Source organism: Marinomonas foliarum, from assembly GCF_003337275.1.
GTDB lineage: Bacteria > Pseudomonadota > Gammaproteobacteria > Pseudomonadales > Marinomonadaceae > Marinomonas > Marinomonas foliarum.
On record NZ_QPJQ01000019.1, the window covers coordinates 1 to 57,671 of the forward strand.

Here is a 57,671-nt window from a genome sequence, read left to right on the forward strand (position 1 = left end):
CAAGGCTGTTGAGAGGCTTGAGCCGTATGAGGGGTGACTCTCAAGTACGGTTCTTAGGGGAGGATGGTGTGGTAACACACTGTCCTTACCCGACTGATGGTGGCGTGTATCGGCCTTCATAGCGCAACTGCTTAAATTGAATTCGGCACATTAACTGATCCAAAGGTGTTCCACCCCACATATCCGCTTCTGTCAACTTAGCTGGCTTAAAAGACAAAGCCGAAGTAGGTTGAGTTTCTGCCGCATAATCACCAGGAATAGTGCCCTGTGGTGCTGGCTCTTCAGTAATAGGGAAAATAGGTTCGCCTGTTTTTCTGTTCAACACATACACATCACCTTGCTTGGTTGGTACAACCAAAGCTGGCTGTCTACCTGTTGGTGTATCTAAATCCAGCAAAGCAGGTTGAGCTGGTGTATCCATATCCCATAAATCATGGTGAACAAACTGTTGAACCCAAGCAACCTGACCGGTTTCAAGGCTCAAAGCCACAACAGAAGTCGCGTATTTTTCCTCTGCTGGTGAACGATACATACCTAGTTGATCAGGTGTGCGGTTCCCCATAGGGAAGTACACCAAACCAAGCTCTTCATCTGCACTGGCAACAGACCAGCTATTTGGAGAGCTTGTCGCGTAAGTCTCATCAGGACCAATTGGCGCAGTATCATCTGGGTAGCCAGAATCCCAGTTCCACTTTAATTCTCCCGTTTTAACATCGTAAGCACGAATCACACCTGAAGGAGAGTTCACCGCGTAGTTATCATTCACAGAACCTGCAACTATAACCACATCACCAGCAACAAGCGGTGGAGATGTCGAATAATAATAGCCAGATTGAGTAAATGGCATGTTGTGCATTAGGTCTAATTCGCCGTTATCCGCAAAATTAGCGCAACGCGCACCCGTAGTAGGGTCTACCGCCAACAAACGTGCATCAGAGGTCGGCAAAAACAACTGCGCATCACATTGCATGCTAGTTAGACTTTGCGCTGGCACAGTCAGTTTTTGAACAGGCGGGAGTTTTGCGTTATCAGATGGCGGCAAATATGACACGCCGCGACAGGTTTGATGTTGTCGCTGACTCTCAGCTGGCACTTTCGCATCATAAACCCACTGCTCTTCACCACTATCTGCATCCAATGCCACAATCCAATTGTGTGGAGTACAAATATAAAGTGCATTACCCAGTTTTAAAGGAGTTGCCTCATAGGTTGTTTCACCTACATCTTTTGGTCCTTTCTTATCGCCTGTTTGATATTGCCAAGCCACTTGAAGTTGATCAGCATTATCAGGGGTTATCTGTGCCAAAGGCGAAAAGCGCTGACCTAGATTACTACGTCCATATGCGTCCCAGTCACCTTGAGCAACATCGCCAATGTCGGCATCAGGAATACTCACCGAACGAGTCATTTGACCTTCGATCGTGGTAGGCGATGTCATAAATAAAGGCGAGATAGTCACCAAGGCTGTTGCTAACCAAACTGGAAATAACAAACGTCCGCCTGCAGGTCGTTTGAAGAATGCAAATAACAGAAGAGGAATAGCTAGAACTAAGAAAAGCCCCATTCGAGTCGCCAACGGCCACCAGCTTAAGCCAGATTCCATAATCGACCAAATCAAGGTCCCCACTAACAACATCGCATAAATAAGATTCGCTATTTTATTACGTTTTCTTAGCAATAGAGCAACGGCAATAAATGCAACGCCAGCAGCAACGTAATAAAAGCTACCATCAAGAGCAACTAACCAGCCGCCACCTAATAGCAACGCCAGCCCTATTGCTAAGAAAAGTACCGAGAGAATTATCATATAACCTAATCCCTTTGTGTTTAATTCATTTAGTTTATAAGTTAGGAGAAAATTGGCCGTAGCACAGCCACTACTCCTATATATACCTTAGATAATGACAACCCAAAGAAAAAGTGTAGAGTACAAAATGACAAAATAGACTCTTTTCTTACATATTTACAATGCAAACTTGGGCACAATTCACTCTTTTGCCCACCTAGTGATCACATCATGACCATAGACACCATCCAACTTAGACTGAATCACCTGTGGTGCAAAGCACCCTGCTGCTTGAAGCGCCCTTAATTTCGCCTTACCAAACACACCACCATGCATATGATATAAACCAGCATTGGCTTTCGACATTTGCTGTACTTTAGTTGCTCTTGGCTTTCGGATTTGCTCATACTTAGTCAATGCGACACTCCATTCATAGCGCAACAAATATTCAGCCAAAACATACCCATCTTCAATCGCCATAGCCGCTCCTTGTGCCATAAAGGGCAGCATTGGATGACAGGCATCGCCTATCAAAACCACTCGCCCATGGCGCCAAGTAGGCAACTCATCACGGCCATTCAATGCCCATAAAAAAGTACTGCTGGCGGCAGCAACCAACTGACTAACTTCTGGATGCCAATCAGCAAAAGCTTGCCTTAACTCTTCAACATCCCCTTCTTCACGCCATGATTCAGATTGCCAATCACTGCGTTCTTCTACCGCGACAAAGTTAACGTAATCACCACCACGCAGGTAATAACTAACGAAATGTCGACCAGGCCCCGCCCAAACACAAGCATCAGGTTTCACATCGACAGTCAGGTCGCTCGCAGAAATAACACCACGCCATGCCACCTGGCCCATAAAAGTGGGACGTTCTTCGCCAAGCATTTGCTCACGCACTTTTGAACGAAGACCATCCGCCCCGATCAGTATGTCACCATAAAACTCTCGTCCATCTTCGAGTAGCACATAGACTTGATTTAGCTCCGCATCCTCGCGATAAGCTGTCACCATTGAATTTAGTACCAACTCAACACCAGCTTGGGAGCACGCTTGTGCCAATACTTGATGTAAATCAGCTCGATGCAAATGCCAATAAGGCGCGCCATATCGTGCTTCTGCCTGCTCGCCTAATGGAGATTTAAGATAATACTCTCCCGTTTTATAATGCCGAATAGCCGCATGCTGTGGCACAAAAGCGAACGCACTAAGTTCAGGCTCTAAACCGAGCTCACGCAGCACCTTCATGGCATTCGGACTCATTTGTAAACCGGCGCCAACTTCACCAAGCGCTTGAGCTTGCTCAAGTACGACGACATGCACACCCTGTTTAGCCAATGCCAACGCAGCACACAATCCACCAATGCCTGCACCAGCCACCAAAACACGACTAACCAAAGCCACTTTTCTATCCTTTTCTGAGGGAATTTTAACAACAACACATACCACCAATAGTATCGAATTTTAAAGGTAATAAAACCGACCCATGTCACATACCAAGAAATTAAATAACGCTACTATTTTTAAAATACAGTGGCTCGATCCTTGCTATGTTTAATAAGCGTTACAAAAAAAATCTGCATTAAGCATGTAATTAAGGTAATGATATAACTAGATTTAGTTTTAGAAAGTATAGGCCCAGCCCAATATAGGGCGAGGACACAAAAATAATACGTGAATGTGTGCTAGTTTGAAGCACTCACCTCCGGCTTTATTAAGAGAACGAGGTATACATGGAAAAACTAACAAGCCAGTACCAAACATCTGTTTTTTTTGATGAGTTAATCGATAACAAAGGCACACCAAGATCCCCTGCAAAACAACTTTTGGGATATTTAGACAGCCTGTCAGAAGATGAATTAGAAAAAAGACGCCTTGCCGCAGAAGCAACAATCCAAGAAATGGGCATCAGCTTCACCGTTTATACAGAAGAAGGCAATATAGACAGAGCATGGCCTTTCGATATTGTCCCTCGAACCATAGAAGCATCAGATTGGAAAGTCGCTGAAGCGGGTCTCAAACAACGCCTAAAAGCCCTCAACCTTTTCATCAACGACCTCTACCACGACCAAAACGTCATCAAAGATGGCATCATCCCAGAACATATCATCAAAGACTCAAAAAACTTTAGACCAGAATGCGTCGGTGTATCGCCAGCATACGGCGTATGGGCACATATTTGTGGTACCGATTTAGTGCGAGATGAAAACGGCGATTTCTTTGTCTTAGAAGATAACCTACGTGTGCCCTCTGGCGTATCATACATGCTAGAAAACCGTGCTATAACCAAACGAGTCTTGCCCGAGATGTTTGAAAACGAATCTATCTTACCTGTCGACTCTTACACATCTCAGCTCTTCGACACCTTAGCCGCGCTTTCACCTCGCGACATAGAAAACCCTGAAATTGTGGTATTAACACCCGGTATCTATAATTCTGCCTATTTTGAACACGCATTTTTAGCACAGCAAATGGGTGCAGAGCTGGTCGAAGGTAGCGATTTGTTTGTCGACAGCGACGACTGTGTTTATATGAAAACCATCGATGGCCCAGAACGTGTCGATGTTATTTATCGTCGTATTGACGACTTATTCATCGATCCAGAAGCCTTTGATCCAGAATCCGTGCTGGGTGTTGCAGGATTAATGCGAGCATGGCGTGCGGGCAATGTGGCCTTGGCAAATGCACCAGGTGCAGGCGTTGCCGACGACAAAGTCGTTTACGCTTATGTTCCAGACATCATTCGCTACTTCCTAAAAGAAGAACCTATTCTTAAAAACGTTGAGACTTTCTTGTGTGATGACCCAGAACAACGCGCCTACGTACTCGAAAACCTCGACAAATTAGTAGTCAAACCCGCTAATGAGTCAGGCGGTTATGGCATGCTGGTTGGACCACATTCGACCAAAAAAGATCAAGCACTGTTTGCAGAGTTAATCACCAAAAACCCTCGCAACTACATTGCTCAACCAACGCTAAAATTATCCACCGCACCAACACTTATTTCCAAAGGTATCTTAGAGCCACGGCACTTAGATCTTCGCCCGTTCATTTTGCAAGCCAAAGACACCTATGTCACCACCGGTGGATTAACGCGCGTTGCAATGAAAAAAGGCTCCTTGGTCGTTAATTCGTCACAAGGTGGTGGTAGTAAAGACACTTGGATTGTTGAAACAAAGGGGCAGTAATCATGTTATCTAGAGTCGCAGAACGCTTATATTGGAGCGCACGGTATTTGGAGCGCGTTGAGAACACAGCCCGTTTAGTCAGCGTTTATGACGAGCTGCTATTTGACCTACCTAAAAGTATTGAAGTGTCTTGGTACAATTTAATCGAAATTTTAAGTGGCGAAGAAACCTTTGAGCAAAGATACAAGGTCAAAGACGAACGCAATGTTGTTAAATTTCTCCTAGCCGATGACACCAACTCCAGCTCCATGTTGTCGTCATTAAAGATGGTTCGAGAAAACATTCGTACAACACGTGATGCGGTTCCTAAAGAAACATGGGAGCTAATCAATGAGCTGGACTTATATGCTCAACAGAATATTAAACAAGGCATTAATCGCTCAGAGCGTCATCTGTTCTTAAACACCATTATTGAAGGCTGTCAGAAAATCATCGGTTTGTTTGCTGGCGCCATGAGTCGAGATTCAGGTTGGCACTTCTTGATTATGGGGCGTTATTTAGAGCGTGCAGATATGGGCACTCGTATTCTTGATGCTGCCGTATCCTTGATGTTGAAGTCAGAGCTCGAAGCCAGAATCCAACTTGGCCAAGTGACTTGGTCAAAAGTATTAAAATCACAAAGTGCGTATTTGGATTATCGTCGCACCGTTCGAACCTCTATCAACGGAGCCAAAGCAACGACATTCTTGATGAACGACCCATGCTTTCCTCGCAGCTTAAAGTATTGCTTGGGACAAATAGGCGAAGCGGCGACAAAATTACCCCGCGCAGGTTTGATTACCGCTCAAGTAGATAAACTTTTAGAGTTTGATTACCCAATCCATAGTTCAGAAGATTTGGATGAAGATTTCCATAACCATCTCAATGATATACAGATTGCCATTATCGAAATAAACCACCAGATCACCGAAAACTGGTTTCATTTTCGGCAAGGAGACGCTGCATGACCATTAGAGTCGCAATACAGCACAAGACTACCTACGAGTTTGATCGTTTTATCAATGTGGCTCCCCACGTTTTAAGACTGCAACCGGCGGCGCACTCACGTACAAAAATCCATGCTTACTCGCTCAAAGTATTGCCTGAAACGCATTTTCTTAATGTGCAACAAGACCCATTTGGTAACTTCCAAACTCGCTTAGTATTTCCTGAAAAGACCAATAAGCTAGAGTTTTACGTAGAAGTTATTGCTGATATGACGGTGATCAATCCATTTGATTTCTTCGTGGAAAGCTACGCGGAAGAGTATCCTTTTGCCTACGACAAAGCCCTGAAAAAGGAGCTAGAACCTTATTTACAAGTCACCGAATCTTGTTCTTTATTAGATAAATGGCTATCAACTGTTGATCGTAAAAACACACCAATCAACGATTTTCTCGTGGCAATAAATAGTCGTTTAGCGGGCGATATTGGATACGGAATCCGCCTAGAGCCAGGTGTTCAGACCTGCGAAGAAACCCTGACCCTGAAAAAAGGCTCTTGCCGAGACACCTCTTGGCTATTGGTACAAATTCTTCGTAGCCTTGGTTTAGCAGCACGCTTCGCATCTGGCTATCTTGTCCAGCTAACCTCTGATGTGAAAGCTCTCGACGGCCCATCAGGTCCTGAAGAAGATTTCACCGACTTACACGCATGGTGTGAAGTCTTTTTACCAGGCGCAGGCTGGGTTGGATTAGACCCAACTTCAGGGCTATTCGCTGGCGAAGGCCACATCCCATTAGCTTGTACCCCAGAACCTGCCTCCGCAGCGCCGATCACAGGCTTAATTGACGAATGTGAATGCGAATTTAGTTACAGCAACATTGTGACTCGTATTCATGAAGATCCTCGTGTAACCAAACCCTATGCCGAAGGCGAATGGGACACCATCAAAGCCCTAGGTTTTGCGGTCGACAAACAGCTTGAAGACGGTGACGTCCGTCTGACAATGGGTGGTGAGCCAACGTTCGTATCCATCGACGACATGGATTCAGAACAGTGGAACACCGGAGCATTGGGTGCAGAAAAACTCAAATTAGCCAAAGACTTGCTAATCAAAATGAAGCAAGAATTCGGTGCTAACGGCCTACTTCATTATGGCCAAGGCAAATGGTATCCGGGTGAAGAAGTACCGCGTTGGGCACTGGGTTGTTTCTGGCGTACCGACGGCGAAGCCCTGTGGAATGATCCGAAATATTTAGCACGCGTAGACAAAGACTACAAACACACCATCAAAGACGCACAAGCCTTTGGTGAACTCTTGTGTGATAAGCTCGCGCTGGATAAGCAATACCTTCAAAGCACTTACGAAGACACCCTGTATTATTTGTGGATGGAACAATCCCTTCCTGCGGATGCCGACCCAACCAAAGCGGACTTAAAAGACGACTTAGAACGCCGCCGTCTAGCGAAACTGCTTAGCCGTGGTTTAAGCACTACAACAGGCTACGTTTTACCGTTAGAGTTCGATACGGTAAATAATCGTTGGAGCAGCTCCCTTTGGCCTATGCGCAGTGACGTTATCACCTTGATTCCGGGCGACAGCCCGATGGGTTATCGTTTGCCACTGAATTCTTTGCCAGCGCAAGCCGAAGAAGATCGTATTCCTGAGCGTGACCCGTTCGATCCTCGCCAACCTTTGGCAAACAAAAAAGACAACGCCGTGTTAGACAGCGTCGCCAAACAGCACTTCGCTAAAAAAGCAGCACCATCAAAACCAGCGTTAGCACCTGAGAATACACTTAAAAACGTAATTCGTACCACATTGTGTATCGAACCACGTGATGGGCGCTTGCATGTGTTCATGCCACCCATGACGCATCTTGAACATTTTGTCGAGGTTCTTGAGCATCTTGAAGCGGTGGCAAAAGCCCTTGATAAACCTATTGTTGTCGAAGGTTACGAACCACCAAAAGACCCACGTTTGCAAAAGTTTTTGATCACGCCAGATCCAGGGGTTATTGAGGTTAACATTCACCCTGCGGCGAGCTGGAAAGAACTGGTTCACAATACTGAAACCTTGTATCACCAAGCTTATCTTTCTCGTCTTGGCGCCGAGAAATTCATGCTGGATGGTCGCCACACAGGAACAGGTGGCGGTAACCACGTGACCCTAGGTGGCCGCACACCAGCAGACAGCCCGCTGTTGCGTCGCCCTGAATTACTACAAAGCTTAGTGACTTTCTGGCAGCATCACCCTGGTTTGTCTTACCTTTTCTCTGGCATGTTCATTGGCCCAACCAGCCAAGCGCCACGTCCAGACGAAGGACGAGATGAAGCTTTGTATGAAATGGAAATCGCTTTCCAAAACATGCCGGAAGGCTTAGTCGATGAACCTTGGTTAGCCGATCGTTTGATGCGTAACTTGCTGGTCGACATCACTGGCAACACCCATCGCTCTGAATTCTGTATCGATAAGCTTTACGCAGCTGGCAGCGCCAGTGGTCGACAAGGTTTATTAGAATTCCGTGGTTTTGAAATGCCACCGCATCCGCACATGTCTCTGGTACAAATGCTGCTGTTGCGCTGCTTAGTGGCACGCTTTTGGAAAGCCCCCTACAAAAAACCTTTGGTACGTTGGGGCACAAGCCTTCATGACAAATTCATGCTGCCGCATTTTGTTTGGCAAGATGTCAAAGAAGTGGTCGAAGACCTTCAGCGCCATGGCTTCCCATTCAAACTTGAATGGCTAGCTCCGTTTGAAGAATTCCGCTTCCCTCATTACGGTCGTCAGCAAATTGATGACATGGAAATTGAACTTCGTTGGGCAATTGAGCCCTGGCATGTATTAGGTGAAGAAATTACCGGATCGGGCACCGCTCGTTATGTGGACTCTTCCGTCGAACGCTTGCAGGTAAAACTATCTGGTTTAACCGATGGACGTTACGTGCTGAGCTGTAATGGTCGCCGCGTGCCGATTCGTTCCACTGGCCGTAAAGGCGAATACGTGGGTGCGGTTCGCTATAAAGCTTGGGCGCCACCATCTGCGTTGCACCCCACTTTGGGCATTGATGCGCCGTTAGTATTTGATTTGATTGATACTTGGAACGGCTTATCTGTTGGCGGTTGTACCTATCATGTGTCTCATCCTGGTGGACGAACCTACGATAATGTACCGGTCAACAGCAACGAAGCAGAAGCACGCCGAGTTAACCGTTTTTGGGATCATGGCTTCACTCAAGGCACATTATCCCCACCGCCAGCCTTTAGTGCACTGCGCTCTTTTTACCCGAATGGAGACAAGCCTCGCGCTATGTCGCCACCAGCAGAAGAGCCAATAAATGAATATCCTCATACATTAGATCTAAGGAAGCAGTATAATGTTCTCTAATAATTAATCTTTTAGGCTCAAGCTCATTATGCAACTTCAAACAGGTAACTTTGTAACGTCGGTAATAGATGAAAAACCGACGTTATCTTTCGCCTATGATAAACCGATAAATGCTTATGATGAGGCCTTCACGGAAGATCGCCAACCACGCGCACATTGGCACGATTTGCTGCGTAGTATAAGCAATCTATCGGACGAAGAAATGCTCGACAGACAGCGCCGTGCACAGCGTATTTTACGCGAAGACGGCGCTACCTATAATTTAACCAGTGACCCACTCACACCCAGTGTTTGGTCGCTGGATCTTATTCCTAATATTATCCCAACCGATGAATGGCTTGCCATCGAACAAGGTTTATCGCAACGCTCAAACTTATTCGACCTCATTTTAAAAGACCTTTATGGTCCACAAGAGTTACTAAAAAACGGCATTATTCCTTCAGAGATTATTTTTAGTCATCCAGGTTTTTTACGCCAATGCCACGGTGTTATGGTTCCTGGTGCCCATCAATTATTACATCATGCCGTCGATCTCGTGCGTGACCATACAGGCCAATTTCAAGTCATTGGCGATCGGACCCAAGCACCAAATGGCGCAGGCTATGCGTTGGAAAATCGTACAGTTGTATCTCGCGTTATTCCAAACAGTTTCCGTGATAGCCAAGTACGTCGTCTGGCAGGATTCTTTCAAGCCTTCAAAAACATGCTGTCTTCACTTGCCAGCCAATGGACGGACACGCCTCGTATCGTCATGCTATCACCCGGCGCCTACAGCAGTACCTATTTTGAGCAAGCTTACTTATCAAACTACCTTGGCTTTCCATTGGTGCAAGGCAGTGATTTAACAGTACGTAATGGCGCTGTTTGGATGAAATCCTTAAACGGTTTAGCTCGTGTTGATGTGATTTTACGTCGTGTCGATGATACCTATTGCGATCAAGCTGAACTAAGAGCGGACTCTTTCCTTGGTGTTCCAGGCTTATTAGAAGTAGTTCGAGCAGGCAATGTTGTACTTGCTAACCCATTGGGCAGCGGTATTTTAGAAGCGCCCGCTTTGATTAAATTCTTACCTGCTATTAGCGAATTTTTAACAGGTGAACAACTCACTTTGCCATCAGTTACAACATGGTGGTGTGGTGATAAAGATGATCTCGATTATGTGATCGCCAATATTGGAAATCTTATTATCAAACCTGCGATTCGCAGCCATAGCAGTAAGAGCATTTATGGTCATACACTGACTGAGAAAAAAAAGCTCAACATCGTAGAAAAAATTAAAAAAGCACCGCACCTTTTCACCGCACAAAACTATATTCCGGGCTCCATATCTCCCACTTGGTTAGACGGAAACTTACAATCGAGACCAAGCTTGTTACGAGCCTTCACCATTGCTAATCCGACCGGTTACACAGTCATGCCTGGTGGTTTATCGCGTGTTGGCGAATCAACAGAAGAAGCTATTGTTTCCAGCATTTCTAACTCAAAAAGCAAAGACACCTGGGTTATTGCGGCAGAGCCAGAAGCACCAAAAACGTTACTTAACGATCAAGTATTACTGCAAGACGAAGCCTTACAAGCAAACTTACCAAGCCGAGTGGTAGAGAACCTATTTTGGATGGGGCGCTATGCAGAACGAGCTGAAATTAGCATGCGTTTATTACGGACTATTTTTAAACAGATGAATGGTATCGATCCACTGCCAGAAGAAAGCCGACGCATGCTCCTTGAAATGGCATCGACACAAACTGGTTGCTTGCCCGGCTTCTTAGAAGCCGACGAAAATTTGCTAGAGAACCCAGAAGCTGAACTAATCTCTATGATTACCGATGGCAGCCGTGCTGGGTCAATCAAAGCCAATTTACAAGCCATGTTAAGTTGCAGCGAACAAGTCAAAGAGATGCTGTCTGCAGATACTCGCATCATCATTAATGAACTGCGCGACCATATCCATGAGCTAGACCGCGCTTACACGAACGGCCTGCCTTCTGCGCCAGAAGAGTCATTAGACAGCCTAGTTACTTCCTTGTTGGCGCTCTCCGGATTAAACCATGAAAGCATGTTACGCGGTTTAGATTGGACATTTCAGGAAATTGGCAGACGTACCGAACGGGCTCTGCAAACGGCAACTTTGCTACGTTCCGCGTTAACTACACCGCTTTCATCAGGACCACAGCAACAAATTTTAGAATCCGTTTTGTTAAGCGTAGAAGCGTTGATTTCTTTCCGTCGCCGTTATCGTAATCGCGCTCGTGTTGCTTACGGACTGGATCTATTAATGATTGATGGCAGTAATCCTCGCTCTTTACTCTACCAAGTAGAGCAGCTGCGTAAATGCATTAAAGAACTACCAAGAAATGAAACAAAAACCGCAGGCTTAAGCCCAGAAAACAAGATCATCTTAAAGTCGCTCAATGATATTCAGCTTGCCGATTTGGAAGAGCTTGCCGAAGTCGACATAGACAGCCAAAGCCGTCTGAAGTTAGAACAACTCATGACCGAGCTTTTAGATCAGCTTGAGCAATTCACTGTCCTCATTAGTGATAAGTATTTTGACCATACCGCTGGACCGCAGTCATTGACTGAAGTCGCCATAGGGATAAGTCTATGAGATACCGCGTTCGCCATATAACAGAATATACTTATGGAGCACCGGTGAGCTTATGTTACAACATGGCTCACCTGTTACCACGAGACACGCGTAATCAGCGCTGCTTACATCAAAAAGTACAAATCAATCCGCCACCAGTTTATCAAAATGATGGCGAAGATTATTTCGGTAATCAGACGTTTTATTTTTCGATTCAAGAAGCGCACAAAAAACTCGTGATTGATGTCACTACCGATTTCGAAATCTCGCCATTAGATGTGCTGCAATGGCAAACGCAGAGCTCGCTTACCTGTGGTCAGTTACGTGAGCAATTAGCTAATCCAAACACACCTGAATTACGTATGGCAAAAGAATACTTACTAGATTCGCCGCAAATACGCTGTTCAGAAGATCTAAAAGCTTATGCGCAAAGTACTTTTGCTGACGACAAACCAGTCTTGCAGGCGGCGCTGGCTTTCACCCATAAGATCTTCTCCGAGTTCAAATTCGACCCAACAACGACAACCGTTGCGACACCACTTGAACAAGTACTTAAACAACGCAGTGGCGTGTGTCAGGATTTCGCTCACTTAGCGATTGGCTGCTTGCGCTCGGTTGGCATTCCAGCACGCTATATGAGCGGCTACCTAGAAACCTTGCCACCACCGGGGCAAGAAAAGCTTGTTGGTGCTGATGCGTCTCACGCTTGGTTCGCCGTACTTATTCCAGAATTAGGCTGGGTAGAATTTGATCCAACTAATGATTTGATGCCAAGCGACCAACACATAGTCACCGCATGGGGTCGAGATTATGCCGATGTCACTCCATTGCAAGGCGTCATATTTGAAGGTGGTGGCTCTCAGCAATTAGCAGTTTCGGTAGATGTAAAGCGGGTCTAACGAGAAACCGCCCTTTGCTCGTTATAATCAGGTACATATTTCACAGTTTCTGTGCTGTTTAAATATGTACAATTATCGAGCAAAAGCCATACTACATAGCATGTAGAGACGATATAAGGTAAGCTTCGCGAAATTCTTGCATAACCTGACTTTTCAGCTTTGCACCTGCCTTTATAAAACATGAGAACATCTATGAGTTTCGACAAACTTGGGCTTTCTGCCCCCATCCTAAAAGCCATTGAAGATCAAGGCTATACTGAGCCGTCTGCAATTCAAGCTCAGGCAATACCAGCCATTCTTGAAGGCCAAGATGTGATGGCCGCGGCTCAAACAGGGACAGGCAAAACAGCCGGTTTTACCCTACCCTTGCTTGAAATTCTAAGTAAAGGCGAACACGCGCAAAGCAATCAAGTCCGTGCATTGGTATTAACGCCAACACGTGAACTAGCGGCTCAAGTTGCTGAAAACGTAAAAAACTATGGTCAGCATTTAGGTCTTAAATCGACTGTTGTATTTGGTGGCGTAAAAATCAATCCTCAAATGATGGCCCTTCGCCGCGGCGCTGATATTCTTATCGCCACGCCTGGCCGCATGATGGATTTGTACAATCAAAAAGCCGTACGTTTCGATAAGCTAGAAGTCCTTGTTCTAGACGAAGCCGACCGCATGTTGGACATGGGTTTTATCCATGACATCAAAAAAATCTTAGCGATACTTCCAAAGAAACGTCAGAACTTATTGTTCTCTGCAACCTTCTCTCCAGAAATACGCCAGCTAGCAAAAGGTTTAGTAAACAACCCTGTTGAAATTTCAGTTACGCCGCGCAACGCGACAGCCGTTTCTGTTGAGCAATGGTTACATCCTGTCGACAAAAAACGTAAAACGGAATTGTTAATTCAACTGATTGCCCAAGGTCGCTGGGATCAAGCCTTAGTATTTTCTCGCACCAAGCACGGCGCTAATAAAATCACCAAACAGCTAGAAGACGCCGGTATTCGTGCCAGCGCGATTCACGGCAATAAAAGCCAAGGCGCACGTACTCGTGCCTTAGCAGACTTTAAAGAAGGCCGCATTCGAATCCTTGTGGCAACCGACATCGCCGCTCGTGGACTAGATATCGAACAGCTACCTCACGTGGTCAACTTTGACTTACCAGACGTGGCTGAAGATTACGTTCACCGTATTGGTCGTACTGGCCGTGCGGGTGCAACAGGCAAAGCAATTTCATTGGTTGCTGCAGATGAATTAGACCAGCTACGCGCTATTGAACGTTTAACTCAGAAGCTCATTGAGCGTCGCTACGAAGATGACTTCATGCCAACACACATGTTGCCTGATACCACTCTGGATACGCGTCCAATCAAACCAAACAAACCTAAAAAGCCAAAAGCACCACGTGATCAACAGGGTGCAGCAAGACAAGGCAATGGCGCGAAACAGGGTGGCAATCCAGCGAAAGGTAATGCACCTAAATCTGGTAACCGTCGCCCAGCAGCACCAAAAGCAGAAATGACACCAGGCCAAGGTCTGCGTAGCAAGCCTCTAGCGCCAGCGCGTCGTAATCGTAAGCCTGATTAATTTTTGACACATCTGCTACAATAATTAAAGCCACAGTGAGCACTCGCCACTGTGGCTTTTCTTTGGACAATGCATAAAATTAGATAACAACTAACTTATTTCAAGGATGTGTCATGGGAATCATTCTTCTTCCTCTGTTTTTATTTTGGGCAATCTGCTTCCTTTTCTCTCTTCGAATAGGCTATGTTTTATTGAAAGAAGAAAAGCTATTTGTCTATAAAATCCTGCCAGCCATTACATCCATATTCCTCGCCTTCGCCTATACAACACTGTCTCTAAACCAGTATAAAAACAGCGAATCTCTTTGGGCATTCGAAATTATGTCTTACTTCTTATTTAACCTAAATGCTGCCGTTCTATACTTAGCTGCGCTGCTGTCTTACTTCACCCTAAGAAATCGAATAAAAAATCCATCGATCAAATCTCTTATTTTCATCATCGCATTATCTATTTCTTTAGGCACTTTACTTGGCGCTTTTGGTAGCGAAGCTTTTATGGAAAAAAACAATATTGAGCAGACTTATTAGAAGAGGATGGCATCAGGTTCTCAATTACAAAACCTGATGCCATCCTTAGCAATCACTAACTCAATTTATAAGAGCTAATTTCTTTCAATACACTTTCAAAACGCTCTCCAGCCTGAACAGAACCTTCATCAGTTTTGTTCACCATATCCAGAATTCGCTCCGAACGTTCGCTGACATTCTGAATATTCTTATTAATTTCTTCCGATACCTGAGATTGTTCTTCTGACGCGGTAGCAACACGCTCAATTGTTTGAGCTAATTGCTCAATCGCATCAAACAAGCCCTGCATCATGGTGACGTTTTCGCTGACAACATCAGAAGTTTGCGTAGCCATGCTGGCACACTGATCCATGGATTGTAGCGCACTCTTACCAGAACCGACCAAGGCTTCAATCATAGAACGAATTTCTTCTGTAGAGTTCTGCGTGCGCTGAGCAAGCGTTCTTACTTCATCCGCCACTACCGCAAAACCTCGCCCTTGTTCACCAGCACGGGCGGCTTCAATAGCAGCATTTAATGCCAATAAATTGGTTTGCTCAGCGATGGATTCAATGGTTTGCAAAATACTGCTAATTTGCTCTGTATGACTCGTAACAGACTGCACCGCTTTATATCCACCATTCACTTCTGAAGACAAATTAGCAATGGATTGTAGAATCGTCTGCATACGCGCTGACCCTTGGGTACTTTGCTCTCGAATACTCTCAGTAGCGTCTGCTGAAGACAGCATATCTTGGGAAATCGTATTACTGGTCAGCGACATTTCTTCTACTGCGGATGCCATCAGATCCGTTTGATTAAACTGGTCTTTGGTTTCTTGTAGTGCGGTTTTAGAATAGCCACTTAGCACATTCATACTTTCCTTTGATTCTGACGCCATATCCACCATCAAATGAAAAGATTCACTCAAATGGTCCAGATGCATGTTTAAATATTGAATAATCTCGCCCAACTCATCTTTTGACGTATTTTCAATTCGTCCCACCAAATTACGCTTTGAAGAGACATTTGATAACGCTTGGCTAATACGCTCCACCCGTTTGGACAGAGAACGTGTCAACGAGAACGCCAAGAAAATCACCGGTGTAATCAGTACAATAAAACCAATAATCAAACCATTACGATAAAGTTCACTGCGAGACGTTAACGCAGCACTGAGATTATTAATTTCGGAGCTAATTTTATCTGCAACTCCTTTTATCAAACCTATTTTCGCCGTAGCAAGTCCAAACCAATCTGCTGGGCCATTCACAGTAGAAACATCCTTCATCGCCAAAAAAGCATTTGTAGCCTGTGTGACAGCCTTCCAATTATCATTTTTCATCTCTGCACTCAGTAATGCTTCTTCTTTATCTGACGCCGTCACCATAAAGTGTTCTAACTGATGATTCTCATCTTCAATGAAAGCCGCGATCTGAGACTGACGCTTTAATGTTGTCGACTTAGCTGCATACACACCATTTAAAGCACCACGATATTGACCTGCACGCTCCTTCATCCACAATAGACTTAAGCGAGCCTCTAGTGCTTTGGCAATATCTCGGTTACTAATATCCAAAATCACGCGTTGAATGGAATTTAATGCTTGGCGGTTCACCTCCGAATAAAAATCAAACGCGCCATTATCGGCCGCTAAAGCATCAACTTTTTGTCGAACTTGATTCTTATCTTTCAACATCGCTAAAATAGGCGCTCTTAAGCGTTCTAGGCGCTCTACTGTAAGAACTTCAAAAGAACGACTCTCTAGATTTTTCAATGCGGCTTCCGCATTGTCCGCAATTTTACGCTGGGCCAATAAAGCATCTCTTCCGTTATTACCTTTACTGCCTAAAAAGCCCGCACTCAAACCCCGTTCAACCGCAAAATTATGAGCCACACCATCTAAAATAGATGACAACTTCACCATGTCCTCTGCGATACGCCCTTCATGAACACGTTCGTTTAAATCGTTAACTAAAAAGCCAACAATAATAATTGCAAACAGCGATGGTAAAATACCAACAATGGCTACCGATTGAGACACTTTTAGGTTTGAGAATAAGGACACTAGCCTCTCCTTGTCGTTGTTTTAAGAAAGCTTAGATTAAATTATGCACTTTGCATGCCCAGTACTTATTTTTTTACATTATCTAGATTTCAAATATTTTTCTTACTTCCTAAATGTCTATTTAATTCGATATGTTGGAAACAAAAAAACCACCCGAAGGTGGTTTTATATAAACAAAATTTCACTACCCAATAGAGTTAACTGTTTCTCAGCTCTGCTTCTGGCACTTCATCTTGTTCAAACACTTTCGAGTCAGTATGACCAAGCCATTTCGAGGTGATACTGCCTGCGGTCATGGCACCATTAACGTTCACAGCGGTACGCCCCATATCTATCAAAGGCTCAATAGAGATCAGTAAGCCAGCTAATGCAACAGGCATATCCAACGCCGACAACACAATCAAAGCCGCGAACGTCGCGCCACCACCAATGCCTGCAATACCAAATGAACTAATGGTAACGATGGCAATCAGTGAAATAATAAAGCTAGGGTCCAATGGATTAATGCCCACGGTTGGTGCAATCATCACGGCCAACATGGCTGGGTACAAACCAGCACAACCATTTTGCCCCATCGTCGCACCAAAAGATGCCGAAAAGTTTGACTCACCTTCACCGTTACCAAGGCGTTTGACCTGAGTATCGATATTCAATGGAATCGTTCCTGCGCTGGAGCGAGACGTAAAAGCAAACAACAACACAGGCAATACTTTCTTGAAGTAACGTAGTGGTGAAATACCGTTAAATGCCAACAAACATAAATGCATGACAAGAATCAGTGCTAGACCCACATAAGAAGCCACAACGAAGTTCAGCAACGTCAGTATGTCATCGACATTAGAACCAGCAACCACCTTAGTCATCAACGCCAAAATACCATATGGCGTAAGGCTTAACACCATACGAACCAAGGTTCTAACAATAGATTGAGCTACATCAACAAAACGCTCAAAACTAGCGCCTAATTCTGGCTCTTTACGAGCAACTGTTACACCAGCCACACCAACAAACGCAGCAAAGATAACCACAGCAATGGTTGAAGTTGGACGGCTACCCGCTAAGTCAGCGAAAGGGTTGCCAGGGAAGAACGATGTGATCATGTCAGCAAAAGAAACACTAGCCAGACCATCAAGACGTGTTTCCAATGCCGCACCACGTGCCATTTCGCGCGCACCTTGCACGATACCGTCAGCTGACAAGCCAAATAGGTTACTAACAAAAACGCCGATCAAAGCAGAAACCGCAGTGGTCGCCAACAAGATACCGATAATACCGCCAGACATCTTGCCCAAAGAGCCCGTGTCTTTCACCTTGATTATCGCGCCAATAATAGACACTAAAATCAACGGCATAATGATCATCTTCAGCAAGCTAACATAGCCATAACCAACGATATTCACATACTCTAACGTTTCATTGGTTTCAGCACTGCCAACACCATAGATAAACTGCAACGCAGCACCAAACGCCACACCAAGACCCAAACCTGTAAATACTTGAGTCGATAACGTCTTTTTCGCTTTTTGCAGTTTGAACAACAACGCGATTAACAAAGCGAACACCGCTAAGTTAATAATGGGATACAACATGGAGAAAAAACCTTAACAAATTAGTCATTGAACACCGGCTCCTTGCTTATCTAAACATCAATAAACACCGAAAACCGATAAGTTGCAGCAATGTTAACAAAATGCTGACTAAATGGATAAGAAGGAAAAATCATTACCTTATATAAGAAAAACGAATAAGGAAGAAACTTGAACGTCTTATAAATACATTCAGAAATCACAAATCACTACACTTATCCATTTGCCAAAATGCATAAATTCGACTTTTATTAGAGGCACTAAAAATAGCTAACCAACAAAACATATTACAAGGAAGTAAACAGTGACTAGACAAGAATCGTGGCGATTCCCTATAAGAATCCTTGTCACTAACATGTTTCTTCTCGCCATAATAATTACCGCTAGCATTGCGATTACGCTGCAATACAACGCTAGCAAAAAAGCCGCTGTTGATCACATGCTATCAAGTATTAACTTACTTTCTGATCATATTAGCGAAAGTGTTTCTCATCTCGACAACGATGCCAAACAAACCGTTAATCTACTTGCCGAGCTAATCAGCTCAGATTTATCCAGCACCAGCATAGAACAAAAAAGCAGTCTATTTGCTCAGTTTCTACAAAAGCGTCCCGAGCTATACAGCCTTTATATTGGTGACATACAAGAAAACTTCTTTCAGCTTATCAACCTAGATTCCGCCAAAGACACAAGACAATTAATGAAAGCACAAGCAGATGACCGCTGGGCTGCTATCGATATTTCCGGTCGAGGAGAAAACCGCTTACGCAAGACTTATTATTATTCCAGCACCTTTCACCTGAACCACCAAAAAACAGAACGCAGCGATTTTACTCCGACTAAACGGCCATGGTTTGCAGCATCCGTGCAGAATAATATTTATAAAACACCACCTTACCTTTTTGAGCACTTACAAGTATCCGGACAAACCTACGCCAAGAGAATTCGCAATACAGAACAAGTAATTGGCTTGGACATTCTGCTGTCTTCTTTATCAGACCAACTGTCCATGTCTTCTTCAAAGATTATAAATGGCCAAGAGCAAGCCTTTTTATTCAATCAAAGTGGCAACATCATTGCATCAAACACCAAACATAATGACTTAGACAAACTGACACAGTCCCAATATATACAAGATCACCTCAGCATAACCCCTAAAAAGTTAATCGATATTGCACACAATCCAAAGGCAAAACAGCCAACCCTTATCGAAAAAGAGGACTCGTCCCGATACTATGCCTTTGTCACCGCCATCGGCAATGACATACTCAACCAGCAATATATCGCTGTCGCCCTACCAAAAGAGACACTGTTTCAGCAAGCAACCAAGGAAGCGCTTCGTTCTACATTATTAAATGCCTTGGCAATGATAATCCTATTACCCATTGTCTGGCTTTTCAGTGCCCCTATCGTGCGCCCAATTCGACATTTACAGCTCGAAACAGAGAAAATCAAGCAACGTCAATTTGATGATGTGAGCTTTACTGACTCACACATTAAAGAAATTTGGCAACTGTCTAACTCCTTTGTTTCTATGACGGAAGACATTAAACAGCACGAAGCCAGCCAAAAAGAGTTTATGGAGGCATTAATACGTCTTATCGCTACCGCCATCGATGACAAATCCGCTCATACTGGCGGTCACTGCTATCGTGTTCCAGAACTTGGTCTGATGATCTCTGACGCTTTAGAAAAAGCCAAAGAAGGGCCGTATAAAGACTTTCACTTTGCCAATGATAATGAACGCTTAGAATTCCGCGTTGCTGCTTGGTTGCACGACTGCGGCAAAATCACCATGCCAGAACACATCATAGACAAAGGTTCCAAGCTGGAATGTATTTATAATCGCATTCATGAAGTTCGCATGCGCTTTGAAGTCTTATGGCGTGATGCCGAAATAGAGTATTTACGCGCCGTGCACATTGAAAAACAAGATCCAGCGGCCGCTTTAACAACATGGCAAGAAAACCAAACAAGGCTTCAAGAAGAATTTGCTTTCGTAGCCAAAGCCAACGTTGGCAGTGAATTTATGAGCGAAAAAGACCGGGAAAGAATCAAAACCATTGGCGCGCAAGAGTGGGCTCGAAATTTTAATAATCGCCTAGGATTATCTCCTGCAGAAGAAATGATGTTTGCCAAACAAGAGCAAAATAACAAGCTAGACAGCGACCAACCTAGCGCCATAGAACCCCTATTGTCAGACAAACCAGAGCACATCATTCCACGGCATAAAGAGATCAAGTTTGACGCATCGTTAGGTATCAAAATGACAATCCCCGAACACCAGTATAACCAAGGTGAAATCTACAACCTCACCATACAAAGAGGCACACTGACCACAGAAGACAGATTCAAGATCAACGAACACATGATCAGCACCATTACCATGCTAGACAGCTTGCCGTTCCCGCCAGAATTAAGTCGAGTACCGCTTTACGCCTCCACTCACCACGAAAGAATGGATGGCAAAGGTTACCCACGAAAACTCAATGCCGAACAGCTCAGCATTCCCGACAGAATCCTAATGATCGCCGATGTATTTGAAGCGCTCACCGCTGCAGATCGGCCTTATAAAAAGGCCAAGCTAATCAGCGTTGCCATCAACATCATGTTTAACATGTGCCAAGAAGGTCACCTAGATCTACAACTATTCCGCTTTTTTCTCACCAGCGGCACTTACTTAGCATACGCCGAAAAATTCTTACCCGAGAGTCAAATAGATAAAGTGGATATCACACCTTACTTAGAAGAATGACAGAGAAAACAGAAAGCTGACTGAGAACGTCAACAGAGCACAATCCTTCTTGCGCCACCTCGCTATATAACGCAATATATAACGCATCGATATTCATCCTATTTCCAAACAGGTAGATCAGGGTAAAACCATGCGATTATTTAACTCTCTCAGCATCATACTACTCAGTTTTTTGATGTTTAGCCCTTCGAGCTATGCCGAAGAAGTCCACGTTGCCGTTGCATCTAACTTCACTGCTGCCATGAAAGACATCGCCAAACAATACGAGGAAGAATCTGGAAATAAAGTTATTTTATCCTTCGGATCTTCCGGTAAGTTCTTTGCTCAAATCCAACATGGCGCACCTTTTGATGTCTTTCTATCCGCGGATCAAAACAAACCCGATGCCTTAGAAAAAGCCGGCGCCATAATCCCAAACAGTCGCTTCACCTATGCCATTGGCGCCTTGGCTTTGTGGTCGTCTAAAGCCGATTTCATCGACAACAATGCCGCTCGTTTAAAAAACGGAGATTTTAATAAACTGGCCTTAGCCAACCCAAAACTTGCGCCTTATGGTGTGGCAGCAATGGAAGTATTAAAAGGGTTAAGAGTTACAGAAAAGACACGATCAAAATGGGTAATGGGCGAAAACATCTCGCAAACCTATCAATTTGTCAGCACGGGGAATACCGACTTAGGATTCGTCGCGCTGTCACAAATAATGAGCAAAGGACACATTAAATCAGGATCAAGCTGGATCATTCCCTCGGATCGATACAGCCCAATACGCCAAGATGCCGTGCTATTGAAAAAGGCAGACAATAACGCCGCAGCAAAAGGCCTGATTGACTATCTACGCAGCGACAAAGCCCGTAACATCATTCATTCATACGGTTATAAAACGGAATAACAGCCAATATGCTTTCTGCGTCAGACCTAGAAGCCATTTGGCTAACCTTTAAAGTAGCAACCACAGTTACGGTGATTCTACTACTCATCGGAACCCCAATCGCATGGTGGCTTGCTCGTACCCGCTCACGCCTAAAAGGGCCAATCAGCGCCATCGTTGCCTTACCACTGGTGTTACCGCCAACCGTGCTAGGGTTTTATCTTCTCATCGCCATGGGTCCCAATGGCTTTATTGGTCAATTGACCCAAGAATTAGGTATAGGAACACTGCCCTTTACCTTTTGGGGATTAATCGTGGCGTCAGTATTTTATTCTCTACCCTTTGTTGTTCAGCCCATACAAAATGCCATTGAAGCCATTGGAGAACGACCATTAGAAGTGGCCGCCACCTTGCGAGCAGGAAGCTGGGATCGATTTTTCACTGTTGTTTTACCATTAGCAAAACCCGGCTTTATTACCGCCGCTATTTTGGGCTTTACGCACACGGTCGGCGAATTTGGCGTTGTCTTAATGATAGGTGGCAACATTCCCGGACAAACTCGCGTAGTATCCGTACAAATTTATGACCATGTTGAAGCCTTGGAATACGACCAAGCTCACAAGCTCGCTGCCATCATGATCATATTTTCTTTTGTGGTGTTACTCAGCCTTTATAGCTTCCAACGAAAAAACACCCTGTGGGGAGCGAAATAGCCATGCCAACCAACAAGATTGTAGGGGAAAATACAGAACAAGGCCTACACGCCAAATTTCACCTACAGCATCCAACATCTCGCTTTGCTTTAAATGTTGATCTCACGTTACCAGACAACGGCGTCACCGCTATTTTTGGGCAATCAGGTTCAGGAAAAACCACGCTATTGCGCTGTATTGCCGGATTAGAAAAAGCGCAACAAGGGCATTTTGTGATGAAGGGGGAAACATGGCAAAGCGATAGTTTTTTCCTAGCGACACACAAACGGCCATTAGGTTATGTCTTCCAAGAACCCAGCCTTTTCCCCCATTTAACCGCAAAAGGCAATTTAGATTACGCCATTAAACGCAGCGGCATTCCCTTACCCGCTGATTTATATGACCAAGTCATCGACTTAATGGGCATTGAATCCATACTAAAGAATAATTCGCAGCAGCTTTCTGGCGGTGAAAAACAACGTGTTGCTATCGCACGTGCCTTATTGATTCAACCCAAATTATTACTGATGGATGAGCCCTTAGCCTCACTGGATAATGCAAGAAAACAAGAGATTTTACCGTACCTAGAAAAGCTGAAGTCCACACTCAACACGCCCATTTTGTATGTCAGTCACTCAGTCGAAGAAGTGATGCGCCTAGCGGATCATGTTGTACTGATGGAAGATGGCGAAGTCGCCACTCAAGGACAGGTAGAAGAGGTTTTCTCACAACTAACATCACCATTGCTGTTTAATAATAACACTGGCGTCATCTGGCAAGGCCAGATTGTCGAACAAGATGAGAAATGGCACTTATCAAAAGTATCTTGTGCTGGCAGTGACTTATGGATTCGTAACAACGGCGACAGTATTGGACAACAGGTTCGAGTCAGAATACTCGCCACCGATGTGAGTCTAACGCTTACGCGCCATGAAGATTCAAGCATATTGAATCGACTGTCCGTCACCGTGCTAGATATTGTTGCCGACAAAGACCCAGCCATGGCGTTAGTCCGCTTACAGACAGAGAAAAACACGCTTATTGCAAGGCTGACCTATCTATCCGTTGATCACTTAGCATTGGTGGCAGGAAAGGTACTCTGGGCGCAGATTAAAAGTGTGGCGCTGGTCAGATAACTGAACCAGCGTCACGCGTCTTTCAGTAGAATAACGCTTGGCGCTTTGAACAAGGCGCAGGCTGCTTGCCCTACTTCCAGCTCTAGCTCTATTGCGCTTATATTCGTAATAACAGCAGACACAGACTTGCCTCCACCAATATCCAATGTCACATCCGTATTCACCGCACCAGGCAACAAACGAGAAATCGTACCGACCAGCTTATTTCGAGCGCTGGTGACCACCTTGGTATTCGTACTTAAAATCACCGAAGACGCCTTAATCAAAGCCATCACATCACTGTTCTTCTCTAACCCAAGCTGCTCAACGCTTTCCTGAGTGATCATCGCAATAATGGATTGATTAGTACCAATATCCAGCTCAACCTCAGTATTCACCGACCCAAGAGTAATATTGCTAACCGTGCCTCTAAATTGATTTCTTGCACTGGTTTTCACACTCTCACTCCTCATAAAACTCGCTACATCATTCAGGTTATGCAGCTTATCGCCTAAGCGTTCAATGAATTTTTGATGTTCATCTTGCAAAGCTTGGAAACCTAAAATCACCCTATGGCCCAACTCGGTTAACAGAGTTCCGCCACCTTGCGCGCCACCTGTAGAACGAACAACCAAAGGCTGAGCCGACATATTATTCATCGCATCAATACGATCCCAAGCGGTTTTATAACTGATCCCCACCTGCTTCGCCGCCTTAGAAATAGAACCACACGCATCAATCGCCGCCAACAACTCGATCTGCGCCGACGCAAAAGGTTTATGCTGCTCGGTTAACAGGAAAACCTCTCCCTTCAACCCAGCCAACGCTGTTTTCTTATCCGTCATAAAAACCTGTGTGCTAATCGCATCTAAAATCTTACTAACCAGTTTATATTAAAGACAATTTTAATACCCATGGTATTAAAAAACATCATCAGATAAACCAACGAGAAGAAGTAAAAAACTTAATGTCGAGAAAGCATTAATGACATATCAGTCGATATGAAAGTGAGGGTAATGGCTTACACAGTTTAGTGTAGGCCATCTATTAGAACACCCAAAAATCGTAGGCAATAAAAAAGCCCCTAGAAGTTAGCGTTAACTAACCCTCTAGAGGCTTATTTTATATGGTGGGCCTGCCCAGACTTGAACTGGGGACCTGCCGATTATGAGTCGGATGCTCTAACCAACTGAGCTACAGGCCCTAAAAGCGTTGCAGATTATAGCGATATGCTTGCCTCTTGCCAAGAAGTCGATGCAATTTATGTGTAATAAATTTTCGAAAGTGGTTGATAAACAGGCTGTTTTTCAATCAACCACTTGCCTAGCCCTTTTGTTTTCTGCCTTTTCGCGCTTTCGATTTATCGCTACAAGCAAATTTAAACTCGTTCAAAAGCGTACCTTATTTCGGTATAGGTCACTTTGGTCTTAATCGCTTCTAAGGCAATTAGGTGCAGTAGCTGTTCACGAGTAGTACAAGCATCGGGCAAGATGCTGACTTGATAAGGATCAGCGGCATCAGAAATGGCGGTATGAGTTACGCAGTTTTGCGTCATCATGCCGCAGATAACCAAGCGGTCGACTTCCAGTTCTTCTAGCAGTTGCGTTAGGTTTGTCTCTTGAAACGCATCGGCATGTGCTTTTGTTACGATAGGTGCATCTGGTGCGGCGTCTAGAATCGTTTGGTGTATTTTCACCCCTTCGCTGCCTTCAGCAAATAACGGTGATTCGCTTGCAGCCACATGTTGCACAAGTATCACAGCTGCATCTTGCTCTTTCGCGGATTGAATGGCATTAAGTATTTCTTTTAGGGCTTCATCGGCATTCCATAGAGGAAAGCTACCATTAGCGAAGTAGTCGTTTTGTGGATCAATCACTAATAATGCAGTGCGGCTCATAAATTGGCTCCTATTAAACAAAGTATTGGCAAGCACAGTCGTCGTGCAAAAACCTCTATCTAGAATCGCAAAACTATGGATTCCATTACAGTGTCAAATTTGACATATTAGAGGCCTAAAATGACAAACAGGTGATTCCTTGAAACATTATCAAATCGCTGTACTTGCTTATCCTCATTGTCTCTTGTCGGCGGTTTATGGTTTTGCTGAAACATTCGAGCTAGCCAATGAAGCCTGCAAAGAAATAGGTTTGGAAATTCGTATCACTACGCATATTTTACACGAGGCAGACTTAAAGAAAGACTTGGACACGCAATCTCACTATCACGCAGTCTTGTTGCCGCCTAGCTTACATAAAGCCAGTTACAGCGAGAAAAATGTCAGCATCAATGATTTTTTAATCGCACAACATCAACAAGGCGCCATGCTTTGTAGCGCCTGCGCTGGGGCGTTTTTCTTAGCTTACACTGGTCTTACCGACAAACGCTTAATGACAACACACTGGGCGCTAGAAGGCCTATTTAAGGAACGCTTCCCTCAGCAAGCCATAGATACTTCGAAGATATTGATTAACCAAGGCGATGTGATAAGCGCCGGTGGCATGATGTCTTGGATGGATTTGGCGCTGGAATTAGTACAAGCTCTCACCAATGCTCGCATCGTTCGTCAGCTAGGCAAAACCTTGGTAATTGATACAGGCAACAGAGAACAGCGCTATTATCAGCAGTTCCAGCCAAATTTCGACCATGGCGATGCGGCGATTCTGGCGGTTCAACATCATTTACAAGGCCATTTTGCCGAACTGCAACGCACTGAAAGCATGGCCGCTCTCGCTAAATTAACGCCGAGAACCTTTTTAAGACGCTTCGCTAAATGCACTGGATTCAACCCAAATGAATATTTGCAGCGTATCCGTATTCAAACGACTTGCGATGTCTTAGAACAAACAACGCTGCCGTTCGAGAGCATCGCCCTGCAAGTAGGATATGAAGATGTTGGCAGTTGCCGTAAAGCCTTTCAAAAGATTATGGGGTTAACGCCCAGCGCCTTTCGCCAGCGTTTTGTATCGTAAGTAAATCATAATCTAATCAAGGATTAGCTAAAGCAAAACCACTGGATGATTTTGCTTTTTATTAATCATTACTATGGAATCGACGCAACTCAATCAACAATAAACAAGGTTGCACCATCAGAAGTAGAAGAGCGATGTGGTTCGGCATCATCAGCCACTTGGTAACTCATACCTGCGGATAACACAAAAGTGCGACCGTCTTTTAATACGGTTTTTAACTCGCCACTCATGCAAAAAAGAATATGCCCTTTGGTACACCAATGATCCGCCAAATACCCAGCAGAATAAGTCACTATTCGAACTCGAATTTCACCAAATTGTTTGGTCTGCCAATAGGCGAATCCACTTTCGCCTTTGTGGGTCGTTTTTTCGACGCCTTGCCAATCGGTAATGCCAAAGGGTAAATCTGTAATCTTCATAAAAACGCCTTAAAATCCTTCTATTTACAAGACAATGCCGCTTCATTTGAGCGGCATAACATGAGATGTAGTAAGCGTTAGCAGAAGATTAAGGTCAAGTACTATCTTGAATGTTAAGCAATCTCTATTTGGTAACAAAACGTCTCTGCTGCACCATGCGAAATTCGGTATTCCAAGGGCGTTTTATCATAGCCATAAGCCACTCGTTCAATGACGGCTACAGGGCTGTTTTCAGTAGTTTTGAGTGCTTCAGCAATACGCGTATTTGCAGATTTAATCGTTAAGGTTTCTTTCGCTGAAGCAATAAGCTGCCCGCATTGTTGTTCATAAAATGGGTATAGCAAATTACCAAACTCAGATAGTTCTAAATCAATCAGGCTGGTAAAAAGTGATGCGGGCAGCCAAATCTCTTCCGTTAATACCACTCGATCTTCCAAGAAGCGTAAACGCTCAAGGCAAATAGCCTCGTCATTTCCTCCTATCTTTAGTGCTTCGGTAGCATATTGCGGTGGCTTTTTGAGAGTCCTAGACAGCAGTTGGCTTTTGGGCATAACAAAGCGCCCATCAGAAGACATTTGACGGAAAAAGCGAAATAACGAAGCATTAAAGTCTGGACGACGAACAAAAGTACCACGCCCCTGGCTACGATAGAGCAAACCATCATTAACTAAGGTATCAACGGCCTTTCGAATAGTACCGATAGCGACGCCATAAATTTTCGTCAGCTCATTTTCTGTAGGAATTGGATTATCCGGCAGCCAATTCCCAGCACTAATATTTTCTAGCAGTTCATCACGCACACGCTGATAAAGCGGTAATCGATGATCGTGACCAGGCTTAAAGAGCGACATTTTACTCCCTCACTTTTAAAGAAAGTCATTCTAATGCCCGCACAGCAAAGCTGTCTACGATTGTTGACTTATTAACCATAAATACATAAATACATATATTCATATATATGAATTACATAAATATACATTTACTTTACTGTAAATTGATTTGATGCATGTACATAAAGGTCTCTTGATGATTTCGGACACAAAAAAAACAATAAAAGGCATAGATACTCATGCGCATATTTTTCGCACTGATTTGCCTATGACTGCTGAACGCAGGTACGCGCCAGACTATAATGCGCTGCCTGAAGACTTCTTAACGCATTTAGTAGGTCATCGTATTTCTCATGGTGTATTGGTTCAGCCCAGTTTTTTAGGAACTGACAACAGCTTTATGGTGCGAGCATTGCGTCAACACCCTGAAAAACTAAAAGGCATTGCTGTTGTTGATCCCACTATTAGCGATAGTGAATTGGATGCGTTAGATGCTAATGGAGTGGTTGGTATTCGCCTCAACTTAATTAAAAAGCCGTTAGAGAATTACACATCTCCCCTATGGCAAACCTTCTTAAGCAAATTGGCACAACGTAAATGGGTCGTGGAGATCCAGCGCGAAATCGACGATTTAGCAACTTTTCTGCCTGCAATTCTAGAATCTGGTGTCGAAGTGGTCATTGATCATTTTGCTCGTACAAATGAAGGAATTGACCCATCTAACTCAGCTCACCAAGACTTTTTAGATTTATTGAGCAGTGGCGCGCCAGTCTGGACAAAAGTGTCGGCGGCTTACCGCTGCAATGCTGACATAGAGCAAGCAAAAGAAATGCTAGCAACCCTGCGTTCGGCCTATGGTCATTCAGATTACTTTTTATGGGGCAGTGATTGGCCAAATACGCAATTTGAAGCGCAAACAGACTACACAAGTCAATATAACTTCATGGAAGCGCTACTACCCAACATGGATGAACGGGACAAAATTCTAATTTCGAACCCAAGCAAATTGTTTAAATTCCAACCTTAGATAAAAACAAAGAAGAGAAATAATCATGATGAGTTCACTTGTTGTAGGAGCGATCCTTCTTTCCATTATTTTAGGGTACAAAACCCGTATAAATATTGGTCTTTTCGCTATCGCTTTCGCCTATTTAATCGGCAGCTTTGCGCTTGGACTAAGCCCTAATGACATTATCAAAATGTGGCCATTGAAGATCTTCTTCATCATTTTTTCGGTGTCCTTGTTTTACAGTTTTGCCATTATCAATGGTACGTTAGAAAAGCTCGCCGAGCATCTTATGTATCGTTGCCGCCGCTTTCCTCATTTGTTGCCATACGCCATTTACATCACGACGACTATCATTTCAGCACTTGGAGCAGGCTACTACACAGTTTTAGCTTTTATGGCACCTATCACGCTATTGCTTTGCCAACGTACAGGCATGAGCATGGTAATTGGTTCTATGTCGGTTGGTTACGGCGCATTAACTGGCGCGAATTTCATGTCTAGCCAAAGCGGCATTATCTTCCGCGGTATAATGGCCAGCGCTGGAGTTACCGAAAACCAAGCCTTCATCAACTCTATTGGCATTTTCTTAAGCACGGCTATTATTCCTTTAATTGTGATTACCGCATTGGTGTTTTTCACTAAACACCGTGCTAATGTCGCCAAAAATGACTTCCAAGTAGAACGCCCTACGCCATTCAATAAAGAGCAAGCACAAACCTTAACTCTCACTCTTATCATGATGGGCTTAGTACTACTTGCTCCCATTTCACATCTTCTATTACCTGATAATGAGACGATTAGCTTTATTAATTCCAAGATGAACATAGGCCTAATCGCCAGCGTGTTCTCTGTCATCGCTTTATTATTGAAACTTGGAGACGAGCGAAAAGCCATTGCCTCAGTGCCTTGGTCGACGCTTATTATGATCTGTGGCGTAGGTATGTTGATTTCGGTAGCGATAAAAGCCGGTACAATAAATGACCTTGCCTCTTGGATTGGTACTTCAATCCCAGCTGCGCTAGTACCCGTTGTATTCGGTATTGTTGCTGCTTTCATGTCCCTTTTTGCCAGTACATTGGGCGTGGTTACGCCAGCGCTTTTCCCAATCGTACCGTCAATTGCACAAAGTCTGTCATTGGATCCGATGATGCTATTCATCTGTATCGTAGTCGGTGCTCAGGCCACAGCTATATCGCCTTTCTCTTCTGGAGGAAGTTTGATTCTAGGGGCTTGCCCAACAGAAGAAAGTCGAACGAAACTGTTCCCTCAACTTCTGTTTCGCGCTGCCCCACTGGGCTTTGCTGCGGCCCTACTCTTTAATTTGCTAATCACTTTTGTCTTTTAGCGAACCCTAAACCTCTTTGGGCGTAGTCATCACTAAGGTGCTGCGCCCTTTTTTTATATGGAGATACACGCATGACTCTTTCATTGCGCGCTCGGATCCTGAGCGTCAGCATTCTCGCTGTCGTCATAACGACGACTTACCTTGTCACTGAAACAACCTTGTCCCTCACTCAGCAAATGCGTGATTCTTTATTAAAAGATATTCGCCACTTTTCCAGTGCCTATGGCGACAATACTAGTGAGTGGTTGAATAGCCGAAAAGTCATTGCGGCCTCTCTTGCGAGCACATTAGAACGAGCACCTGATCAATCACCTTATATTGCCATTAAACAAGCTTATGACAGTGGCCAATTTGCCTTAACTTATTTCGGCAATAATGACGGTAAGATGTACCGTCAAGATCCAGCATTAGACGCCAAGCGACCTGATTACGATCCACGCAAAAAAAGCTGGTACACAGAAGCCATGAGCATTGGTAAAGCCAGCATCCTCGGTCCAAATCTAAGTTCCACCACAAAAGAACTGGTTATTATCTTAACTAATCCTGTGACTAAAAATGGCCAAAAATTCGGTATGGTTGGTGCAAACCTAAGTTTGGATCAATTATCTAAACAGGTAGCAGAACTTGATATTCCAGGTTCTGGCTCTGTCATGATGGTGGCATCCAACAACGATATTATTGCCCATGCAGACAAAGACATGGTGATGCAAAAAGCCGAGTCTATATCTCCAATTTTCACACCTAAGTTGTTATCCAACCTAGTCAAAGAAGATAAATTGGCTGAAGAAACACTGAATGGCAAAGACGTTTTTGCCTACGCTCAAGCCATTCCAGGAACAGATTGGTCTTTAGTATTCACTATGGATAAAAGCGAACTTATGGCACCGGTTTACAAGGTCTTAGTTCGTCAAATAACAACCGCTGTTATTTTGTTAGTGGTGTTTATCTGCTTATTGTACTGGCTATTTAAAGTACTCTTTAGCGACCTAACTCGTGTCTCCAAAGCCTTGCAAGATATATCTAAGGGCAAAGGCGATTTACGCGCTCGCATTGAAGTAAAACGTGACGATGAAATCGGTGTATTGGCCCAAGGTTTTAATGACTTTGTTAGCCACATGCACGGCGTTGTTGAACGTCTAAAAGTACTTTCTAAAGACGTTGCGGATGAAGCACAGAACGTATCAAACTCTTCAACACAGAGTGCTTCCCGTGTTGCCACACAGCAACAAGAAATCGATATGGTTGCTTCCGCAGTTACTGAAATGGCGGCAGCAACTCACGAAATCGCGGGCAATGCAGAACAAACTGCCAAAGCGGCTAGCCACTCGGTGGAACTTGGTCAAAAAGGCAGTACACAAGTACAAAAGAGCCGTAACTCTACTTACCAGTTGGCCAACGAAGTGAGCCTTGCTACTGAGCAAATTTCTGCTTTGGATCACCATGCACAGCAAATCAGCGGTATTTTATCGACCATTACAGGCATCGCAGAGCAAACCAACTTACTCGCACTAAACGCAGCTATAGAAGCCGCTCGTGCAGGAGAACATGGTCGTGGTTTTGCAGTGGTAGCCGACGAAGTTCGCACGCTTTCTCAACGCACTCATTCTTCTACAGAAGAAATTCAAAAGATGATTGAATTGTTACAAGAGCAAACATCAAAAGCCGTTACTTCGATGCAAAACAGCAGCAGTAAAGCGCAAACCAGTGTGGCCGATGCGGATGCAGCAACAGAAAGCCTTGAAGAGATTGCTAATGCCATCATCAGCATTGCAGACATGGCAACACAAATTGCTACCGCTGCAGAAGAGCAAACTGCAGTAACTAATGAGATCAGCCAAAACAGCGAAATCATTCGTCAAGTGGCCGCCGATTTAGCAGATGAAAGCAAAATTGGTGTTGAGCAATCTAAACGACTTAGCCAACTTGCCAAGCAAGTTGATACCGAAGTTGGCCAGTTCCAGATCTAATTTAACAACGCTCATTCATCAGCTAAAAAAAGCCCCGCTGGCAAAACCAGCGGGGCTTTTTCATTGCAACAAAAAAACGACAATCGACACTGTCAGCCGCTTTCTGAAACAAGAGTTTTCTCAAAATTTAAGCAAAAAAAAGTGATGGCTCATAAATGAGACATCACCAAAAAAAAGGGAAGTACAGAATGAATCTTTAGCGATTTAAAGAATCATCACCCTTAAAAAAGGGCTACTGCCTCAACCTATAAAGCAGAAAAAACACAAAATAGCATAGAGAACAGATTCGTTGTCGAGCGGATAAAGTCTTATCAAACTCGCGAAAATTCAAAAGCGTTGAAAACTGTCATTACATGGAGTAAATAGAAAAATCTAAGATCTAGCTGCCTTCAAGATGTGGTCATGATAAGAAGAAATTTGGCGCGAAACAATGCTTCAAAGACATCATGAACATTCTTGTCTCGTTCAAGCCTTTTGACGTAAATTCATGACAATTTGCAATAAACTGTCATAAAAATATAAAAAAAGATTACATAAAGCATATCTATCATTCTTTATGTAACCACCGAATCTGCCCCCCTTTTTTACTTATTTCAAAGACTGGATATCCGTCAAAACCCACGCACTGTTATGCTGGGTAAAACCAATTTTAGGATAATAATCTACCGCCTGAGGAGCAGACAAAAGGATCAAAGAACACTTTGGCTGTAAGGCTTCTTTTGTCATTCGTACCAAGGTTTTACCAATCCCTGATGCCTGTACGGTTTCATCTACCGCCAAGTCCGATAAATAACAGCAAAAAGCAAAATCCGTCACCGAGCGAGACACCCCCACCAAAGCTTCACCCTGCCATGCCGTAATCAACAAGTTGGCATTTGCTAACATCGCATTCACTGTCTCTATATTATCAATAGGACGACGCGCACCGAGTGTGGTTTTCGACAGCAGCTCAATAAACTGAGCCGCCGTAATAGCCTGATTTACCTTGTATGTAATAGCCAGTTCAGTGGATTGTTCAATGGACATAATGCGGACTCCTTTAACGTTAGCTAGAGCTGTGGCGAAGTTATCATTTAGCATTTTTTCGTATAAACAATCCATTTTAAATTGGTTTTGTTCGCACAAGTGTTTACTTAACCTTTCCTTGTCTTTAACACCTCAGGCCAACCCCATTTCACCAAGGAAAACAGAAAATGACCTTTAAAAAGCGACTCAGTTTATTGCCTTTTATTATTAGTGCTGCCGTGACTAGCCAACAACTCATAGCAAAAGACATCACCTTGCTCAATGTATCTTATGACCCAACACGGGAGCTTTATCAGGCGCTTAACCCGCTGTTTATCGACTATTGGAAGCTGCGCACTGGTGACGACGTCACGATCAAACAATCCCATGGTGGCGCAGGCAAACAAGCCCGTGCGGTGATTGATGGTTTGCAAGCCGATGTAGTGACGTTAGCCTTGGCCTACGACATCGACGCGATTGCCGAAAAAACTGGCAACATAGATTCAAATTGGGAGGAAAAACTCCCCAACAACAGCGCGCCTTATACATCGACCATTGTTTTCTTGGTTCGAAAAGGCAATCCTAAAAACATCAAAGACTGGGACGATCTAGTCAAACCTGACATCCAAGTCATCACACCGAACCCGAAATCCTCTGGCGGGGCTCGTTGGAATTATTTAGCGGCTTGGGGTTATGCAGAAGAAAAATACGGCAGCAAAGAAAAAGCCAAAGACTATATTAAGCAGCTGTTTAACAATGTCCCTGTATTGGACAGCGGTGCCCGAGGCGCCACCAATACCTTTGTCCAACGCGGCATAGGCGATGTCTTGCTAGCATGGGAAAATGAAGCCTTTCTTGCCATTAATGAACTAGGCCCAGACCAATTTGAAATTGTCGTGCCTTCTGTGTCTATTTTGGCGGAACCGCCCGTTACCGTGGTGGATAAAATCGCTGAAAAGCACGGTACAACAGACGTGGCTGAAGCTTATCTAGCTTATTTATATTCACCAGAAGGTCAACGCTTAGCGGCAAAACACTATTATAGACCTGTACTGCCAGCACTTGCTGACCCTGCAGATGTAGCACGTTTTCCAAACGTTAGAACGTTTACCATTAAAGAAAAATTCGGCAACTGGCAGCACGCACAGGAAACGCATTTTAGTGATGGTGGAGAATTCGACCAAATCTATACGGTTAAATAAAGCATTACACCAAATAAACCGAGTGCATTTCTACTGCGCTCGGTTTTTTACTCGCCTTCTTATATCATTTTTCCTCATAAGCTTCCCATTTATTCTTAGTTCTTCTGCATAAGCCCTGTCCATACACTACAGACTTTCGATATTCTGGAGTCAGTAATGAACACGCTTCGTCAATTTTCGGTGTTACCCGGATTTGGGTTATCTCTGGGTTACACTCTAATCTATTTATCGTTAATTGTGCTGGTACCCATCAGTGCTGTTTTTGTTTTCACTAGCCAACTAAGTCTGTCTGAGTATTGGCAAGTGGTCACCTCTCCACGCGTCATGGCCTCTTATCAGTTGTCATTTGGAGCCTCATTGCTCGCGGCGGGTATTAATGCAATCTTTGGTGTTCTACTAGCTTGGTGCTTGGTTCGCTATTCTTTTCCTGGGAAAAAAATTGTTGATGCATTAATTGATTTACCTTTCGCTTTACCTACCGCAGTTGCTGGTATCGCCTTAACCGCTTTATACGCACAAAACGGTTGGCTTGGGCAAATCATCGAAGGGTATTTTGGCATTAAGGTGGCTTTTACGCCTATTGGTATTTTGATTGCGTTGGTGTTTATCGGCCTGCCTTTTGTGGTGCGAACCGTACAACCCGTGTTGGAAGAAATTGATACCGAACTGGAAGAAGCCGCTACAAGTCTAGGCGCGAGTCGTTGGCAAGCTTGTCGTTATGTGGTTTTACCTGTTTTGCTACCCGCCATCATGACGGGCTTTGCCCTAGCTTTTGCCCGTGCGGTGGGCGAATACGGCTCGGTTATTTTTATTGCCGGTAATATCCCCATGGTATCTGAAATCACACCGTTAATGATCATCAGCAAACTAGAACAATACGACTACACAGGCGCGACGGCCATCGCTTCCGTCATGTTGATCGTCTCATTCATTTTATTGCTACTGATTAACCTATTGCAGTCATGGGCAGCTAAGCTGACAGGAAGGAACGCCTAAATGAGCACACTTGCTATACAAACTAACGCGTCACAAACAACTCGCTTTGAGAAAAATACCGCAACACGAGAGCCCAACTGGGTAAAATATTTACTCTTAGGAATCTCATTAAGTTTCTTTGCGCTGTTTTTGTTATTGCCATTAATTGCTGTCTTCACCGAAGCCTTACGCAAAGGATTAGAAACCTATTGGCTCGCGTTTACCGATGCCGATGCCCTGTCCGCTATTGCTCTAACACTAACCGCCGCGCTGATATCTGTGCCGCTAAATCTGATTTTTGGTGTTGCTGCCGCATGGGCCATCACAAAATTTGAGTTCAAAGGTAAACAGATTTTAATCACCTTTATTGATCTGCCTTTTTCCATCTCGCCAGTCATTGTTGGCTTAAGTTTGGTACTGGTATTTGGTGTTCATGGCTGGTTTGGCGAATGGTTAGTCGCCAACGACATTAAAGTGATTTTTGCCTTACCAGGTATTGTTCTAGCGACCATTTTTGTGACCTTTCCATTTGTCGCACGGGAACTGATCCCACTCATGCAAGCACAAGGCAAAGAGGAAGAAGAAGCGTCCATTGTACTGGGTGCAAAAGGCTGGCAAACCTTTTGGTACGTGACCTTACCGAATATCAAATGGGGCCTTTTGTATGGCGTGATTCTCTGTAACGCCAGAGCCATGGGCGAGTTCGGCGCGGTATCGGTTGTGTCTGGTCATATTCGTGGCGAAACCAACACCCTGCCCTTGCATGTGGAAATTCTTTACAACGAGTACAACTTCTCGGCAGCCTTTGCTGTGGCGTCTTTATTGGCTTTATTGGCCCTACTGACCTTGGTCATCAAAAGCTATGTCGAACATAAAATAAGCAAGAAATCGAACGCATAATAGGTGATATATGAGCATTAACGTAAAAAACATACACAAGCAATTTGGCGAGTTTACCGCTCTTGACAATATATCACTGGATTTTCCATCAGGGGAACTAGTGGCGCTACTTGGCCCATCGGGCTGCGGAAAAACCACGTTGTTACGAATCATTGCCGGATTAGAGCAGGCCGATCATGGTGACATTATTTTAGATGGCGAAAACGCCTCAAACACGCATGTTAGAGATCGTCAGGTCGGCTTTGTTTTTCAGCATTACGCCCTATTCAAGCACATGACAATTTTCGACAATGTTGCTTTTGGTTTGAGAATGAAACCCAAAGCACAACGTCCATCTGAGTCAAAAATCAGAGAAAAAGTATTCAGCTTATTGCAGCTTGTGCAATTAGATTGGTTGGCAGATCGATTTCCTGCACAACTCTCTGGCGGCCAGCGTCAGCGTATCGCCTTGGCCAGAGCTTTAGCGGTCGAACCACGTGTTTTGTTACTGGATGAACCCTTTGGCGCCTTAGATGCAAAAGTACGAAAAGAGCTACGCCGTTGGTTGCGCAAACTCCATGACGAGCTGCATATCACCTCTATTTTTGTCACGCACGATCAAGAAGAAGCACTAGAAGTCGCCGACCGAGTAGTATTAATGGATCACGGCAAAGTAGAACAAGTCGGCACACCAGAAGCAGTTTATAATCACCCTCAAACGCCGTTTGTCTACAGCTTCTTAGGTTCAGTTAACGTGTTTCATGGCCGCGCAGAACAAGAGTATTTAAAGGTTGGCAGTGAACAATTACGTCACCATAATGAGTCTTACGGTCATGCCAAAGAGGTGTTTGCCTTTGCCAGACCCCATGAATTAAAAATCGTCGATAATAGCCATCACGAAGGCGTGTCCGCACGAATAAGCCGTATATTATCCTTTGGTATCGAAACCAAGGTAGAGCTAGACGGCCTCAATGAAAATTCGGGGCAACATTACGAGGTACATTTGTCTCAACAACAACGAGAAGCTCAATCATTACTCGTCGGACAGGAAATCAAGCTGGTGCCATCCACCTTAGCGCTTTTTCCTCGAGAAGCAGTAGCCCTACAACCCAGCGAAAAAGAAGGATAATAACCGGTGAACTTTCAGCAATTGCGTATTTTGCGAGAAACCGTCAGACAGGATTTCAATCTGACGGAGGCGGCTAACCACCTTTTCACGTCGCAGTCCGGTGTGTCTAAACACATCAAAGATTTAGAAGACGAGCTAGGGGTTGAACTGTTTGTTAGAAAAGGCAAACGGCTGCTCGGACTCACCGAGCCGGGCAAAGAATTAATCAAAATTGCCGAGCGGATTTTGTTGGATGCAAACAACATCAAAAACCTAGCCGACCACTATCGCGACAACGACAGTGGCGAACTCACCATCGCCACTACTCACACTCAGGCGCGATACATCCTGCCAGCAGTAATCACCTTGTTCAAACAAAGGTACCCAAAAGTCCATTTGAAGTTACATCAAGGTAGTCCAAGTGAAATTGCCAAGCTGCTACTCGCTGGCGAAGCCGACATTGGCATTGCCACAGAGACACTGGGTGACATCGCCGAATTGGCAAGCTTCCCTTATTATCAATGGACGCACACCGTCGTCGTGCCCAAGGATCACCCATTGAATCAGCATCCTCAACCGCTGACATTAAAAGCCATCAACGCCTATCCGATAGTGACCTATCACGATGGATTCACTGGCCGAGCCAATATCGAAAAAGCCTTTCGGAATGCGGGAGAAAAACCGAATATCGACATGTCGGCCTTGGATGCGGACGTCATCAAATCGTATGTGGAATTGGGCATGGGCGTGGGAATTATTGCGTCCGTCGCCTACGATGAAAAACGTGACACAGATCTGGTTATCTTACCGTCACAACATTTATTCGACCCCAGCTGGAGTAAAATCGGCTTACGCCGAGGACATTATTTACGCCAATACGCCTACGACTTTATCCATTTATGTGCCAACAACTTAACCGCTGATGTTATAAATAAAGAAATAAAACCAGAATAATATTTATTTCACTAAAACTACTCTAAATCGAATGCTTCGATATAGAGTAGTTTGGCAGTAATAATCAAAATACTATATTCGCTAACCACCTTATATTTTATAGATCAATTACCTTCTCCCTCTCTCAAATAAAAAATACTGATAAGCATTGCATTTTTTCTTAGTTTGGCTTCATTACAACTATTGCTACATTAACTATACGCCAGCGACATACACAGCAACGACGTTATGAATACGATATACCGTAATCATTTATGTTGTTTTTGAAGCGCATCGCATAAAACATTATGCAATCAAAAAAGCGTGAATATCATTAATTTAGCGTCAGCAAAAATGATAAAACCATATCTATACATAATGCAGAGCATTGACTCGCAAAAAAGGAGTTTTCTATGACAATCAAAGCAATTAACGCTCGCAATCAATTTCAAGGTACTGTCACTCAAATTAAACGCGGTGATGTGGTGTCTGAAGTAGAAGTGGATATTGGTAATGGCCTAATCACTTCTATCGTTTCGACGACTTCAATTGACAATCTCAGTTTAAAACCAGGCAGCCCTGTCATTGCTTTATTCAAGTCAACCGAAGTTGCTCTAGCAAGTTTTGTTCCGGCATAACAAAAGCAATAAGAGTTCAGAAGGATATACGCTAATGAATACATTAATCGTCCCAGGTTATCACGGTAGCGACAAAGACCACTGGCAAACATGGCTAGAGCAACAAATTCCAAGTGCCAAACGCGTTTCAGGTATTGATTGGGAACAACCTATCATTCACAAGTGGGCTGATGCCATTGTGCATGAACTGAATGCTAGCATTCATAAAACCGTAATCGTTGCTCATAGCTTTGGCTGCTTAGCAAGTGCCATGGCCATTGCCAAGAGACCAGAGAAAGTCGCAGGCGTTATATTAGTCGCGCCTGCTGACCCTCAGCGATTTAGTGTATTCGGAGCTCGTCAACCAGACTTTACAGATCTGCCTAGTATCGCTGGACACTTACCAGATCACTCACTAAAGACAACAGGCATTCTTATCGGCAGTCGTGATGACCCTTGGATGGAGCTTCAACATGCCTATGCTTGGTCAAAGCGTTGGGATTTAATTTTTCACGACGCAGGTAATGCAGGACACATAAACGTAGAGTCCGGATTTGGTCCTTGGCCATTGATTAAGTTAATAACCGACTCTTTGCGTATAAATGTAGAGAAAAAAAGATCGTGGCATCCAGCAGAAGTGATTGCAGCGCATAAATCAAAATCTGTTGTATCCCCGCTTTTACACTTAATCAGCCACATCTTTTGTATGCATAAGTATCAACAATACAACCACTAACAAGGAGCAAAAAATGACCATAAGATTAAACGACACCGCCCCCGATTTTGAGCAAGACTCAACCGAAGGTCGAATCCAATTTCATGAGTGGCTAGGGAATCAATGGGGAATTCTATTTTCTCACCCAGCAGACTTCACCCCCGTATGCACAACGGAACTGGGGTTAACGGCAAAATTGAAAGACGAATTTGCTAAACGCAACACTAAAGCTATTGCCCTATCAGTTGATTCAATAGCGTCACATTTACGTTGGATTAGTGACATTGATGAAACCCAAAATACCAAAGTAAATTTTCCGATCTTGGCGGACGAAGATCGTAAAGTATCTGAGCTTTATGACATGATTCATCCGAACGCTAATGCCACGACAACGGTTCGTTCCTTGTTCATTATCGATCCTCAAAAGAAGGTACGTTTAATTATTACCTATCCCGCGAGTACTGGACGTAACTTCAACGAAGTGCTTCGAGTACTGGATTCGTTACAACTAACCGACAACGAAAAAGTGGCTACACCGGGGAATTGGCAGAAGGGTGACGATGTAGTGATTTTACCTTCATTACAAGACGAAGATGAATTGAAACAACGCTTCCCTCAAGGTTACCGTGCCGTGAAACCATACCTTCGTCTGACCAAGGTGAAAGGATGACTTCCTTCTTATTATTCATTTTGGCCTCTTAGGAGGTCTTTTTTTTGCAATTATAGGTAAACAAGTATGGATAATACAGACTACAACACATCTTTGGACAGAGGTCTTCATCATTCAGAACAGTACAGTAGCAGTGTTATTACGTTCAGCAATGTATTGGCCTATAAAACAAGCATTCGTGCCTCAGCACTGGTTTTTCAAGACAAATCATCGCGCCAGTTATGCCGGTTTATTGAACGGATAGCGCCAAGTAATGCCACCGTCCTGATTCGTGGAGAAACAGGAACTGGTAAAGAATTGGTCGCACGGGAAATACATCGCCTAAGCAACCGCGCTGACAAGCCATTCGTGGCTATTAACTGTGGTGCCATTGCTGAATCATTAATAGACAGTGAATTATTTGGACATGAAAAAGGCGCGTTTACCGGCGCTACAAGCCAAAAAAAAGGTTGGTTTGAAGCAGCCAATCATGGCACATTATTTCTCGATGAAATTGGTGACTTACCATTAGCTGACCAAGTTAAACTCTTACGTGTCCTACAGGAACAAGAAATTGTCCGAGTGGGAAGCCGTGACTCTATTCATATTGATGTCCGTATTATTGCCGCAACGAACGTTGCATTACATAGAGCGGTTGAAAATGGTCGTTTTAGAAAAGATCTTTTTTACCGATTAAATGTTGCGCCCGTTGAGCTGCTTCCTCTATGCAAACGCCAAGGTGATATTTTACCGCTGGTTAGTCATTTCATTGATCGCTATGCAAAGCAACTCGGCATGCCTAAGCCTTTACTGTCGAATCATAGCCGTGAAAAACTACTGCATTATTCTTGGCCAGGCAATATAAGAGAACTTGAGAATGTCATTCATCGGGCATTACTGGTCATGAACAAAAATACCATAGAAGAAAATGATCTTAATTTGCCTGATTTTTTTCATTATGAAGAAGTGAGCGAAACAACTCCTACCTTACCCAAAAACATATCAAACGAAAAAAAACATAAAACCGAAAATAATGATCTTCTTTTAGAATTCATAAAAAACGAAGTCAGTTCTGGAAATAAAATATCACTTAACCAGATAGAAAAACAACTAGTAAAATTTGCTTATGAGCATTGCCACTACAATCAAATCCGAACAGGTGAATTTCTTGGCTTAACGAGAAATGTCATTCGTTATAAATTAAAGAAATATGGTTTTATTTCCTAAAAAATATCGATCTATTTATAAAAAATATAATAACTCTATCTCTCTTAAAAAAATAAGCATTCCATAATTTGTTATTTATCAGACAATAAAAAAACCGCTATTCTCTTTTCATCAAACATTATCAAGAAAGGAGTTAGTTATGACAAAGAAAATAAAATTAGGCGCATTCTTACCAGGTGGCGGTCAGCATATTGCATCATGGAGACATCCTGATCAGCCTGCTGATGGCGCAACCAGTTTTGAGTTTCACAAACAACTAGCATTAACAGCGGAAAGAGGCCTGTTTGATGCGTATTTTTTGGCTGATGGTTTAGCGGTGTCTCTTGGTGGCGTTACGGAAGGCGGTTTTGCAAAAGTGGCAGGATTTGAGCCTGTAACTCTTTTCTCTGCGCTGGCGCCGCTTACAACACACCTTGGCTTTATTGCGACGGCTTCTACCACTTATGAGGAACCATACAACTTAGCCAGAAAGTTTGCTTCGTTGGACCTAATCTCAGCAGGAAGAGCAGGCTGGAATGTAGTAACAACTGCAACAGAAGCGGCCGCACATAATTTTAACTTAGAGCAACAACACCCCCATGCCTTCCGATATGAACGGGCAAAAGAACATGTCTCCGTGGTGAAAAAACTGTGGGAAAGCTTCGAAGACGATGCCTTTATTCGTGACAAAGAATCTGGTGTGTTTTATGACTCACAAAAAGTACATTTAACCGAACATCAGGGCGAGCATTTTAAAGTGAAAGGACCGCTTAATATTCCTCGCTCCCCACAAGGCCATCCCGTTATTGTCCAGGCAGGACAATCCGATGATGGACGAGCTTTAGCGGCTGAAACAGCCGAAGTCATTTTTACTGCTCAGCAGCATCTTTCTACCGCACAAGAATTTTATCGAGACATTAAAAGCCGTGCAAAAGCATTAGGAAGAAACCCAGATCATATTTTGGTTATGCCAGGTGTCGCTCCATTTATCGGTCGTACTGAACAGGAAGCTCAGGAAAAATACCAACAACTGACCTCCTTGATTCTAGAGTCAGACGGTATCTCTCTATTAAATGGACTAACAGGAGGAACGCTAGATTTAAGTAACTACGACCTTGATGGCCCGTTACCAGAAGCGCCTCTCACTGAAGGCATGAAGTCGCGCCAAGCCTTACTGCGTCAAATTGCCGATGAGCACAACTTCACCATCCGTGAACTTTATCAATGGGTTGCCACCGCTCGTGGCCACTACACCATTGTCGGAACAGCTGAGCAGGTCGCAGACAAACTACAAGAGTGGTTTGAAAATGATGCGGCTGATGGATTTAATATTTTGCCACCTTATCTGCCAACGGGGCTTGAGGACTTTGTGGACCTGGTGATCCCTGAATTACAAAAGCGAGGCTTGTTTCGCACCGCCTATGAGTCCAGTACATTAAGAGAGAATTTGGGGCTACCTTTTCCTGTTAATAGCCATACTCGAATCAAATCAAAAGCTGAGCAAGAAGCTTGATTCAGGAGGAAATTACCATGTCTACTGCAATAAAAAATACCGTACGATTACGGTGGTATAAGACAGGAACGTTAGCCGCTCAAAATGGTCTCTGGCGTCATCGTATCCTAAACTTTTTGGCCGTTTATGGACTGCTGATTGTGTTCTTTTCTAGCTGGCAAATCGCCAGCACCCAAGGCTGGATAAATTCAGCTGTCATTCCGCCACTTGACAGAATTCTGTCTGCATTGTGGCTTGGGATTACCTCTGGAGCACTGTTGGATGACATCGCCATCAGTCTCCAAAGAGCAGGCATTGCTTTTCTCGCATCAGCAGGAATTGGAATCCCCTTAGGGCTCATTATGGGTAGAATTCGCCCATTGGAACGTGCGCTGGATCCTATTCTGCAATTATTCAGACAGACTTCGGCCTTGGCGCTTTATCCCATTTTCATTCTTCTGCTGGGATTGGGGGAAGCTTCTAAAGTCTTCGTTATTTTCTGGGCTGCATTGTTTCCAGTACTGCTAGCAACAATAGGGGGAGTCAAGGAAGTTGACGCTAAGCTGCTCGAAATGGCTCGCACCTATGGTGCCTCTCCCCTGACGATATTTCGTCGAGTGGTACTGCCTGCATCCATTCCATCCATTTTCGTTGGGTTACGTATTTCAGCGACCACCGCACTGCTACTTTTAATTGCAGCGGAAATGATTGGAGCCAATAAAGGTATGGGCTTTCAAGTTATGAACGCACAATATAATTTTCAAATTCCAATGATGTATGCCGCTATTTTTCTGCTCGCCTTCTGGGGAATTTTAGCCAATCTGATACTTGTCAAATTACAACGTAGATTATGTCGCTGGAGTGCATAACTAGGATAAAAGACAGACTTCAGGGCTAGCTCAAAAAATTAACACGCGATTAAACATACATAAAATTCACCTACTTTTTTATAGGCATTAAAATGAAAAAATTAGTCTCCTCTCTTTTTGGTCTTACTTTAGCCACATTAACGGCACTACCTAGTTACGCAGTTGCTGAAGAAAAGGTTACCCTTCGCGTTTTAACCAGCCATGGTGGTGTATCTGCACACGAACTGGCGAGTGAATTGGGGTACTTTAAAAACACTGAGGTAGAAATTAAAGAAGTAGGTTACGCAGGTGGTGGGCCAGAGTCATTGTTTGCACTGGCTTCTGGCAGTGTTGACGTCGGTTCTGCAGCGACATCTGCAGTAATCAACGCCATCGCCAGTGGAAATCAATTTATCGCCGCTTACCCAACTAACGGTATCGACAGCACCACACAATCTCTATTTGCCGTATTAGAATCCAGCCCAATCAAAGAACTCAAAGATATCAAGGGCAAAACCATTGCCGTAAATACTTTAGGCGCCCATTTAGATTATACGGTGAGAGAAGCACTACATTCGCTAGGTTTACCGCAAAACTCAGCAAATCTTGTCGTGGTTCCAGGTCCACAGCTAGAGCAAGTACTACGCTCTGGTCAGGTAGATATTGCAGCTTTCGGTTATTGGCAAACAACCTTTGCGGGCGCCGCTCAATCAAAAGGTGGTATTCGTACTGTATTTGGCGATACCGATATATTGGGTGACATAGCCGGAGGCTTTACCGTGCTACGTAAGGACTTTGTGAAAAAGCATCCAATAGCCGCAAAACAATTTGTACAACAATCCGCGCGTGCGCTCGATTATGCCCGTGAAAACCCAGAAGAAGTCAAAAAAGTATTGGCAAAAATACTCCAAGAACGTGGAGAGAACCCTGAAATCGCACAGTACTTTGCGGGGTACGGTGTGCGTGCTGGTGGTTTAGCGGTGCCAAGAGATCTTCAATTTTGGATTGATGTATTAGTGCGTGAAGGCAGTTTGCGTAAAGGCCAACTAAATGTTGACGATATCTTACTGAAAATTTGAGGCTGTGCGATGACCACTTTAACAAAAACAGAACGCGGAACCGTGTCGGTTCGTAACTTAAGTAAGTCTTTTCAGTTAAATGGTGAACGATTAGACGTCTTAAAAAAACTAAATATCACTCTAGAAGGTGGAAAAGTTCTTGCCATAGTTGGGCCAAGCGGTTGTGGAAAAACAACCTTATTACGTGTACTCGCAGGCTTAGAAAACCCTGACAGTGGTGATGTCACTATCGATAGTAAAGAGGTGCAGGGATTAAGCCGTGAACGAGCGGTCATTTTTCAGGAGCCAAGGTTGTTACCTTGGCTCTCAGTACTCGATAACGTCAGCTTTGGCCTAGAAGTTCAAGGGACACCAAAAGAAACAGCAAGAGCCTCAGCAAAAAAAATGCTCAAACTGGTTCGACTATCGCAGTTTGAACAAGCTTGGCCAAAACAATTGTCAGGAGGTATGGCGCAACGAGTTGGTATTGCAAGGGCCTTAGCAGTGCAACCTGAAATTTTGTTACTGGATGAACCCTTAGGCGCTTTGGATGCTATGAGCAAAATCAGTATGCAAGAAGAATTAACGCGTATCTGGCAAGAACAAAATGTCACCATGATTCTAGTGACCCATGATCTAGAAGAAGCGATTTATTTGGCAGACCAAGTACTTGTCATGTCTAAATTAAATGGTACGTCTCCAAGACTTTTGGACATCGATCTACCAAGACCTAGAGATAGATCTCACCAAGATTTTGTCGCCATTAGACAAAAACTTATGACAGAGTTCGGATTGCATTAGCGTGAAATAACTTATTGGTTATATAGAAAAATCCCTTCACATAGTAAGATCATGTGAGGGGATTTTTTCTATTATGATCAAAGAAGTTTGATCATAATTTATAATGGTCGTTGTCCAGCTAGGCTCACACGATGTAAGTCGCGAACTTCGGTTTCTGGAAAGGCGGTACGAGAATGTGCCGTTGAACGATTATCCCAAAGAACAATGTCGCCAACTTGCCACTGATGCTCATAACGATATTCATCCTTAAAAGTATGGGCACGCAGTTTTTCAATTAAAATACGACCTTCTTCCAACGATAGCTCAGGTATCTCAACTTCAGTATCTTTACTAATGTACAAAATCTTTTTTCCGCTCTCAGGATGGGTCGTCACAACTGGATGGGCAAAAGACAAACCTTTAGGCGGATTGGCAGGATCTCGGTAACGAGGACGCACAGGCTCACCTTGACGTAAAAACGGATTATAAGTAATCAAAGTTAACTTGCTGATACGCTCTTTGGTTTCCTCATCAAGCGTTTCCCAAGCACGATTTAAATTGTACCAAGAGGTATCGCCGCCAATACTGGGAACTTGTAATGCATATAAAAACGATGCTTTAGAAGGACGCGGTGTCCATTGATGATCTATGTGTGGAGATAATTCACCAGACCCTGTGTAACCACCAGCCTGATTTGAAACAGGAACAACGGCAGGTGCAACACCTTGCGTATTAGAAGCTAAAACAGGAACGTCTAATGGCGGATGAAAAACATCACCAAAATAAGTAGCAAAGTTAAATAACTGTTCATCTGTTAGATTCTGACCTTTAAAAATCAAAATATGATGCTCATTCCAAATCTGGCTTAATGTTTTAAACTGACTTGAACTTAGCGGCAGTCTCAAATCAATGCCATTCACCACAGCGCCTAAGGCACTTCCTGTCGCTAAAAATTTAAAGTGAGGGCTTATTTGTAGTGCTGAATTATTCATGATTAACTCCTTATAATAATGCCAAACGGAAATGGTAGGTTTCAGATGCCGCGCTCAACCCAGAGCTAAAAGACTGTTCAATTGCTGTCGCCGCTTGCTTGAGTCGTGTTTTTAGTTCTACGGACTCAATATGGTAACTACCATCTTCGCGTTTTTGGATCTCGCTATCCGTGGCGTAAACAGTGGGGATAAATCGTTCTGCCTTAAGGCTAGATATGATGGGATGTAGAGCGTTATCGACAGCGAGAAGATGAGCTGCACTCCCACCAGACGCTACTGATAATACTGTTTTTCCCTTCAAAGCATTTTCTGGAAGCACATCAATTAAGGATTTCAAAAAGGCAGATATAGATGCCTTGTAAACTGGCGTGGCGGTAATGATTCCATCAGCCTCAACAATCTTACGAGTCAAGTCTTGTATGCTTTTATCTTTAAAGTCTGCTCTCAATAACGCTTTTTCACTGATATCATCAATGGATATTTGTTCTACACTATAATGCGCAGATGTCAGGTGTTGCACGACTTCATGTGCTAAAGCTGTCGAACGGGATTTGCTGTTTGGGCTCCCTAGCAGCAATACAATTTTTTTACTCATAATAAGACCTAATTCCTCATAAAATACGTTATAAATATCATTCAACTAAGAACTAAGTCATGTTATTGCAGTCTTTGTGCCAAAAAAATTAATTCTTTAAAATCAAAAACTTATAATGTTAATTTGTTTTTTAACCATCTAATAAATAATAATTTCCAGCATAGTGGTGATATTTAAGCAGTGCTACCTTTACCCGTTCATTATTAATTACGAATAGCTTATACGATAATATTGGTTAAAAAACTCCCAAGATTCATCTAGTGTATTCCACTCTTACTCTATTTAATTTTTAGGAGGTTTTATGTGCCAGTTATTTGCCCTCACTAGCTCATCGCCTGTATCTGCGGATTTCTCATTAAGAGGCTTTTTTCAGCGAGGCGGTAAGACAGGAGAACACAAAGATGGCTGGGGACTTGCCTTATTTAGTCGAGGTAAAGCCGATATACAAACGCATCAATCAGCCGCCTATAATTGCCAACGAGCAAGTTACCTTTTAGAGACAAAGCCTAAGGCAACCACAGTAATAGCTCATATTCGCAAAGCCACAGAAGGTCACATATCACCAGAAAATACCCACCCTTTTGTACGTGAATTGTGGGGGGAAACATGGGCGTTTGCGCATAATGGTGACTTAAAAAACTACCATCCAGAAAATCAATCGATTTATAAAACATTTGGTCAAACAGACAGTGAGCGTGCTTTTTGTTATTTATTTAATTGCCTAAAATCACGTTTTGAGCATAAGCCTGCAATTGGCATATTAGCTGAATATATTAAAATGCTTAGCAAAGAGATCAGCCAACATGGTACGTTCAATTTTCTTCTGAGTAATGGAACCATTCTTTTAGCCCATTGCACGACCGAGCTTTATTGGACGCAACGAGCCTTCCCTTACGGTCGCCTTGAATTGTTAGATACTCAACTTTCTATTGACCTTTCGGAACTTAATGATAAAAAGGAAACCATGATAGTTATTGCAACCAAGCCCTTAACTAAAGGAGAAGCTTGGTACCCCATGGGACGCGGGGAAATTCGTGCTTTTGAAAATGGGCACTTAGCCTATGAATCCAAAATAAATACTCTATTTACTAAAGCGCCCTTTGATTGGGGAGTGGCTTGGCAATCAAGCCAAGTTATTATTTCCTGATTTATTACTTTCTTCAGGAAAACCTCACCCTTACCATGCTTATCTCAGCGCTCTGCGGATAAAACCCGCAATGCTACACCAGCAGCGGAAGTGCGGTTTTCGACACCGAGCTTGGGGAAGATTTGCTCGAGGTGTTTATTAACCGTGCGCGGGCTCATTTCGAGAATTTCCGCGATTTCGCGGTTGGTTTTGCCATTGGCAATCCAGTGCAATACTTCCGATTCTCTATCAGTCAAATCCAGTGCCTGCTTTAGTAATGCTGGCCCTGAGAGTTTATCGCCGTCTTCCAGCCTTAAAAGCACTTCTTTTTGCTCGGTGACGCCCATCATTTTCAGCGCCAGAGGATAGTCCAAACCACTGAGTTTCAAGACATTTCCCAACTTTCCAACAGGCAAAGGGGGCTGATGAGCCAACCAAAGGCGTATTTGCAACGCCAATTGTGTGCTTTGCCACTCACTATTGGCCCGTGCTTTCGCAAGTAACGCGTACGTTTGCGGTGTGGCCCAAGTAATTTCACCGGCGTAATTGGTTGTCATTAAATATTGCCCCATGCTATCAAGGGCCGATTGCGCGTTGTTACTCAAACGCGCATTCGACAAATGCACACGCATGCGAGCAATCAGTTCATTGGGTTGAATTGGCTTGGTGAGATAATCCACGCCGCCGGCTTCTAAGCCACGCACAATGTCATCAGTGTCGCTCAACCCCGTCATAAAAATAACCGGAATCGATGCCAAGCTTTGCTCAGCTTTTAAAGCTCTGCAAGTTTCAAAACCATCCATATTTGGCATCATGGCATCCAGCAAAATAATGTCAGGACGAATCCGTCGGGCAATGGTTAAGGCTTGTTTTCCTTCAAGTGCGACAAGCACATCCATATTAGCCGCTTCCAAGGTGTCATGAATTAGGCTCAACGCATCTGGCGAGTCGTCGACCACTAAAACAATGTCACTTTTATTACTCGGATTCATAATTAGGCTTCTCATTTACGTCGCTAGTGACGCGTGAATATTTCTGTATATAAAGCACAATCGCATCAAACTGAAAACTTTTGTACAAGCTCTCCAGTTGCTGTAAATGGCTCGGGTCAATGACATCTGTTTTAGCCAGCTGATTCAGCAAACCGCCGACGCCTTTTTTGTACCCCATTTCAGCAAATGCCATCAGCTCGCGGACACTTTCATGGTCTGGTATAGCAACTGTCTGCAGATCTAACGCTTCCAGTATATTTTCTTCACAGTGGTCTGTACCCCTTTCAACAACAGGTGCCACCACATCAACTTCCGTTTCTTGATACACCCACTCCAGCACTAGCCAGTTTTTAATGGCATCCAACAAATCACTATTGTTCACAGGCTTAACCAAATATTGATTAAACGCTGCTTGCTCATCTGGCTTACGTTGGTTCTCTTTGGCATCAGCCGACAACATAATAATTGGCGTACTGTAAGCTCGGTCACGTAGCAACTTAGCTAAACTCAACCCATTCATACCGGGCATGGAGACATCTAATACGAATAAATCTGGCGAGCAGGAATCCAGCTCATCCAAGCAAGCTTCAGCGTCGGAGGCTTCTAATACATTAAAACCCAACGGGACGAGAATATCAGATAGCAAACCACGTACCACAGGATCATCTTCCACTACCATCAGAGTACGCTGATAGCCACGGTAACTTACGATGCGTTTGTATTCATAAGCAGAAGCATCTCCTTGGCTCACCCAAGGTAGCATCAAGCTAACGCGAAATTCACTGCCTTCACCCACCACTGAATGCGCCTGCAAATCACCACCCATAATGTCCGTTAGCAGTTTCACTATGGTCAAGCCCAAGCCTGTGCCAGGTAAATTGCCAGTACTGATGTCACGTACTCGCTCGAATGGATCAAATATGCGCTTTAAATGGCCTTCTTTAATGCCTACACCCGTATCTCGGATAACAAACTCGGCCACTTGATTACGATAATTAACTTCGAACAATACCGAACCTTTTGGCGTGTATTTCACGGCATTTGACAACAGATTGATCAAAATTTGCCGCAAACGCTTTTCATCCGTTATGACATGTTGTGGCAATGGTGCGAGAATTTTTGACTGCAATTGAATGCCTTTGTCACGCGCCTGCATAGCAAACATGCTGTTTAGCTGATCGATTAATTTCGGTAAATCCACCGTATTGCGATATAGATCAAAACGCCCTGCTTCGATCTTGGAAATATCCAATAAACCTTCGATCAAATCTGCCAAATACAGACCACTGCGATGAATAATATCCAAGCCATTCTGGTGCCCAGAAGGCGTATTGGCCTTCTCAGATAAGAGCTGTGCATAGCCAATAATAGACTGCAGCGGTGTGCGTAACTCATGACTAATCCCGGTGAGATAACGACTTTTCGCTTCATTTGCACGCTCGGCTTGTTCTTTTGCCCCTTGCAAGGCACGGTCGGTTTCTTGGTGAGCATCAACTTCACGAATCAATTTTCTCGTTTGCCTATTAGACTCCTTCTGCGCCACCACACGACTTTCATGAGCGAGAACAAACAACCATGATAAGACGCCAGAAACGATCAACAGAGTAAAGAACAGTGCCAACATAGTCTCTTTTAACAAGACTTCTTCATTCAGCGATGTCGGTGCCATTTGCGTATAAATCAACATCATCAGTGCGGCATTGATAATATTGATTATTAGCAACAAAGAGGCAAAACGACCAAAGCGAGAGCTCAGCGCCTTAACGAGTCTCTTAGGTAAAAAAAGCTTTAAGAAATAGTCACTCTGCTGCCCAATGCTTGCCTGTGGTTTACAGCTATCTAAACAGCGTACATCTAAGGAGCAACACAAAGAACAAATCGGCTGCATGTAGGCAGAGCAAAAACTCATGTCTTCCGTTTCGAACGCATTCTCACAAATCCCACAAGTCAGAGTGACATACTTAGGGCTGTGTTGTTTTGCCAGCTCAATCATCGGAATCAATTCAGGGCTTTGGCGCGCTAGGTAATATTTACCCTTGGTGAGCCACGCAATCAGCGGCACAAACACAAAACACGAACCTAAGGATATAAAGTGACACAAGCTTTTCGCCACTTCACCAAAGACACCTAAATAACTCACTAAACCTAACGTGGTCGCAATCAACATCGAGCCCGTTCCGACAGGGTTAATGTCGTATAAATGCGCGCGTTTAAACTCGACATAATTAGGGCTTAAACCCAACGGTTTGTTGATTAATAAATCCGCTGACAAGCTACCTAACCAACTCACCGCAGCGATGGCAAACACGCCTAAAATAGCGCTCAAAGCCTGATAAATCCCCAATTCCATCAGCAATAATGCAATAGTTACGTTGAATACCAACCAGACAACACGACCGGGGTGAGAGTGAGTTAAGCGTGAGAAAAAATTCGACCAAGCAATAGAACCCGCATAGGCGTTGGTTAAATTGATTTTCATCTGGCAGATAAACACAAACACCGCCGCCAAAAGCAAAGCGGTGGTAGGCGATGTGGTTAAAAAGAAAAAGATGCGCTGATACAAATAGGTTGGATCGGTGGCTTGTATCGCTGAAGCGCCATCGGAAATCGCCAAATAAGCCAAAAACGAACCCAATAGCATTTTGATGGCACCAATAAATACCCAACCCGGGCCCGCTAATACCAGCCAAAACCACCAGCGTCGGCGGTTTTGCTTGGTTTTAATGGGAAAAAAACGTAAGTAGTCGACTTGCTCGCCAATCTGCGCCATTAAGGCAAACAAGACAGACGCTGCTGCGCCAAACAGAACCCAGTCAAAGTGCGTGCTTTGCGGCAAATCAGCTGGTGCATATTGTGTCCAGCCTTCGAAGTTTTGGTATTCCTGCGTCACCACTACGCCAATCGCCGCTACTTGTAACACCAACCAAATCCACTGGGTACCGTTTTGAAAGCGACTAATAGCACGAATACCGTGTGTTACAATGGGAATAACAAATATGGCCGAGAGCGCATAACCCAAAGCCAAAGGAATGCCTAATAGAACCTCCATTGCAGAGGCCAAAATAGCCGCCTCAATGGCAAAAAATATAAAGGTGAAGGTCGCGTAAATCAGAGAAGTAATGGTCGATCCGAGATAGCCAAAACCAGCGCCTCGGGTCAATAAATCTATGTCCAAACCATGCTTAGCGGAATAATAAGCAATGGGGAAACCCGTGACGAAAAACACCGCCAACACAGTGAGAATAGCTGCCACCGCGTTGGTAAAACCATACGCCAGAGTAATAACCGCAGCCAATCCCTCCAGAGCCAAAAACGCGGTAGCACCGAGCGCAGTATGACCAACACGCTCAATACTCATCGCATGGCCCTGCTTGGAGCCGTTGTCATGCCGAGAAGTGTAGCGTAGAGCGTAATCTTCCATGGTTTGATCGGCGACCCACTTATTGTAGTGGCGTCGCACTTTAAAGATCTTTTGTGCCGCCGTCATAGAATCTCGTGCTTAGACGATAAAATGACGCTTTTTAGCTTAGGAGACAAAAATGAGTTAGGCAAAAGCAAGTACCAAACCCGCTAGCGCAATAGCAGAGCCACTAATGCGCGTCGCTAAAGGCGTACCAATTTTCGTCATCAGCTGACCAAAACCCAGACCAACCGCATGTAAGCCAGCCGTAGCCAAAGCAAAGCCCAACGCATATTGCAGACCATTGGCATTCAAAGGCATTTCCATACCGTGAGCGGCACCGTGGAATAACGCAAAACCACCAGCAATCGCAGCACAAACTAAGGTTGGCAAACGTTTAGCAAACAATACCAAGACACCCAAAACGATAACGGACAATAGAATTCCTTGCTCAACGAATGGTACGTTCAAACCGGCCACGGCTAAGCCACCACCCAACAACATAGTCACGACAAACGCCGCAGGGATCGCCCACAAAGCGCGGCCACCGATGCTCGCCGCCCAAAGACCAATCGCCACCATGGCCAAAAGATGATCCAAACCGCCCATTGGGTGAGCAAATCCCGTCATAAAGCTAGAAGCTTGTTCATGCCCCGGATGAGCAAACACGGAACCAGAAGCCAATACTGAAGCCGCTACCAACAAACCTTTTGTTTTCAATGCTCTTTCTTTCAACGCATTCATAATTTTTCTCCTAATATTTCGTAAACCTGAACTTAATACTTCCCAACGACGTTACGAGCACAGTAGCCATTTAAACGACAGCTTTCGCTGCAGGTATTTCTTTTGCTTCCAACATCCCTTCAGACACAATGATCTGAATAATCTCATCCAAGCCTTGGGCTTTTTTGAGATTCGAAAAGATAAACGGACGATCACCTCGTTGAGTCTTGGCGTCGTGCGCCATCACATCCAAAGACGCACCAACCAAAGGCGCTAAATCAGTTTTATTAATAATCAACAAATCCGATTTCGTAATACCAGGACCGCCTTTACGAGGAATCTTGTCACCTGCAGAAACGTCAATAACATAAATGGTAAAATCGGATAACTCTGGGCTAAAGGTCGCACTCAAGTTGTCGCCACCACTTTCCACAAACACCACATCCAATTCGCCATGACGCTCTAGCAATTGATCAATCGCCGCCAAGTTCATTGATGCATCTTCACGAATCGCCGTGTGCGGACAACCACCTGTCTCCACTCCCAAGATACGGTCCGCATCCAAGGCTTCATGCTGGGTTAAGAACTTCGCATCTTCTTGGGTATAAATATCATTGGTCACCACGGCAATGTTGTAATAGTCACGCATCGCGCTACATAAAGAACGCAGCAACGCGGTTTTACCTGATCCTACTGGACCACCCACACCAATTCGTAAGGTTTGTTTTTTCATACTAGGTTCCTTTTAAAAATAAATTCGAAATCTTATGGTTGTTATTTCCACTCGCAAAACTACAAAACCAAAATACATACATGAACCAAACACGTAGGCCGGATGAATCGAGGGACGAAGATGTAATCCGGCGTTTAGAGGTGGTTAAAGCGCAAGGCACACCATACAACGCCTGATTACGGTCGTACCTCCCTCATCAGGCCTACAAAATAAAATACACCTAAGACCGAAATAGCCGTGAGTATTGTGTTTCATGCTGAGCACTGGCTATGGCAATGGCCGGTAGGCCTGCGCCAACACGGTCTTCTTCAATGGTTAATGACATGGCAATGGCGTGTCGAATGTCTGTCTGTAATTCTCCTAACAATTCTTGTGCTTGGGTTTGCCCAAGGGGAACCAGCTTGGTAGCGGCGGCAATTTGGTTCTCCAACCAAGACCAAGCAAAACCGAGTGAAGCAAGATCTATTTTCACCCCCCAATAATTGGCTGCAATAGCAAATAAGGTGACAAAGCTCATCTCGTCTAAACGCTTAAACGGAGTGTCTATTTGCAGGCTGCCCATTAGACGAAACAAGGCTTCACCCATCGCAGTATCATTCAGTCGCAGCTCTTTGGTTTCTCGGCAGGCCAGTACTAAATCATTCAGTTCAAATAATCTTTCTGTGTCTTGCCGCTTAGCGGCATCCATACATAACCGCAGCACAGGTAAATCCACACGTGCTACCGACTGTTGCAACTGCAAGCTAATCCAGTCAGACACCTCAGCTTTGTTTTTTACCCAGCCTTGATCAATGGCGTATTCCATGCTTTGAGAAAAAGCAAAGCCGCCCACAGGCAAACCGACGCTGCTTAACTGCAAAAGCCGCAGCAAGCTAATATCAGTGGTATCAATGTTAGTGGTGACTGTGCCCATGACTATAAGCTCCAGATTCTGGGACAAAAACGCCCTCTTCATGGGTAACGATCAAGCCAAGCATGTGCAACATGTCTTCTAAAACGTGGTCAGGTTTGATGCGTAGCCAGCGTTCGCCAATTTGAATTTTGGTGTGACGATTGCCCAAGTGGTAGCAGGCTTTGGAGAAGGCTTCCCAATCTTCACAGCTAGCATGAGCGACGTCTTCTACTGCGCCAGTCACTTGAACTATCCTGCCGCATTCGGACTTTAAAAATTCACCGACTAACAGCGGCTTACCACGCTCAAGAAAAACTCGAACCTCTTCGTCATTGTCACCTATAAGTTTCAATCTACCACGATCACGCTGTTCATGGGTTAGCGTCACTGTGGTGTGGACTGGATCGTGACAATGGGTGCCTAACCTTTCGTAAATATCTAGCATATGCTGTTCCTAAAAAAACGCCCCTAAAAGAGAGTATAAAGCTGAGCCAAGGGCAATACTTCAGCTGGCTCACAGGTTAATAATTCCCCATCCGCTCGCACTTCATAGGTTTGCGGATCAACGGTAATGTTCGGCAACCAATCGTTGTGAATCATATCGAGCTTGGAAATATTGCGAGTGTTTTTACAGGCCACCAAGGTACGGTCCAAACCGAGTGATTCTTTCAAGCCATTATTCAACGCCGCCTGAGAAACAAAGGTCACAGACGTTGCTGCTGCCGCTTTACCGAATGAACCAAACATAGGGCGATAATGCACCGGCTGTGGCGTCGGAATTGAGGCATTTGGGTCACCCATTGGCGCGCTGGCAATCATGCCGCCTTTAATAATCATCGAAGGTTTTACAGCAAAAAAGGCTGGCTTCCATAAGACTAAATCCGCCATTTTTCCCGGCTCAATCGATCCGACTTCATGGCTAATACCATGAGCAATGGCAGGGTTGATGGTGTACTTGGCAATATAGCGACGAGCCCGAAAGTTATCCGCGCCCAATTCTTGATCTTCTGCCAACAAACCAAACTGCTGCTTCATTTTGTGGGCGGTTTGCCATGTACGAGTCACCACTTCGCCTACTCGTCCCATAGCTTGAGAATCAGACGAAATCATGCTGAAGGCACCACGGTCATGAAGAATGTCTTCCGCGGCAATGGTTTCTTTGCGAATACGTGAATCTGCAAACGCCACATCTTCTGCAATATTGCTGTCCAGATGGTGACACACCATCAGCATGTCTAAATGCTCATCGACCGTGTTGTGAGTATAAGGGCGCGTTGGATTAGTTGAGGATGGCAAGACATTCGGATTGGAACAGGCTTGAATAATATCAGGGGCATGACCACCACCTGCGCCTTCGGTGTGATAAGTGTGAATCACTCGATCTTTAAAGGCATCAATGGTGCTGTCGACGAAGCCAGATTCGTTCAAGGTGTCAGTGTGAATCGCCACTTGCACGTCGTAGGCTTCAGCGACACTCAAACAGCAATCAATCGACGCTGGCGTGGTGCCCCAATCTTCGTGCAGTTTCAGTCCACAAGCACCTGCTTCCAGTTGCTCTTCTAAAGCTTCTGGCAAACTGGCGTTGCCTTTGCCCAAAAAGCCCAAGTTCATCGGCAGACTGTCGGTGGCTTGTAACATCTTGCCAAGATACCAAGGCCCAGGCGTACAAGTCGTTGCTTTAGTTCCCGTTGCAGGCCCTGTGCCGCCGCCAATCATGGTGGTGACGCCAGAGGTTAAGGCTTCTTCAATTTGTTGCGGACAAATAAAATGAATGTGTGCATCAATGCCACCGGCAGTCAAAATAGAGCCTTCACCAGCGATGACTTCCGTTCCCGGCCCAACCACAATATCGACGTTATCTTGCACGTCTGGGTTGCCGGCTTTACCGACTTTAAAAATGCGACCGTCTTTGATGCCAACATCGCCTTTCACAATCCCCCAATGATCCAGCACCAAGGCATTGGTAATCACCAAATCTACGGCAATATCATTGGTCACTTGGCTTTGTCCCATGCCGTCTCGGATGACCTTGCCGCCGCCGAATTTCACTTCGTCGCCATACACGGTGAAATCTTTTTCCACCTGAATCCAAATATCGGTATCGCCTAAACGCACACGGTCACCAGTGGTCGGACCGAACATCTGCGCGTAACTTTGTCTGTCCATCGTCGCCATTATTCTGCTCCTACCAATTTGCCCATGACTTCACCACGAAAACCATAAATAGTTTTCGTGCCAGCGTATTCGACCAGCTCTACTTCACGGCCTTGGC

At 44.2% G+C, this 57,671-nt stretch carries 48 protein-coding genes and 1 tRNA gene (1 of these 49 running past the window's edge); 29 read left to right on the forward strand and 20 right to left on the reverse strand.

What is annotated here, in order from left to right; all coding sequences use genetic code 11:
• Nucleotides 1-85 precede the first annotated feature (85 nt).
• Nucleotides 86-1,807: a PQQ-binding-like beta-propeller repeat protein gene (locus DFP77_RS10890; protein WP_258861133.1), complete on the reverse strand. Its 1,722-nt coding sequence runs from the start codon at nucleotides 1,805-1,807 to the stop codon at nucleotides 86-88.
• Between the two features lie 180 nt (nucleotides 1,808-1,987).
• Nucleotides 1,988-3,193 carry an FAD-dependent monooxygenase gene (locus DFP77_RS10895; RefSeq protein WP_114412318.1) on the reverse strand — a complete coding sequence of 402 codons (1,206 nt, stop codon included), beginning with the start codon at nucleotides 3,191-3,193 and terminating at the stop codon, nucleotides 1,988-1,990.
• Between the two features lie 329 nt (nucleotides 3,194-3,522).
• Here DFP77_RS10895 and DFP77_RS10900 point away from each other — a divergent pair, with 329 nt between their 5' ends.
• From DFP77_RS10900 to DFP77_RS10930, 7 genes are all read left to right on the forward strand, one after another.
• Nucleotides 3,523-4,977 (forward strand): circularly permuted type 2 ATP-grasp protein, encoded by a 1,455-nt coding sequence (locus DFP77_RS10900; protein WP_114412319.1) that lies wholly within the window; start codon nucleotides 3,523-3,525, stop codon nucleotides 4,975-4,977.
• A 2-nt stretch (nucleotides 4,978-4,979) separates the two neighbouring features.
• Nucleotides 4,980-5,924, forward strand: coding sequence for an alpha-E domain-containing protein (locus tag DFP77_RS10905; protein WP_114412320.1), 945 nt, complete (start codon nucleotides 4,980-4,982; stop codon nucleotides 5,922-5,924).
• Nucleotides 5,921-9,286, forward strand: a complete 3,366-nt coding sequence (locus DFP77_RS10910) for a transglutaminase family protein (protein WP_114412321.1) — start codon at nucleotides 5,921-5,923, stop codon at nucleotides 9,284-9,286. Before DFP77_RS10905 ends, DFP77_RS10910 begins: the two co-directional genes overlap by 4 nt.
• Before the next feature lie 28 nt (nucleotides 9,287-9,314).
• A complete protein-coding gene (locus DFP77_RS10915; protein WP_114412322.1) occupies nucleotides 9,315-11,894 on the forward strand; it encodes a circularly permuted type 2 ATP-grasp protein in 2,580 nt (859 codons plus the stop codon).
• The gene (locus DFP77_RS10920; protein WP_114412323.1) at nucleotides 11,891-12,772 is read left to right on the forward strand and encodes a transglutaminase family protein; all 882 of its coding nucleotides are present in this window, start codon (nucleotides 11,891-11,893) and stop codon (nucleotides 12,770-12,772) included. The genes DFP77_RS10915 and DFP77_RS10920 overlap by 4 nt, the downstream gene beginning before the upstream one ends.
• Before the next feature lie 192 nt (nucleotides 12,773-12,964).
• Nucleotides 12,965-14,350 carry a DEAD/DEAH box helicase gene (locus DFP77_RS10925; protein WP_114412324.1) on the forward strand — a complete coding sequence of 462 codons (1,386 nt, stop codon included), beginning with the start codon at nucleotides 12,965-12,967 and terminating at the stop codon, nucleotides 14,348-14,350.
• A 113-nt stretch (nucleotides 14,351-14,463) separates the two neighbouring features.
• Entirely contained in the window at nucleotides 14,464-14,877 is a 414-nt protein-coding gene (locus DFP77_RS10930; protein WP_114412325.1) for a hypothetical protein, read from the forward strand.
• Between the two features lie 55 nt (nucleotides 14,878-14,932).
• Here the strand turns inward: DFP77_RS10930 and DFP77_RS10935 are convergent, their stop codons facing one another.
• Both DFP77_RS10935 and DFP77_RS10940 read right to left on the reverse strand, forming a co-directional pair.
• On the reverse strand, nucleotides 14,933-16,924 hold the full coding sequence (locus DFP77_RS10935) for a methyl-accepting chemotaxis protein (RefSeq protein ID WP_114412326.1): 1,992 nt from the start codon (nucleotides 16,922-16,924) through the stop codon (nucleotides 14,933-14,935).
• Between the two features lie 197 nt (nucleotides 16,925-17,121).
• On the reverse strand, nucleotides 17,122-18,513 hold the full coding sequence (locus DFP77_RS10940; RefSeq protein ID WP_114412327.1) for an L-cystine transporter: 1,392 nt from the start codon (nucleotides 18,511-18,513) through the stop codon (nucleotides 17,122-17,124).
• 301 nt (nucleotides 18,514-18,814) lie between these two features.
• Here DFP77_RS10940 and DFP77_RS10945 point away from each other — a divergent pair, with 301 nt between their 5' ends.
• From DFP77_RS10945 to modC, 4 genes are all read left to right on the forward strand, one after another.
• Nucleotides 18,815-21,265, forward strand: coding sequence for an HD domain-containing phosphohydrolase (locus tag DFP77_RS10945; protein ID WP_220235535.1), 2,451 nt, complete (start codon nucleotides 18,815-18,817; stop codon nucleotides 21,263-21,265).
• Between the two features lie 130 nt (nucleotides 21,266-21,395).
• On the forward strand, nucleotides 21,396-22,154 hold the full coding sequence (gene modA, locus DFP77_RS10950; protein WP_114412329.1) for a molybdate ABC transporter substrate-binding protein: 759 nt from the start codon (nucleotides 21,396-21,398) through the stop codon (nucleotides 22,152-22,154).
• Between the two features lie 8 nt (nucleotides 22,155-22,162).
• Nucleotides 22,163-22,846 carry a molybdate ABC transporter permease subunit gene (gene modB / locus DFP77_RS10955; protein WP_114412330.1) on the forward strand — a complete coding sequence of 228 codons (684 nt, stop codon included), beginning with the start codon at nucleotides 22,163-22,165 and terminating at the stop codon, nucleotides 22,844-22,846.
• 2 nt (nucleotides 22,847-22,848) lie between these two features.
• Nucleotides 22,849-23,961: a molybdenum ABC transporter ATP-binding protein gene (gene modC / locus DFP77_RS10960; RefSeq protein WP_114412331.1), complete on the forward strand. Its 1,113-nt coding sequence runs from the start codon at nucleotides 22,849-22,851 to the stop codon at nucleotides 23,959-23,961.
• An 11-nt stretch (nucleotides 23,962-23,972) separates the two neighbouring features.
• Here the strand turns inward: modC and DFP77_RS10965 are convergent, their stop codons facing one another.
• The 3 genes from DFP77_RS10965 to DFP77_RS10975 form a co-directional block, all read right to left on the reverse strand.
• A complete protein-coding gene (locus DFP77_RS10965; RefSeq protein WP_114412332.1) occupies nucleotides 23,973-24,785 on the reverse strand; it encodes a TOBE domain-containing protein in 813 nt (270 codons plus the stop codon).
• A gap of 282 nt (nucleotides 24,786-25,067) precedes the next feature.
• Nucleotides 25,068-25,144, reverse strand: a tRNA-Ile gene (locus DFP77_RS10970).
• A gap of 174 nt (nucleotides 25,145-25,318) precedes the next feature.
• Complete coding sequence (locus tag DFP77_RS10975) at nucleotides 25,319-25,837, reverse strand: isochorismatase family protein (RefSeq protein ID WP_114412333.1); 519 nt, start codon at nucleotides 25,835-25,837, stop codon at nucleotides 25,319-25,321.
• A gap of 139 nt (nucleotides 25,838-25,976) precedes the next feature.
• On the opposite strand from DFP77_RS10975, the gene DFP77_RS10980 reads away from it, so the two are divergent.
• Nucleotides 25,977-26,909, forward strand: coding sequence for a GlxA family transcriptional regulator (locus tag DFP77_RS10980; RefSeq protein WP_114412334.1), 933 nt, complete (start codon nucleotides 25,977-25,979; stop codon nucleotides 26,907-26,909).
• A gap of 89 nt (nucleotides 26,910-26,998) precedes the next feature.
• Here DFP77_RS10980 and DFP77_RS10985 read toward each other — a convergent pair whose 3' ends face one another.
• Together DFP77_RS10985 and DFP77_RS10990 are read right to left on the reverse strand one after the other, a co-directional pair.
• Nucleotides 26,999-27,328 carry a DHCW motif cupin fold protein gene (locus tag DFP77_RS10985; RefSeq protein ID WP_114412335.1) on the reverse strand — a complete coding sequence of 110 codons (330 nt, stop codon included), beginning with the start codon at nucleotides 27,326-27,328 and terminating at the stop codon, nucleotides 26,999-27,001.
• A gap of 113 nt (nucleotides 27,329-27,441) precedes the next feature.
• Complete coding sequence (locus DFP77_RS10990; protein ID WP_114412336.1) at nucleotides 27,442-28,179, reverse strand: GntR family transcriptional regulator; 738 nt, start codon at nucleotides 28,177-28,179, stop codon at nucleotides 27,442-27,444.
• Nucleotides 28,180-28,354: 175 nt separating this feature from the next.
• Here DFP77_RS10990 and DFP77_RS10995 point away from each other — a divergent pair, with 175 nt between their 5' ends.
• The 3 genes from DFP77_RS10995 to DFP77_RS11005 all read left to right on the forward strand — a co-directional run bounded on the left by DFP77_RS10995 (nucleotide 28,355) and on the right by DFP77_RS11005 (nucleotide 32,479).
• Nucleotides 28,355-29,185, forward strand: a complete 831-nt coding sequence (locus DFP77_RS10995) for an amidohydrolase family protein (protein WP_114412337.1) — start codon at nucleotides 28,355-28,357, stop codon at nucleotides 29,183-29,185.
• 25 nt (nucleotides 29,186-29,210) lie between these two features.
• A complete protein-coding gene (locus DFP77_RS11000) occupies nucleotides 29,211-30,512 on the forward strand; it encodes an SLC13 family permease (protein WP_114412338.1) in 1,302 nt (433 codons plus the stop codon).
• A gap of 71 nt (nucleotides 30,513-30,583) precedes the next feature.
• Nucleotides 30,584-32,479, forward strand: a complete 1,896-nt coding sequence (locus tag DFP77_RS11005) for a methyl-accepting chemotaxis protein (protein WP_114412339.1) — start codon at nucleotides 30,584-30,586, stop codon at nucleotides 32,477-32,479.
• A gap of 588 nt (nucleotides 32,480-33,067) precedes the next feature.
• Here the strand turns inward: DFP77_RS11005 and DFP77_RS11010 are convergent.
• Nucleotides 33,068-33,505 (reverse strand): GNAT family N-acetyltransferase, encoded by a 438-nt coding sequence (locus DFP77_RS11010; protein ID WP_181858535.1) that lies wholly within the window; start codon nucleotides 33,503-33,505, stop codon nucleotides 33,068-33,070.
• 167 nt (nucleotides 33,506-33,672) lie between these two features.
• Between DFP77_RS11010 and DFP77_RS11015 the strand changes: the two genes are divergently transcribed.
• The 13 genes from DFP77_RS11015 (at nucleotide 33,673) to DFP77_RS11075 (ending at nucleotide 45,967) form a co-directional block, all read left to right on the forward strand.
• Nucleotides 33,673-34,686, forward strand: coding sequence for a sulfate ABC transporter substrate-binding protein (locus DFP77_RS11015; protein WP_114412340.1), 1,014 nt, complete (start codon nucleotides 33,673-33,675; stop codon nucleotides 34,684-34,686).
• A gap of 156 nt (nucleotides 34,687-34,842) precedes the next feature.
• On the forward strand, nucleotides 34,843-35,682 hold the full coding sequence (cysT, locus tag DFP77_RS11020) for a sulfate ABC transporter permease subunit CysT (RefSeq protein ID WP_114412341.1): 840 nt from the start codon (nucleotides 34,843-34,845) through the stop codon (nucleotides 35,680-35,682).
• Nucleotides 35,683-36,561, forward strand: coding sequence for a sulfate ABC transporter permease subunit CysW (gene cysW / locus DFP77_RS11025; RefSeq protein ID WP_114412342.1), 879 nt, complete (start codon nucleotides 35,683-35,685; stop codon nucleotides 36,559-36,561).
• Between the two features lie 10 nt (nucleotides 36,562-36,571).
• A complete protein-coding gene (locus DFP77_RS11030; protein ID WP_114412343.1) occupies nucleotides 36,572-37,669 on the forward strand; it encodes a sulfate/molybdate ABC transporter ATP-binding protein in 1,098 nt (365 codons plus the stop codon).
• A gap of 6 nt (nucleotides 37,670-37,675) precedes the next feature.
• Nucleotides 37,676-38,602: a CysB family HTH-type transcriptional regulator gene (locus DFP77_RS11035; RefSeq protein WP_114412344.1), complete on the forward strand. Its 927-nt coding sequence runs from the start codon at nucleotides 37,676-37,678 to the stop codon at nucleotides 38,600-38,602.
• A 392-nt stretch (nucleotides 38,603-38,994) separates the two neighbouring features.
• Nucleotides 38,995-39,219 carry a TOBE domain-containing protein gene (locus DFP77_RS11040; RefSeq protein WP_114412345.1) on the forward strand — a complete coding sequence of 75 codons (225 nt, stop codon included), beginning with the start codon at nucleotides 38,995-38,997 and terminating at the stop codon, nucleotides 39,217-39,219.
• A gap of 34 nt (nucleotides 39,220-39,253) precedes the next feature.
• The gene (locus tag DFP77_RS11045) at nucleotides 39,254-39,934 is read left to right on the forward strand and encodes an RBBP9/YdeN family alpha/beta hydrolase (RefSeq protein ID WP_114412346.1); all 681 of its coding nucleotides are present in this window, start codon (nucleotides 39,254-39,256) and stop codon (nucleotides 39,932-39,934) included.
• 13 nt (nucleotides 39,935-39,947) lie between these two features.
• The gene (locus DFP77_RS11050) at nucleotides 39,948-40,583 is read left to right on the forward strand and encodes a peroxiredoxin (protein ID WP_114412347.1); all 636 of its coding nucleotides are present in this window, start codon (nucleotides 39,948-39,950) and stop codon (nucleotides 40,581-40,583) included.
• Nucleotides 40,584-40,649: 66 nt separating this feature from the next.
• On the forward strand, nucleotides 40,650-41,789 hold the full coding sequence (locus DFP77_RS11055; RefSeq protein WP_114412348.1) for a sigma-54 interaction domain-containing protein: 1,140 nt from the start codon (nucleotides 40,650-40,652) through the stop codon (nucleotides 41,787-41,789).
• A 139-nt stretch (nucleotides 41,790-41,928) separates the two neighbouring features.
• Nucleotides 41,929-43,281: an LLM class flavin-dependent oxidoreductase gene (locus DFP77_RS11060; protein WP_114412349.1), complete on the forward strand. Its 1,353-nt coding sequence runs from the start codon at nucleotides 41,929-41,931 to the stop codon at nucleotides 43,279-43,281.
• Between the two features lie 17 nt (nucleotides 43,282-43,298).
• The gene (locus DFP77_RS11065; protein ID WP_114412350.1) at nucleotides 43,299-44,129 is read left to right on the forward strand and encodes an ABC transporter permease; all 831 of its coding nucleotides are present in this window, start codon (nucleotides 43,299-43,301) and stop codon (nucleotides 44,127-44,129) included.
• 92 nt (nucleotides 44,130-44,221) lie between these two features.
• The gene (locus DFP77_RS11070) at nucleotides 44,222-45,187 is read left to right on the forward strand and encodes an ABC transporter substrate-binding protein (RefSeq protein ID WP_114412351.1); all 966 of its coding nucleotides are present in this window, start codon (nucleotides 44,222-44,224) and stop codon (nucleotides 45,185-45,187) included.
• A 9-nt stretch (nucleotides 45,188-45,196) separates the two neighbouring features.
• Nucleotides 45,197-45,967 carry an ABC transporter ATP-binding protein gene (locus DFP77_RS11075; RefSeq protein ID WP_114412352.1) on the forward strand — a complete coding sequence of 257 codons (771 nt, stop codon included), beginning with the start codon at nucleotides 45,197-45,199 and terminating at the stop codon, nucleotides 45,965-45,967.
• Nucleotides 45,968-46,065: 98 nt separating this feature from the next.
• On the opposite strand, the gene DFP77_RS11080 is transcribed toward DFP77_RS11075, so the two are convergent.
• The gene (locus DFP77_RS11080; protein ID WP_114412353.1) at nucleotides 46,066-46,938 is read right to left on the reverse strand and encodes a TauD/TfdA dioxygenase family protein; all 873 of its coding nucleotides are present in this window, start codon (nucleotides 46,936-46,938) and stop codon (nucleotides 46,066-46,068) included.
• 10 nt (nucleotides 46,939-46,948) lie between these two features.
• Entirely contained in the window at nucleotides 46,949-47,533 is a 585-nt protein-coding gene (gene ssuE / locus DFP77_RS11085; protein ID WP_114412354.1) for an NADPH-dependent FMN reductase, read from the reverse strand.
• Between the two features lie 301 nt (nucleotides 47,534-47,834).
• Here ssuE and DFP77_RS11090 point away from each other — a divergent pair, with 301 nt between their 5' ends.
• Nucleotides 47,835-48,680 (forward strand): class II glutamine amidotransferase, encoded by an 846-nt coding sequence (locus tag DFP77_RS11090; protein WP_114412355.1) that lies wholly within the window; start codon nucleotides 47,835-47,837, stop codon nucleotides 48,678-48,680.
• Nucleotides 48,681-48,724: 44 nt separating this feature from the next.
• Here DFP77_RS11090 and DFP77_RS11095 read toward each other — a convergent pair whose 3' ends face one another.
• The 8 genes from DFP77_RS11095 to DFP77_RS11130 all read right to left on the reverse strand — a co-directional run.
• Complete coding sequence (locus DFP77_RS11095; RefSeq protein ID WP_181858536.1) at nucleotides 48,725-49,651, reverse strand: response regulator transcription factor; 927 nt, start codon at nucleotides 49,649-49,651, stop codon at nucleotides 48,725-48,727.
• A complete protein-coding gene (locus DFP77_RS11100) occupies nucleotides 49,638-53,138 on the reverse strand; it encodes a hybrid sensor histidine kinase/response regulator (protein WP_114412356.1) in 3,501 nt (1,166 codons plus the stop codon). The genes DFP77_RS11095 and DFP77_RS11100 overlap by 14 nt, the downstream gene beginning before the upstream one ends.
• A 57-nt stretch (nucleotides 53,139-53,195) precedes the next feature.
• A complete protein-coding gene (locus DFP77_RS11105; protein ID WP_114412357.1) occupies nucleotides 53,196-53,795 on the reverse strand; it encodes a HupE/UreJ family protein in 600 nt (199 codons plus the stop codon).
• A 70-nt stretch (nucleotides 53,796-53,865) separates the two neighbouring features.
• Nucleotides 53,866-54,507, reverse strand: coding sequence for an urease accessory protein UreG (ureG, locus tag DFP77_RS11110; RefSeq protein ID WP_114412358.1), 642 nt, complete (start codon nucleotides 54,505-54,507; stop codon nucleotides 53,866-53,868).
• Nucleotides 54,508-54,727: 220 nt separating this feature from the next.
• The gene (locus DFP77_RS11115) at nucleotides 54,728-55,420 is read right to left on the reverse strand and encodes an urease accessory protein UreF (RefSeq protein ID WP_114412359.1); all 693 of its coding nucleotides are present in this window, start codon (nucleotides 55,418-55,420) and stop codon (nucleotides 54,728-54,730) included.
• A complete protein-coding gene (locus DFP77_RS11120; protein ID WP_114412360.1) occupies nucleotides 55,401-55,844 on the reverse strand; it encodes an urease accessory protein UreE in 444 nt (147 codons plus the stop codon). The genes DFP77_RS11115 and DFP77_RS11120 overlap by 20 nt, the downstream gene beginning before the upstream one ends.
• Nucleotides 55,845-55,867: 23 nt before the next feature.
• Nucleotides 55,868-57,574, reverse strand: coding sequence for an urease subunit alpha (gene ureC, locus DFP77_RS11125; protein WP_114412361.1), 1,707 nt, complete (start codon nucleotides 57,572-57,574; stop codon nucleotides 55,868-55,870).
• Nucleotides 57,574-57,671, reverse strand: partial view of an urease subunit beta gene (locus tag DFP77_RS11130; protein ID WP_114412362.1) — the 3' portion only. Its footprint extends 220 nt past the window's final position; the window shows 98 of its 318 coding nt (coding positions 221-318); the start codon falls outside the window, past its right edge; its stop codon occupies nucleotides 57,574-57,576. The genes ureC and DFP77_RS11130 overlap by 1 nt, the downstream gene beginning before the upstream one ends.

What these genes read in the sequence shown, in the direction of transcription:
- DFP77_RS10890 (WP_258861133.1), bottom strand. Translation starts at nt 1,807, where the DNA reads ATGATAATTCTCTCGGTACTTTTCTTAGCAATAGGGCTGGCGTTGCTA.
- DFP77_RS10900 (WP_114412319.1), top strand. Translation starts at nt 3,523, where the DNA reads ATGGAAAAACTAACAAGCCAGTACCAAACATCTGTTTTTTTTGATGAG.
- DFP77_RS10905 (WP_114412320.1), top strand. Translation starts at nt 4,980, where the DNA reads ATGTTATCTAGAGTCGCAGAACGCTTATATTGGAGCGCACGGTATTTG.
- DFP77_RS10910 (WP_114412321.1), top strand. Translation starts at nt 5,921, where the DNA reads ATGACCATTAGAGTCGCAATACAGCACAAGACTACCTACGAGTTTGAT.
- DFP77_RS10915 (WP_114412322.1), top strand. Translation starts at nt 9,315, where the DNA reads ATGCAACTTCAAACAGGTAACTTTGTAACGTCGGTAATAGATGAAAAA.
- DFP77_RS10920 (WP_114412323.1), top strand. Translation starts at nt 11,891, where the DNA reads ATGAGATACCGCGTTCGCCATATAACAGAATATACTTATGGAGCACCG.
- DFP77_RS10925 (WP_114412324.1), top strand. Translation starts at nt 12,965, where the DNA reads ATGAGTTTCGACAAACTTGGGCTTTCTGCCCCCATCCTAAAAGCCATT.
- DFP77_RS10930 (WP_114412325.1), top strand. Translation starts at nt 14,464, where the DNA reads ATGGGAATCATTCTTCTTCCTCTGTTTTTATTTTGGGCAATCTGCTTC.
- DFP77_RS10940 (WP_114412327.1), bottom strand. Translation starts at nt 18,513, where the DNA reads ATGTTGTATCCCATTATTAACTTAGCGGTGTTCGCTTTGTTAATCGCG.
- modA (WP_114412329.1), top strand. Translation starts at nt 21,396, where the DNA reads ATGCGATTATTTAACTCTCTCAGCATCATACTACTCAGTTTTTTGATG.
- modB (WP_114412330.1), top strand. Translation starts at nt 22,163, where the DNA reads ATGCTTTCTGCGTCAGACCTAGAAGCCATTTGGCTAACCTTTAAAGTA.
- modC (WP_114412331.1), top strand. Translation starts at nt 22,849, where the DNA reads ATGCCAACCAACAAGATTGTAGGGGAAAATACAGAACAAGGCCTACAC.
- DFP77_RS10965 (WP_114412332.1), bottom strand. Translation starts at nt 24,785, where the DNA reads ATGACGGATAAGAAAACAGCGTTGGCTGGGTTGAAGGGAGAGGTTTTC.
- DFP77_RS10975 (WP_114412333.1), bottom strand. Translation starts at nt 25,837, where the DNA reads ATGAGCCGCACTGCATTATTAGTGATTGATCCACAAAACGACTACTTC.
- DFP77_RS10985 (WP_114412335.1), bottom strand. Translation starts at nt 27,328, where the DNA reads ATGAAGATTACAGATTTACCCTTTGGCATTACCGATTGGCAAGGCGTC.
- DFP77_RS10990 (WP_114412336.1), bottom strand. Translation starts at nt 28,179, where the DNA reads ATGTCGCTCTTTAAGCCTGGTCACGATCATCGATTACCGCTTTATCAG.
- DFP77_RS10995 (WP_114412337.1), top strand. Translation starts at nt 28,355, where the DNA reads ATGATTTCGGACACAAAAAAAACAATAAAAGGCATAGATACTCATGCG.
- DFP77_RS11000 (WP_114412338.1), top strand. Translation starts at nt 29,211, where the DNA reads ATGATGAGTTCACTTGTTGTAGGAGCGATCCTTCTTTCCATTATTTTA.
- DFP77_RS11005 (WP_114412339.1), top strand. Translation starts at nt 30,584, where the DNA reads ATGACTCTTTCATTGCGCGCTCGGATCCTGAGCGTCAGCATTCTCGCT.
- DFP77_RS11010 (WP_181858535.1), bottom strand. Translation starts at nt 33,505, where the DNA reads ATGTCCATTGAACAATCCACTGAACTGGCTATTACATACAAGGTAAAT.
- DFP77_RS11015 (WP_114412340.1), top strand. Translation starts at nt 33,673, where the DNA reads ATGACCTTTAAAAAGCGACTCAGTTTATTGCCTTTTATTATTAGTGCT.
- cysT (WP_114412341.1), top strand. Translation starts at nt 34,843, where the DNA reads ATGAACACGCTTCGTCAATTTTCGGTGTTACCCGGATTTGGGTTATCT.
- cysW (WP_114412342.1), top strand. Translation starts at nt 35,683, where the DNA reads ATGAGCACACTTGCTATACAAACTAACGCGTCACAAACAACTCGCTTT.
- DFP77_RS11030 (WP_114412343.1), top strand. Translation starts at nt 36,572, where the DNA reads ATGAGCATTAACGTAAAAAACATACACAAGCAATTTGGCGAGTTTACC.
- DFP77_RS11040 (WP_114412345.1), top strand. Translation starts at nt 38,995, where the DNA reads ATGACAATCAAAGCAATTAACGCTCGCAATCAATTTCAAGGTACTGTC.
- DFP77_RS11045 (WP_114412346.1), top strand. Translation starts at nt 39,254, where the DNA reads ATGAATACATTAATCGTCCCAGGTTATCACGGTAGCGACAAAGACCAC.
- DFP77_RS11050 (WP_114412347.1), top strand. Translation starts at nt 39,948, where the DNA reads ATGACCATAAGATTAAACGACACCGCCCCCGATTTTGAGCAAGACTCA.
- DFP77_RS11055 (WP_114412348.1), top strand. Translation starts at nt 40,650, where the DNA reads ATGGATAATACAGACTACAACACATCTTTGGACAGAGGTCTTCATCAT.
- DFP77_RS11060 (WP_114412349.1), top strand. Translation starts at nt 41,929, where the DNA reads ATGACAAAGAAAATAAAATTAGGCGCATTCTTACCAGGTGGCGGTCAG.
- DFP77_RS11065 (WP_114412350.1), top strand. Translation starts at nt 43,299, where the DNA reads ATGTCTACTGCAATAAAAAATACCGTACGATTACGGTGGTATAAGACA.
- DFP77_RS11070 (WP_114412351.1), top strand. Translation starts at nt 44,222, where the DNA reads ATGAAAAAATTAGTCTCCTCTCTTTTTGGTCTTACTTTAGCCACATTA.
- DFP77_RS11075 (WP_114412352.1), top strand. Translation starts at nt 45,197, where the DNA reads ATGACCACTTTAACAAAAACAGAACGCGGAACCGTGTCGGTTCGTAAC.
- DFP77_RS11080 (WP_114412353.1), bottom strand. Translation starts at nt 46,938, where the DNA reads ATGAATAATTCAGCACTACAAATAAGCCCTCACTTTAAATTTTTAGCG.
- ssuE (WP_114412354.1), bottom strand. Translation starts at nt 47,533, where the DNA reads ATGAGTAAAAAAATTGTATTGCTGCTAGGGAGCCCAAACAGCAAATCC.
- DFP77_RS11090 (WP_114412355.1), top strand. Translation starts at nt 47,835, where the DNA reads ATGTGCCAGTTATTTGCCCTCACTAGCTCATCGCCTGTATCTGCGGAT.
- DFP77_RS11095 (WP_181858536.1), bottom strand. Translation starts at nt 49,651, where the DNA reads ATGAATCCGAGTAATAAAAGTGACATTGTTTTAGTGGTCGACGACTCG.
- DFP77_RS11100 (WP_114412356.1), bottom strand. Translation starts at nt 53,138, where the DNA reads ATGACGGCGGCACAAAAGATCTTTAAAGTGCGACGCCACTACAATAAG.
- DFP77_RS11105 (WP_114412357.1), bottom strand. Translation starts at nt 53,795, where the DNA reads ATGAATGCGTTGAAAGAAAGAGCATTGAAAACAAAAGGTTTGTTGGTA.
- ureG (WP_114412358.1), bottom strand. Translation starts at nt 54,507, where the DNA reads ATGAAAAAACAAACCTTACGAATTGGTGTGGGTGGTCCAGTAGGATCA.
- DFP77_RS11115 (WP_114412359.1), bottom strand. Translation starts at nt 55,420, where the DNA reads ATGGGCACAGTCACCACTAACATTGATACCACTGATATTAGCTTGCTG.
- DFP77_RS11120 (WP_114412360.1), bottom strand. Translation starts at nt 55,844, where the DNA reads ATGCTAGATATTTACGAAAGGTTAGGCACCCATTGTCACGATCCAGTC.
- ureC (WP_114412361.1), bottom strand. Translation starts at nt 57,574, where the DNA reads ATGGCGACGATGGACAGACAAAGTTACGCGCAGATGTTCGGTCCGACC.